General features: G+C 70.3%; 51 protein-coding genes and 2 tRNA genes (1 of these 53 running past the window's edge). 17 read left to right on the top strand and 36 right to left on the bottom strand.

All coding sequences use genetic code 11. The annotated features are described in order from the left end of the window. Nucleotides 1–92: the beginning of a MarR family winged helix-turn-helix transcriptional regulator gene (locus AB0H12_RS33495; protein ID WP_499628410.1), read on the bottom strand. 355 nt of this gene lie to the left of the window's left edge; 92 of the gene's 447 nt are visible here — the first part of the coding sequence; its start codon is at nt 90–92; the stop codon falls past the left edge of the window. An 88-nt stretch (nt 93–180) separates the two neighbouring features. Between AB0H12_RS33495 and AB0H12_RS33490 the strand changes: the two genes are divergently transcribed. Continuing rightward, nucleotides 181–567 carry a hypothetical protein gene (locus tag AB0H12_RS33490; RefSeq protein ID WP_499628409.1) on the top strand — a complete coding sequence of 129 codons (387 nt, stop codon included), beginning with the start codon at nt 181–183 and terminating at the stop codon, nt 565–567. Here the strand turns inward: AB0H12_RS33490 and proB are convergent. The 6 genes from proB to AB0H12_RS33460 all read right to left on the bottom strand — a co-directional run bounded on the left by proB (nt 564) and on the right by AB0H12_RS33460 (nt 7,931). Then, nucleotides 564–1,694, bottom strand: a complete 1,131-nt coding sequence (gene proB / locus AB0H12_RS33485) for a glutamate 5-kinase (protein WP_499628408.1) — start codon at nt 1,692–1,694, stop codon at nt 564–566. The two genes, AB0H12_RS33490 and proB, sit on opposite strands and share 4 nt — an antisense overlap. Continuing rightward, nucleotides 1,691–3,148 carry a GTPase ObgE gene (obgE, locus tag AB0H12_RS33480; protein WP_499628407.1) on the bottom strand — a complete coding sequence of 486 codons (1,458 nt, stop codon included), beginning with the start codon at nt 3,146–3,148 and terminating at the stop codon, nt 1,691–1,693. Before obgE ends, proB begins: the two co-directional genes overlap by 4 nt. 96 nt (nt 3,149–3,244) lie before the next feature. Continuing rightward, nucleotides 3,245–3,508 (bottom strand): 50S ribosomal protein L27, encoded by a 264-nt coding sequence (gene rpmA / locus AB0H12_RS33475; protein ID WP_360100911.1) that lies wholly within the window; start codon nt 3,506–3,508, stop codon nt 3,245–3,247. A 14-nt stretch (nt 3,509–3,522) separates the two neighbouring features. Further along, on the bottom strand, nt 3,523–3,837 hold the full coding sequence (gene rplU / locus AB0H12_RS33470; protein ID WP_053722830.1) for a 50S ribosomal protein L21: 315 nt from the start codon (nt 3,835–3,837) through the stop codon (nt 3,523–3,525). Nucleotides 3,838–4,062: 225 nt separating this feature from the next. Continuing rightward, nucleotides 4,063–6,996 carry a translation initiation factor IF-2 N-terminal domain-containing protein gene (locus AB0H12_RS33465; protein WP_499628406.1) on the bottom strand — a complete coding sequence of 978 codons (2,934 nt, stop codon included), beginning with the start codon at nt 6,994–6,996 and terminating at the stop codon, nt 4,063–4,065. Between the two features lie 191 nt (nt 6,997–7,187). Beyond that, nucleotides 7,188–7,931 carry a TIGR03936 family radical SAM-associated protein gene (locus AB0H12_RS33460; protein ID WP_499628405.1) on the bottom strand — a complete coding sequence of 248 codons (744 nt, stop codon included), beginning with the start codon at nt 7,929–7,931 and terminating at the stop codon, nt 7,188–7,190. Nucleotides 7,932–8,191: 260 nt separating this feature from the next. Here AB0H12_RS33460 and AB0H12_RS33455 point away from each other — a divergent pair, with 260 nt between their 5' ends. After that, nucleotides 8,192–9,673 (top strand): S8 family peptidase, encoded by a 1,482-nt coding sequence (locus tag AB0H12_RS33455; protein WP_499628404.1) that lies wholly within the window; start codon nt 8,192–8,194, stop codon nt 9,671–9,673. A gap of 1 nt (nt 9,674) precedes the next feature. Here the strand turns inward: AB0H12_RS33455 and AB0H12_RS33450 are convergent, their stop codons facing one another. Together AB0H12_RS33450 and AB0H12_RS33445 are read right to left on the bottom strand one after the other, a co-directional pair. Then, entirely contained in the window at nt 9,675–12,371 is a 2,697-nt protein-coding gene (locus AB0H12_RS33450) for a LuxR C-terminal-related transcriptional regulator (RefSeq protein ID WP_499628403.1), read from the bottom strand. Between the two features lie 258 nt (nt 12,372–12,629). Continuing rightward, nucleotides 12,630–13,139: a sigma-70 family RNA polymerase sigma factor gene (locus AB0H12_RS33445; RefSeq protein ID WP_499628402.1), complete on the bottom strand. Its 510-nt coding sequence runs from the start codon at nt 13,137–13,139 to the stop codon at nt 12,630–12,632. A 234-nt stretch (nt 13,140–13,373) separates the two neighbouring features. Between AB0H12_RS33445 and AB0H12_RS33440 the strand changes: the two genes are divergently transcribed. Beyond that, nucleotides 13,374–14,180 carry a ferredoxin gene (locus AB0H12_RS33440; protein ID WP_499628401.1) on the top strand — a complete coding sequence of 269 codons (807 nt, stop codon included), beginning with the start codon at nt 13,374–13,376 and terminating at the stop codon, nt 14,178–14,180. A gap of 4 nt (nt 14,181–14,184) precedes the next feature. On the opposite strand, the gene AB0H12_RS33435 is transcribed toward AB0H12_RS33440, so the two are convergent. The 5 genes from AB0H12_RS33435 to AB0H12_RS33415 are packed head-to-tail and all read right to left on the bottom strand — an operon-like array spanning nt 14,185 to nt 19,238. After that, nucleotides 14,185–16,152 (bottom strand): TIGR03960 family B12-binding radical SAM protein, encoded by a 1,968-nt coding sequence (locus AB0H12_RS33435; protein ID WP_499628400.1) that lies wholly within the window; start codon nt 16,150–16,152, stop codon nt 14,185–14,187. Nucleotides 16,153–16,184: 32 nt separating this feature from the next. After that, the gene (locus tag AB0H12_RS33430) at nt 16,185–16,595 is read right to left on the bottom strand and encodes a DoxX family protein (RefSeq protein WP_499628399.1); all 411 of its coding nucleotides are present in this window, start codon (nt 16,593–16,595) and stop codon (nt 16,185–16,187) included. A 42-nt stretch (nt 16,596–16,637) separates the two neighbouring features. Beyond that, nucleotides 16,638–17,501: an ABC transporter permease gene (locus tag AB0H12_RS33425; protein WP_499628398.1), complete on the bottom strand. Its 864-nt coding sequence runs from the start codon at nt 17,499–17,501 to the stop codon at nt 16,638–16,640. Continuing rightward, the gene (locus tag AB0H12_RS33420) at nt 17,498–18,286 is read right to left on the bottom strand and encodes an ABC transporter permease (RefSeq protein WP_499628397.1); all 789 of its coding nucleotides are present in this window, start codon (nt 18,284–18,286) and stop codon (nt 17,498–17,500) included. The genes AB0H12_RS33425 and AB0H12_RS33420 overlap by 4 nt, the downstream gene beginning before the upstream one ends. Nucleotide 18,287: 1 nt before the next feature. After that, complete coding sequence (locus AB0H12_RS33415; RefSeq protein ID WP_499628396.1) at nt 18,288–19,238, bottom strand: ATP-binding cassette domain-containing protein; 951 nt, start codon at nt 19,236–19,238, stop codon at nt 18,288–18,290. Nucleotides 19,239–19,264: 26 nt separating this feature from the next. Between AB0H12_RS33415 and AB0H12_RS33410 the strand changes: the two genes are divergently transcribed. Beyond that, entirely contained in the window at nt 19,265–19,855 is a 591-nt protein-coding gene (locus AB0H12_RS33410) for a GNAT family N-acetyltransferase (RefSeq protein ID WP_499628395.1), read from the top strand. A gap of 95 nt (nt 19,856–19,950) precedes the next feature. Here the strand turns inward: AB0H12_RS33410 and ndk are convergent, their stop codons facing one another. Further along, complete coding sequence (gene ndk, locus AB0H12_RS33405; RefSeq protein WP_366198952.1) at nt 19,951–20,361, bottom strand: nucleoside-diphosphate kinase; 411 nt, start codon at nt 20,359–20,361, stop codon at nt 19,951–19,953. Nucleotides 20,362–20,433: 72 nt separating this feature from the next. Here ndk and AB0H12_RS33400 point away from each other — a divergent pair, with 72 nt between their 5' ends. Together AB0H12_RS33400 and AB0H12_RS33395 are read left to right on the top strand one after the other, a co-directional pair. Then, nucleotides 20,434–20,649 carry a hypothetical protein gene (locus tag AB0H12_RS33400; RefSeq protein WP_499628394.1) on the top strand — a complete coding sequence of 72 codons (216 nt, stop codon included), beginning with the start codon at nt 20,434–20,436 and terminating at the stop codon, nt 20,647–20,649. Next, nucleotides 20,646–21,065: a hypothetical protein gene (locus AB0H12_RS33395; RefSeq protein ID WP_499628393.1), complete on the top strand. Its 420-nt coding sequence runs from the start codon at nt 20,646–20,648 to the stop codon at nt 21,063–21,065. Before AB0H12_RS33400 ends, AB0H12_RS33395 begins: the two co-directional genes overlap by 4 nt. 118 nt (nt 21,066–21,183) lie before the next feature. Here AB0H12_RS33395 and AB0H12_RS33390 read toward each other — a convergent pair whose 3' ends face one another. Next, nucleotides 21,184–21,888 (bottom strand): DUF6218 family protein, encoded by a 705-nt coding sequence (locus AB0H12_RS33390; protein WP_499628392.1) that lies wholly within the window; start codon nt 21,886–21,888, stop codon nt 21,184–21,186. Between the two features lie 319 nt (nt 21,889–22,207). Here AB0H12_RS33390 and AB0H12_RS33385 point away from each other — a divergent pair, with 319 nt between their 5' ends. Continuing rightward, nucleotides 22,208–23,128 (top strand): exonuclease domain-containing protein, encoded by a 921-nt coding sequence (locus AB0H12_RS33385; protein WP_499628391.1) that lies wholly within the window; start codon nt 22,208–22,210, stop codon nt 23,126–23,128. A gap of 46 nt (nt 23,129–23,174) precedes the next feature. On the opposite strand, the gene pulA is transcribed toward AB0H12_RS33385, so the two are convergent. Beyond that, entirely contained in the window at nt 23,175–28,697 is a 5,523-nt protein-coding gene (pulA, locus tag AB0H12_RS33380; RefSeq protein WP_499628390.1) for a pullulanase-type alpha-1,6-glucosidase, read from the bottom strand. Between the two features lie 111 nt (nt 28,698–28,808). On the opposite strand from pulA, the gene AB0H12_RS33375 reads away from it, so the two are divergent. After that, nucleotides 28,809–29,024 (top strand): hypothetical protein, encoded by a 216-nt coding sequence (locus AB0H12_RS33375; protein ID WP_499628389.1) that lies wholly within the window; start codon nt 28,809–28,811, stop codon nt 29,022–29,024. A 7-nt stretch (nt 29,025–29,031) separates the two neighbouring features. Here AB0H12_RS33375 and AB0H12_RS33370 read toward each other — a convergent pair whose 3' ends face one another. From AB0H12_RS33370 to AB0H12_RS33345, 6 genes are all read right to left on the bottom strand, one after another. Further along, nucleotides 29,032–29,757, bottom strand: coding sequence for a MerR family transcriptional regulator (locus tag AB0H12_RS33370; protein WP_499628388.1), 726 nt, complete (start codon nt 29,755–29,757; stop codon nt 29,032–29,034). A gap of 33 nt (nt 29,758–29,790) precedes the next feature. Then, nucleotides 29,791–31,317 (bottom strand): alkaline phosphatase D family protein, encoded by a 1,527-nt coding sequence (locus tag AB0H12_RS33365; protein ID WP_499628387.1) that lies wholly within the window; start codon nt 31,315–31,317, stop codon nt 29,791–29,793. Between the two features lie 60 nt (nt 31,318–31,377). Further along, nucleotides 31,378–31,626, bottom strand: coding sequence for a hypothetical protein (locus tag AB0H12_RS33360; protein ID WP_499628386.1), 249 nt, complete (start codon nt 31,624–31,626; stop codon nt 31,378–31,380). Between the two features lie 327 nt (nt 31,627–31,953). After that, nucleotides 31,954–32,361, bottom strand: coding sequence for a DUF4233 domain-containing protein (locus AB0H12_RS33355; protein ID WP_499628385.1), 408 nt, complete (start codon nt 32,359–32,361; stop codon nt 31,954–31,956). Continuing rightward, nucleotides 32,358–33,722: a bifunctional tetrahydrofolate synthase/dihydrofolate synthase gene (gene folC / locus AB0H12_RS33350; protein ID WP_499628384.1), complete on the bottom strand. Its 1,365-nt coding sequence runs from the start codon at nt 33,720–33,722 to the stop codon at nt 32,358–32,360. Before folC ends, AB0H12_RS33355 begins: the two co-directional genes overlap by 4 nt. Next, complete coding sequence (locus AB0H12_RS33345) at nt 33,719–36,355, bottom strand: valine--tRNA ligase (protein ID WP_499628383.1); 2,637 nt, start codon at nt 36,353–36,355, stop codon at nt 33,719–33,721. The genes folC and AB0H12_RS33345 overlap by 4 nt, the downstream gene beginning before the upstream one ends. A 143-nt stretch (nt 36,356–36,498) precedes the next feature. Between AB0H12_RS33345 and AB0H12_RS33340 the strand changes: the two genes are divergently transcribed. Beyond that, the gene (locus AB0H12_RS33340) at nt 36,499–37,404 is read left to right on the top strand and encodes a hypothetical protein (protein WP_499628382.1); all 906 of its coding nucleotides are present in this window, start codon (nt 36,499–36,501) and stop codon (nt 37,402–37,404) included. 248 nt (nt 37,405–37,652) lie between these two features. Continuing rightward, a complete protein-coding gene (locus AB0H12_RS33335) occupies nt 37,653–39,947 on the top strand; it encodes an FdhF/YdeP family oxidoreductase (protein ID WP_499628381.1) in 2,295 nt (764 codons plus the stop codon). A gap of 4 nt (nt 39,948–39,951) precedes the next feature. Here the strand turns inward: AB0H12_RS33335 and AB0H12_RS33330 are convergent, their stop codons facing one another. Together AB0H12_RS33330 and AB0H12_RS33325 are read right to left on the bottom strand one after the other, a co-directional pair. Next, nucleotides 39,952–40,152, bottom strand: coding sequence for a hypothetical protein (locus AB0H12_RS33330; protein ID WP_499628380.1), 201 nt, complete (start codon nt 40,150–40,152; stop codon nt 39,952–39,954). A 9-nt stretch (nt 40,153–40,161) separates the two neighbouring features. Beyond that, nucleotides 40,162–40,734, bottom strand: coding sequence for an ArsR/SmtB family transcription factor (locus tag AB0H12_RS33325; RefSeq protein WP_499628379.1), 573 nt, complete (start codon nt 40,732–40,734; stop codon nt 40,162–40,164). A 104-nt stretch (nt 40,735–40,838) separates the two neighbouring features. On the opposite strand from AB0H12_RS33325, the gene AB0H12_RS33320 reads away from it, so the two are divergent. Continuing rightward, entirely contained in the window at nt 40,839–41,315 is a 477-nt protein-coding gene (locus tag AB0H12_RS33320) for a hypothetical protein (RefSeq protein ID WP_499628378.1), read from the top strand. A gap of 235 nt (nt 41,316–41,550) precedes the next feature. On the opposite strand, the gene AB0H12_RS33315 is transcribed toward AB0H12_RS33320, so the two are convergent. Genes AB0H12_RS33315 through AB0H12_RS33305 form a run of 3 tightly spaced genes read right to left on the bottom strand, consistent with a single transcriptional unit; the run spans nt 41,551 to nt 44,493 of the window. Continuing rightward, the gene (locus AB0H12_RS33315) at nt 41,551–43,071 is read right to left on the bottom strand and encodes a phytoene desaturase family protein (RefSeq protein WP_499628377.1); all 1,521 of its coding nucleotides are present in this window, start codon (nt 43,069–43,071) and stop codon (nt 41,551–41,553) included. A 10-nt stretch (nt 43,072–43,081) separates the two neighbouring features. Continuing rightward, nucleotides 43,082–43,189, bottom strand: coding sequence for an MFS transporter small subunit (locus AB0H12_RS33310; protein ID WP_499628376.1), 108 nt, complete (start codon nt 43,187–43,189; stop codon nt 43,082–43,084). Further along, nucleotides 43,186–44,493, bottom strand: coding sequence for an OFA family MFS transporter (locus AB0H12_RS33305; protein ID WP_499628375.1), 1,308 nt, complete (start codon nt 44,491–44,493; stop codon nt 43,186–43,188). Before AB0H12_RS33305 ends, AB0H12_RS33310 begins: the two co-directional genes overlap by 4 nt. A 66-nt stretch (nt 44,494–44,559) precedes the next feature. Here AB0H12_RS33305 and fdhD point away from each other — a divergent pair, with 66 nt between their 5' ends. The 3 genes from fdhD to AB0H12_RS33290 are packed head-to-tail and all read left to right on the top strand — an operon-like array spanning nt 44,560 to nt 47,470. After that, on the top strand, nt 44,560–45,384 hold the full coding sequence (fdhD, locus tag AB0H12_RS33300; RefSeq protein ID WP_499628374.1) for a formate dehydrogenase accessory sulfurtransferase FdhD: 825 nt from the start codon (nt 44,560–44,562) through the stop codon (nt 45,382–45,384). Beyond that, the gene (locus tag AB0H12_RS33295) at nt 45,381–46,547 is read left to right on the top strand and encodes a CaiB/BaiF CoA transferase family protein (protein WP_499628373.1); all 1,167 of its coding nucleotides are present in this window, start codon (nt 45,381–45,383) and stop codon (nt 46,545–46,547) included. Before fdhD ends, AB0H12_RS33295 begins: the two co-directional genes overlap by 4 nt. 56 nt (nt 46,548–46,603) lie before the next feature. Beyond that, nucleotides 46,604–47,470: an alpha/beta hydrolase gene (locus AB0H12_RS33290; protein ID WP_499628372.1), complete on the top strand. Its 867-nt coding sequence runs from the start codon at nt 46,604–46,606 to the stop codon at nt 47,468–47,470. Between the two features lie 49 nt (nt 47,471–47,519). Here AB0H12_RS33290 and AB0H12_RS33285 read toward each other — a convergent pair whose 3' ends face one another. From AB0H12_RS33285 to tig, 5 genes are all read right to left on the bottom strand, one after another. After that, nucleotides 47,520–48,119, bottom strand: coding sequence for an RBBP9/YdeN family alpha/beta hydrolase (locus AB0H12_RS33285; RefSeq protein WP_499628371.1), 600 nt, complete (start codon nt 48,117–48,119; stop codon nt 47,520–47,522). A 1-nt stretch (nt 48,120) separates the two neighbouring features. Continuing rightward, entirely contained in the window at nt 48,121–49,401 is a 1,281-nt protein-coding gene (gene clpX, locus AB0H12_RS33280; protein ID WP_106615123.1) for an ATP-dependent Clp protease ATP-binding subunit ClpX, read from the bottom strand. A gap of 207 nt (nt 49,402–49,608) precedes the next feature. Continuing rightward, nucleotides 49,609–50,235 (bottom strand): ATP-dependent Clp protease proteolytic subunit, encoded by a 627-nt coding sequence (locus AB0H12_RS33275; protein WP_499628370.1) that lies wholly within the window; start codon nt 50,233–50,235, stop codon nt 49,609–49,611. Between the two features lie 28 nt (nt 50,236–50,263). After that, nucleotides 50,264–50,872 (bottom strand): ATP-dependent Clp protease proteolytic subunit, encoded by a 609-nt coding sequence (locus AB0H12_RS33270; protein WP_499628369.1) that lies wholly within the window; start codon nt 50,870–50,872, stop codon nt 50,264–50,266. A 115-nt stretch (nt 50,873–50,987) separates the two neighbouring features. Continuing rightward, nucleotides 50,988–52,346 carry a trigger factor gene (gene tig / locus AB0H12_RS33265; protein WP_499628368.1) on the bottom strand — a complete coding sequence of 453 codons (1,359 nt, stop codon included), beginning with the start codon at nt 52,344–52,346 and terminating at the stop codon, nt 50,988–50,990. A gap of 1,163 nt (nt 52,347–53,509) precedes the next feature. Here tig and AB0H12_RS33260 point away from each other — a divergent pair. Next, the gene (locus tag AB0H12_RS33260; protein WP_230565883.1) at nt 53,510–54,415 is read left to right on the top strand and encodes a LysR family transcriptional regulator; all 906 of its coding nucleotides are present in this window, start codon (nt 53,510–53,512) and stop codon (nt 54,413–54,415) included. Between the two features lie 89 nt (nt 54,416–54,504). After that, nucleotides 54,505–54,756 carry a hypothetical protein gene (locus AB0H12_RS33255; RefSeq protein ID WP_499628367.1) on the top strand — a complete coding sequence of 84 codons (252 nt, stop codon included), beginning with the start codon at nt 54,505–54,507 and terminating at the stop codon, nt 54,754–54,756. A 54-nt stretch (nt 54,757–54,810) separates the two neighbouring features. On the opposite strand, the gene AB0H12_RS33250 is transcribed toward AB0H12_RS33255, so the two are convergent. Next, nucleotides 54,811–54,884: transfer RNA gene (locus tag AB0H12_RS33250), tRNA-Pro, on the bottom strand. 61 nt (nt 54,885–54,945) lie between these two features. Here AB0H12_RS33250 and AB0H12_RS33245 point away from each other — a divergent pair. Next, a tRNA-Gly gene (locus AB0H12_RS33245) sits at nt 54,946–55,016 on the top strand. On the opposite strand, the gene AB0H12_RS33240 is transcribed toward AB0H12_RS33245, so the two are convergent. Next, on the bottom strand, nt 54,988–56,751 hold the full coding sequence (locus tag AB0H12_RS33240; RefSeq protein ID WP_499628366.1) for a recombinase family protein: 1,764 nt from the start codon (nt 56,749–56,751) through the stop codon (nt 54,988–54,990). The two genes, AB0H12_RS33245 and AB0H12_RS33240, sit on opposite strands and share 29 nt — an antisense overlap. A gap of 140 nt (nt 56,752–56,891) precedes the next feature. Continuing rightward, entirely contained in the window at nt 56,892–57,374 is a 483-nt protein-coding gene (locus AB0H12_RS33235; RefSeq protein WP_499628365.1) for a helix-turn-helix domain-containing protein, read from the bottom strand. Nucleotides 57,375–57,671 lie beyond the last annotated feature (297 nt).

The following is a 57,671-nucleotide window of genomic DNA, read 5'->3' as shown; positions in this document are numbered from 1 at the left end:
TGCCGCTCCAGCAGCGGCAGTTCCGCGGCGACGAGCGCCTTGGTCAGCCGGTGCAGCAGCGCGGTGAGGTCCTGCCGTTCCTCCTCGACCATGCCGGTGATGGTAGTCACCACAAATCGTCTCATTTTCCAACTATCTTGGGTCGGGACGAATTGTCGGGCGGAACACCGTGGAGTCGACGTGCTCAGGAGCAAGTGGATCACCGGCCCGGAGGCGGACTTCGCGGGACCGGCGCTCGTCAGCGTCACCGAGTTCACGCTCGCCGACCTCCGCCGCACGCCGGGCGCCTACCGGGCGGGCTTCACGCTCAGCCGCGAGTGGCCGCGCTTGAGGGGCGCGGTGGGCTTGTGGCTGTGGGCCGAACCGCTGCGCAAGCGCCTCGGCTCGGTGTCGGTGTGGCGCGACCACGCGGGCATGCGCGGCTTCGCCGGCCTGCCCGTCCACGTCGCGATCATGCGCAAGTACCGGGATCTCGGCGTCACCCGCGCCACCACCTGGCACACCGACGACGTCGACCCGCCCGTGATCTGGACGGCGGCCGGCCGGTGGCTGGGCGACCGCGACTAAGCCCGCAACGGCACCAGGTCGTCGGCGTGCACGACCTCTCGGCGCTGCTCGGCCGGCAGGTCGCCGGACTTGCGGCCGATCAGGGCGGGCAGCTCGGCGGCGTCGAAACCGACCACCCCGCGTGCCACCACGTGCCCGGACAGGTCGACCAGCTCGACCACGTCACCGGCCTCGAACGCGCCCTCCACGCCGGTGATGCCCGCCGCCAGCAGCGAACGCCTCCGGCCGACGACCGCGGACACCGCGCCGTCGTCCAGCACCAGCCTGCCGGTCGCGTCGGCCGCGTGCCCGAGCCAGAAGCGGCGGGCGGACAGCCTCGGACCGGTCACCGCGAACGCCGTGCCGACGTCCGCCGTGCTCAACGCCCGGTAGGCGTCCGCCGCACCCGCCAGCAGCACGGGGATGCCCGCCGACGCCGCCAGCCTGGCCGCGGCCAGCTTCGACGCCATGCCGCCGGTGCCCAGCCCCGACGCGCCGACCGAACCCGCCCGCACACCGTCCACATCGGACGCGCCGGCCACTTCGGTGACGCGTCGCGCGCCCGGCTGCCGGGGATCGCCGTCGTAGAGCGCGTCGACGTCGGAGAGCAGGAACAACGCGTCCGCGCCGACCAGGTGCGCCACCAGAGCGGCCAACCGGTCGTTGTCGCCGAACCGGATCTCTTCGGTGGCCACCGTGTCGTTCTCGTTCACGACCGGCACCGCGCCCAAGGCCAGCAGCCGGGAGAACGTGCGCTGCGCGTTGCGGTAGTGCGACCGCCGCACGACGTCGTCCGCGGTCAGCAGCACCTGCCCGACGGTCAACGAGAACCGCCCGAACGAGTTCGCGTACGCGTGCGCCAACGCCAACTGGCCGACGCTCGCCGCCGCCTGCTGCGTGGCCAGGTCACGGGGCCGCCGCGTCACGCCCAACGGCGCGAGGCCGGCCGCGATCGCGCCCGACGACACCAGCACCACCTGGCTGCCCGCCGCGCACCGCGCCGCGACCGCGTCCACCAGGCCGTCCAACCTCGCCCGGTCGAGCCCGCCCGCGGCGGTGGTCAACGACGAGGACCCGACCTTCACCACGACCCGGGACGCCGCGGACACCGCCTGCCGGGCCTGCGACGCCGCCACCGATCCGATCACTCGTCGGCGTCCTCTTCGAACTCGTCGTACTCACCGGGGATGCGCCGGGCCTTCTTCGCCGCCAACCGGTCGGACGCGCCGACGCGGTTGCTGACCTCCAGCCGCGCGTCCGTGCCGCGACCGCTCATGGTCATGGCGATGCCCGACGGCGTCGTCGGCTCCCAGTCGAACACCAGGTCGCCGATGGTGACCTGGCAGCCCGGCTCGGCGCCCATCTTGACCAGCGCGTCCTCGACGCCGAGGCGCGCGAGCCGGTCGGCCAGGTAGCCGACGGCCTCGTCGTTGTTGAAGTCGGTCTGCCGGATCCACCGCTCGGGCCGCTCGCCGCGCACGATGAAGCCGCCCTCGGTCAGCGGGTCCTCCACCACGGTGAAGCCCTGGTCGTCCACGGCCCTCGGCCGCAGCACGATCCGGGTCGACTCCTGCTTCGGCTTCGCCGACCGGTACTCCTCGACCACGCGCGCCAACGCGAACGTCAGCTCGCGCAGGCCCTCGCGGCTGGCCGTGGACACCTCGAACACCGGCAGGCCGCGTGCCTCGATGTCCGGGCGCACGAGCTCGGCCAGCTCACGGGCCTCGGGGACGTCGATCTTGTTCAGCACCACGACACGCGGCCGTTCGGCCAGGTCGTCGGCCAGGGAGGGGGTGTACTTCGCCAGCTCCTCCTCCAGCGCGTCGATGTCCGACAGCGGGTCGCGGTCCGCCTCGTACGTCGCGCAGTCCACGACGTGCACCAGCACCGCGCAGCGCTCGATGTGCCGCAGGAAGTCCAGGCCGAGTCCCTTGCCCTCGGACGCGCCCGGGATCAGGCCGGGGACGTCCGCCATCGTGAAGATGGTCTCGCCACCGGTGATCACGCCCAGGTTCGGCACCAGCGTGGTGAACGGGTAGTCGGCGATCTTCGGCTTGGCCGCGGACAGCACCGAGATCAGCGAGGACTTGCCCGCCGACGGAAAGCCGAGCAGGCCGACGTCCGCGACGGACTTCAGCTCGAGCACGAGGTCGTGCTGCTCCCCCGGCTCGCCCAGCAGGGCGAATCCCGGGGCCTTGCGGGCCTTGGACGCCAGCGAGGCGTTGCCGAGGCCGCCCCGGCCGCCCTGGGCCGCGATCAGGCGGGTGCCTTCGCCGACGAGGTCGGCGACCACCTCGCCGTCGGGCGTCATGACGACCGTGCCGTCGGGCACGCGCAGTTCGAGGTCCGCGCCGTGCGCGCCGTCGCGGTTGCCGCCCTGGCCGCCCTTGCCGCTGCCGGCGGAGGCGTTGGGGCGGAAGTGGAAGTCGAGGAGCGTGTGGACCTGCGAGTCCACGACCAGCACGACGTCGCCGCCCTTGCCGCCGTTGCCACCGTCGGGGCCACCGAGCGGCTTGAACTTCTCGCGGTGCACGGACGCCACCCCGTTGCCCCCGTCACCTGCGGCGACGTGGATGACGACCCGGTCGACGAAGCGGGACACGGGGAGTTCCTTTCCTAAAGAAGCAACGAGGGGCGGGAGCCGGAATGCACCGGTCCCGCCCCTCGTCGGAGGTCGTTCCGTCGTCGCCCGAGGCGCTTAAGCAGCAACCTCGACCGGGACGATGTTCACGGTCTTGCGACCGCGCTTGCTGCCGAACTCGACCGCACCGGCGGCCAACGCGAACAGCGTGTCGTCCTTGCCGCGGCCGACGTTGACACCGGGGTGGAACTTGGTGCCGCGCTGGCGGATCAGGATCTCACCGGCCTTGACGACCTGACCGCCGAACCGCTTGACGCCGAGGTACTGGGCGTTGGAGTCACGGCCGTTGCGGGAGCTGGAGGCGCCCTTCTTGTGTGCCATGGCTAGTCAGATCCTCACTTACCGGTGATGCCGGTGACCTCGACGCGGGTCAGCTTCTGGCGGTGACCCTGGCGCTTGTGGTAGCCGGTCTTGTTCTTGAACTTGTGGATGCGGATCTTGGGGCCCTTGGTCTGCTCGACGACCTTGCCGGTCACCGAGAACTTCGCCAGGGCGTCCGCCGCGGAGGTGACGTCATCGCCGTCCACAACGAGGAGCGGCGCCGCGAAGGTGATCTCGGTGTCCGGCTCGCCTTCGAGCTTCTCGACCTCGATGACGTCGCCGACAGCCACCTTGTACTGCTTGCCGCCGGTCTTGACGATCGCGTACATCGGGACGGAAGTCTCCTGCTACTCGACGGGACGGGATCGCGCGTGCCTCGGCCGCACTGATAACGAGCGAGCTGGGCTTCACGCGACAGGGCCCACCGGACGGCGGGCCGCGTATCAGGTTACGTGGCGGTGGACGGCGTGGTCAAACCGGGGTGGGCGTACTGCCCCCGACACGCCGGAACCGCTGCTCAGAGAGGCTGGGCAGCGGTTCCGGCGATGCGTGGATCAGCTCTCCTTGACCCCGTCCAGCGGCGGGCCCGCGGGCCGCGAAGCAGCACGGCGGGCCGTGCGGCGACGCGTGGTCACCGCAGGCGCGCTCGGCTCGACGTGGCCGTTGATCGGCTGCTCGGCGACCTGGGCCGGGGGCGAGGCGCTCGTCCGGGTGACGGGCGGGACCTCCACCGGCGCCACCGCGACAGGCGCGGTGACCGGCTCGGGCACCATGGCGGGCTTGGTCACCCGCCGGCGGGTCCGCCCGGTCTTGACGGGCTCGTCGACGGACGCCGGCGGGGTCTCGACGGCCTGCTCCACCGTGTCCGCGACCGGACCGGCCGGCGCGTGGGCGGCCTGCTCGGCGGCTGCCTGGGCGGGCTCGGCGGGAACCTCGGCCGCGGCCTCGACCGGAGGCTCCACCGGGGCGGGCTCGGAGACCGTCTCCGCGACCGCCGTGTCCGCGCCCGCGGCTGGGGCAGGGCTCGTCGGCGTGGCGGCCTCGTCGCCGTGCTTGACGACCGCACCGGCCTCGCGGCGGGCCCGGCGGCGCTGGCGGCGGTCGCGCTTCGGGGTTTCCGGCGCGGCCTCCTCCTCCACCAGGGCGGACACCGGCTCGACCGACGTCGGCTGCTCCGCGATCGCCTCGGGCTCCTCGGTCGGCTCCACGGTCTGCTCGGCCACGGGCTCCGGCGTCTCCGCGTGCTTGGCGCGGCGCGACTTGCGGCCACCGCCCTGCTGCTGCGAGGGCTGCTGCTGTTGCTGCTGCTGGCCACCGCCGCCGTTGCCGTGCGCGTGCATCGGCTCGGTCGTCACGACCAGGCCACGCCCGCGGCAGTGCTCGCAGGTCGTCGAGAACGCCTCCAGCAGGCCGGTGCCGACCCGCTTGCGCGTCATCTGCACGAGACCCAGCGACGTCACCTCCGCCACCTGGTGGCGGGTGCGGTCACGGCCGAGGCACTCGGTCAGCCGGCGCAGCACCAGGTCGCGGTTCGACTCCAGCACCATGTCGATGAAGTCGATCACGATGATGCCGCCGATGTCGCGCAACCTGAGCTGGCGGACGATCTCCTCGGCCGCCTCCAGGTTGTTCCGGGTCACCGTCTCCTCGAGGTTTCCACCCGATCCGGTGAACTTGCCGGTGTTGACGTCGATGACCGTCATCGCCTCGGTGCGGTCGATGACCAGGTAGCCGCCCGACGGCAGCCAGACCTTGCGGTCCAGCGCCTTGAGCAGCTGCTCGTCGATGCGGTACTCGGTGAACGCGTCGCTGGTGCCCACGTGCTTGCGCAGCCGTTCCTGGAGGTCGGGCGCGACGTGCCGGACGTAGCCGTCGATGGTCTCCCACGCGTCCGAGCCCTGGACGACGAGCGCGGCGAAGTCCTCGGTGAACAGGTCGCGCACGACCTTCACCAGCAGGTCCGGCTCTTCGTACAGCAGCTGCGGGGCCTGGGCCTTGGGCGTGTCCGCCTTGTCCTTGATGACCTGCCACTGCGCCTGCAGGCGGGTGACGTCGCGGGCCAGCTCCTCCTCGGCGATGCCCTCCGAGGCGGTGCGGATGATGACGCCCGCGTCCTCGGGGACGACGCGCTTGAGGATGTCCTTGAGGCGCTTGCGCTCGTTGTCGGGCAGCTTGCGGCTGATGCCGGTCGCGCCACCGCCGGGCACGTACACCAGGAAGCGGCCGGGCAGGCTGATCTGGGTGGTCAGCCGGGCGCCCTTGTGGCCGACCGGGTCCTTGGTGACCTGCACCAGCACGCTGTCGCCGGTCGACAGGGCCTGCTCGATCTTGCGGGCCTTGCCCTCCAGGCCGGCCGCGTCCCAGTCGACCTCGCCCGCGTACAGCACCGCGTTGCGGCCCCGGCCGATGTCGATGAACGCCGCCTCCATCGAGGGCAGCACGTTCTGCACCCGGCCGAGGTAGACGTTGCCGACCAGCGAACCGCTGCCCGACGAGGTCACGAAGTGCTCGACCAGGACGCCGTCCTCCAGCACGCCGATCTGCGTGCGGTCGCCGCGCTCGCGCACCACCATCGTGCGCTCCACGGCCTCGCGGCGGGCCAGGAACTCGGCCTCGGACAGCACGGGGGCACGGCGGCGACCGGCCTCGCGACCGTCACGGCGGCGCTGGCGCTTGGCCTCGAGCCGGGTCGACCCGCGGACGCTGCGCACCTCGTTCTGCGCGGCCTCGGAGTCGGCCTTGTCGTCACGGGCGTCGCGGCTGGGCTCGCGGACGTGGACGACCGTGTTCGGCGGGTCGTCCTCGCTCGGCGCGGCCTCTTCCTCGGCGCCGGTCTTGCGGCGACGGCGACGCCGACGGCGGCGGCTGCCGGGGCCCTCGTCGTCGGCCGACGCCTCGTCGGCGGTCTCGGCCTCGGCTTCGACGGCCTCGGCCTGCTCCTCGCCGTTCTCGTCGTCGCCGTTCTCGTCACCGACGCCCTTGCCGCGACCGCGGCCACGCCGGCCACGACGGCGGCGGCGGCGGCCTTCGCCCTCGTCACCGGCGTCGTCCGCGGACGCGTGCTCGTCGGTGTCGTCCTCGGTGTCCTCGAGGTCGTCCTCCCGGCTGGCCGGGGCCTGGTCGACCACCGGGGTCGGCGGCAGGAACACCGCGGACGGCGGCGCGAACAGCGGCACCAGCGGCGCGACCTCACGGGTCACCCGCACCGGTTCCTCAGTCTGCTCGTCCACCTCGCCGGTGACGATGTCGTCCCAGTTCAGGAGGCTCTCGGCGACCTTGAGCGCGAGATCGCGGCTCACGCTCGACTGCACGCCCTTCACCGTCTCACCGAGGTCGGCGAGGGCGGCCACCACGTCCTTGCTGCTCGCGCCGAGCAGCTTGGCCAGCGCGTGCACCCGCAGCTTGGCGGGCAGGTCCGCCAGATCCGGGTGTGCGGGTGTGGCGTTACCCCCGCCGGCGGCGCCGGCAGGCTTTTCCGTGTTCGACAATGCAGCTCCTCCGCCCCCGGGCGCGTCCCAACCGACGCGGCCGCGCAGGGGCCTCTCTTGTCCACTCACCGCCGCGGCTGGCGGCGGGAATCCTTGCCTCGCGCTGTGGCGCGCACCCGTGGGGCACGCGGCACAGCAGGTCCTATAACACTTTCGACGACGCCGTCAGCGCCGCTCCAATCACCGCCCGGTCAGACCTCCGCCGCCCTGTCCAGGGCAAGCGGGTCGACCAGGCCGCCTTCATCGTCCAGCCGCCCCTGCGCCATCCGGGTCGCCTTCGCGGGGACCGGCGGAACCAGGTCGGCGACGACTCGGAGCGCACTCAGCACGTCGTCGGGCCTCACGGTAGGGGTTGTCTGCCGTACGACCGTCATGAGTATCCCACACGGCTGTGACAAATCTCGTGCATCGTGTCCCGCATCGCTCGAATGCGCCCCTGCCTGCGCCTCGACCTCGGCCGACACGATCGCCGGCCGCACGTCCACGATCTTCTTCCCGTCCTTGGTCAGCCGCTCGACCTCGACGGATGCCGAGCCCATCAGCGCGGTCACGGCTTCGGTCAGCTCTTCGGGCGACACGCCGGGCAGCTCGACCCGCCACGCGCTGGCCTCGATCCGCTCGGGCAGCGTGCCGCCGGAGGACTGGACGACCTCGAGCACGTCCAACCCGGGAGGCAGCACGGCGTCCAGCGCGGTCCGCAGCGCCTCCGGGTCGACTTGGTCGACGACGGACACCTCGACGTACTCGGCCTCGCTCGCCACGCCTGTGGGCGCCGCACCGACCCATGACACCTTCGGGTGAGGGCTGAAGCCCTGGGAGTACGCCATGGGGACGCCTGCCCGACGCAGCGCGCGCTCGAACGTGCGCGCGATGTCACGGTGTGACGTGAACCGCAACCGACCGCGTTTGGCGTAGCGCAGTCGGAGCTTCTGCACAGGTGCGGCCGACGGGTTGGGCTGCTGCTGGCGGCTCAGAGCTACTCCCCTTGGGTGCCGGGTGGCCCGTGACGGGGTGAGCACCCCAACGGTCCACGCTCCTACTCCACGAGGACGGTACCTTGGACCTGTTCGGCACCGTTGCGCTTGTCTGCTCCGCCCGGTCTGGCTACGGTCCGGCAGCAGCACCCCGATCGACGGTCCGCCCCGACGTCGGCCCGACGGCTCCCCCGTCACCCGGTCCAGCCTGGAGGTCCCCCGTGCCTCTGCACCGCCGCGCCCGAGCGGTCGCGGTCAGCGCGGCGCTGCTCGCGTCCGGCTGCTTCTCGGTGACCGCGGCCGCGGCCGAGCCCGAGACGCGGGCCGCCGCGGTCGACTGCGTCCAGCCCGGTCCGACGCTGCGCTACCTGGTCGTGTTCTCCCCCGGCACCAGCGCGCCGCTGGCCGACGCCCAGATCACCGCCGCGTGCGGCACGACCGCCCACTACTACCCGCAGATCGCGGTGGCCGTGGCCGTCTCGCCGGACCCCCGGTTCGGGCGGCACATCGGCCCCGACCGGGCGTACAGCGCGCAGGCCGACGGCCTGTCGAAGCGCGACGGCGCGCCCGCCAGGCAGAAGAAGAAGGACGACGAGACGGCCGGAGCACGCGCGGCGGGCGGCACGGCGGACCGCACGGCCGAGCAGTGGGACATGGACCTGATCCGGGCGGCCGAGGCGCACGCGGTGAGCAAGGGCAACCGGGACGTGGTGGTGGGCGTGCTCGACTCGGGCATCGACCCGACGCACCCCGACCTGGTCGGCGCGCTGGACCCGGCGCTGTCCGCCGGCTGCACGTCCGGCGTGGCGGACCCGTCCCCCGCCGCGTGGGCGCCGACGACGTCAGGGCACGGCACGCACGTGGCGGGCACGATCGCGGCGGCCGACGACGGCCTCGGCACGACGGGTGTGGCCCCGGGCGTGCGGATCGCGTCGGTGAAGGTCGTGGACGACGCCGGGTTCATCTACCCCGAGTACGCGGTGTGCGGGTTCATGTGGGCCGCCGAGCGGGGCATGACCATCACCAACAACAGCTACTTCATCGACCCGTGGGTGTTCACCTGCCAGGACGAGCAGGGCCAGTCCGTGGTCTACGAGGCGGTGCGCCGGGCGGTCGAGCACGCGTCCGGTCGCGGCGTGCTGACGGTGGCGGCGGCGGGCAACGCGGCGGCCGACCTGACCAAGCCGGGCCGGGACGCGCTGAGCCCGACCAACGCGGCGCCGGAGGACGTCCAGCCGCGGCCGGTGGACAACACGTGCCTGGTGCTGCCGGCGCAGCTGCGCAACGTGGTCGCCGTGTCGTCGGTGGGCGCGGACAAGGTGAAGGCCGGGTACAGCTCCTACGGGCTCGGCGCGGTGGACGTGACCGCGCCCGGCGGCGACCGCAGGCAGGCGCCGGACGACGGGCAGGGCGGGTGCGTGCTGTCGACCGTGCCCGCCGCCGGGTACGACTACTCGTGCGGCACGTCGATGGCCGCGCCGCACGTGTCCGGGGTGGCGGCGCTGCTGGCGTCCGCGCACCCGGGCGCCACCGCGCTCGACCTGTCGAAGATGCTCAACGCGCAGGCGGAGACGGTGCCGTGCCCGGCGGACTACGACCTCAACGGCACGGGCGTGCAGGACGCGTTCTGCACGGGCCACTCGGAGTACAACGGCTTCTACGGCCACGGCCTGGTCGACGCGCTCGCCGCCGTGCGCGAGTAGGTCAGGCGGAGTACTGGTCCTGGTGGCGCCGCAACGCGCCGGCCAGGTCCGCGCGACCGGCGATGCCGAGCTTGCGGTAGGCGCCGGACAGGTGCAGCTCGACCGTGCGGCGGGTGAGGAACAGGGCTTCGGCGATCTGCCGGTTGGTCAGGCCCTGCGCGGCCATGCCGGCGACGCGGGTCTCCTGCTTCGTCAGCCCGTGCGCGGTGCCGTGCGCGGTGGCCGGCTCGCACGCGCGCAGCTCCGCCGCGGCCCGGCGGATCAGCGGCTTGGACTCGCACCGGGCGCTGAGCTCGACGGCCAGCCGCAGGTTTGGGATGGCGCGTTCGGCCTGGCCTCGGCGGCGCAGTCGGGCGCCCAGTTCGAGCAACGCCTCGGCGTGCAGGAGGCGGGCGACGGACCCGGTCAGGTAGTCCACCGCCTTGAGCAACGCGCGGGTCGCGGCTTCGTCGTCGGTGGTGAGGCCGACCGACACCAGCGCGGCGCCCATGGCCCGGGGCGTGCCCCAGCGCTTGGCGCGGGCGAGGTCCTCGGCGGCCAGCCGGGCGGCGGCCTCGCGTCGTCCCAGCGCCAGGTGCGCCCGGACGGCCGACGACCGCCACGGCAGCACCGCCGGACTGTCTATTTTGGACGCGGTGAGCCTTCGGCCGCACTCGAGCAGGTCCGCGAGCGCGCCGGCCGGGTCGTCGGTGGCGAGCTTGAGCCTGCCCCGCGCGAACAGCGTCACGTTGTGCTGGAACAGCTCCGGCAGCTCGTCGGCGAAGCCGTGGCGCGTCAGCAGGTCACGCGCCTCGTCGAACCGGCCGAGGTCGACCAGCACCTCCGCCAGCCTGGCCGCGCACAGGATCGCCATGGGGCACACCGCGACCGCGCCCAGCTCGTCGAACAGCCGCAGCTGCCACTTGAGGAACGTCTTGGCGCGCACCAGGTCGCCGCGGGCGAGGAAGTCCATGCCGTGCGCCATCGACACGACGGTGCCCTTGCGCAGGTGGTAGTCGTGCGGCTCCGCCTCGCTGCCGATCATGCGGCGGAACCGCTCGGACAGGTCGGGCGCGTCCGCCATGAAGCACGTGCTGACGGTGAACACGAACGGCTGGACGAACACGTCGACCCGGTCGCCCTCCAACGCCTCGGCCGCGTGCCGGACGGCGTCCTCGGCCGACTCGCCGCGCAACGCGTGCCCGAGGGACAGCAGCGCGGAGTGGACCTGCCGCAGCCTCGGCGAGCGCGGCACCTCCGATTCCAGCTCGTCGGTGAACATGCTGGCGCGCAGGGCGAGGCCGACGTTGTTGCCCGCGCTGGCCAGGTACGCCAGGACCCGCAGCTCCCACGACTCGTCGTGCTCCTGCGACGTGAGGCGGGACACCAGTTGCAGGCCGATGGACACCGCCAGGCGGGCTTCCGGTCCGCTGCACAGCCGCAGCAGCATGGTGACGGCCTGCCCGGCGGCGGAGCGGGCGTCGTCGGCGTGCGCCAGGGCGTCCCGGAGCCGGTCCATGCCCGCGGCCGGGTCGACCAGGAACGTGATGTGCACCAGTTCCAGCTGCACGGCGAGCCGTTCGTCGGAGCACAGGCGTTCCTCCAGCGCGCGCTCCAGGTAGTCCTGTGCGGCGTCCAGACGGTCGTCGTAGGTCGCTTCACGTGCCGCGCGGCGCAGGATCTCCACACCCCACGGGAGCGGCACAGCGCGCGCTCCGCGCAGGTGTTCGGCTATCCGCTCGTCGGGCGCGCCCGCGTCCCGCAGCAGCACGGCGGCGCGCGCGTGGTCGGCGGTCCTGGTGGCTACGGGCAGATCGGCCAGCACGGCGTTGCGCAGGTACGTGTGGGCGAAGCCGAGGACGTGGTCGTCGCGGAACACGCACAGCCGCACCAAGCCGTCGATGAGCCTCAGCGCGCGCCGGGGTTCCACGTCCGCCATCGCGGCCAGCCGGTCCGCGGTCGCGTCCTCCCCCAGCACGGCCGCCGCGCGCACCACCTCCGACGCGCCCTCGTAACGGCCCAGCCGCACGCGTAGCGCCGCGCCGATCTCCGCCGAGCCGAGCGCGTGCACGTCGGCGGAGGTGGAGCCCGGCCGCAACTGGCCGGCCAACGCCCGCAGGAGCTTGGGGTTGCCCCTGGTCACCTCGCGGCACGCCGCCGCGGGCGCGTCACCGACCAGGGCGGCGACCGCCGGCACGTCCAGGCCGGTCAGCTCGACGTGCTCGTGGTGCGCGGCCACCAGGTCGGGCAACGTCACCTCGCCGACCGGCGACTGGCCCGTGGTGGCGGCCAGCACGACCGCCAGCGGCCGGTCGGAGACCCGGCGCAGCACGAAGGCCAGGCAGCGCAGGGACCAGCTGTCGGACAGGTCGACGTCGTCCACGGCCAGGAGCAGCGGCCCTCGACCCAGCGCGGTCAGGACCACGCGGTGGAACCAGTCCAGCGGCTCGGCCGGGCCGTCGTGCAGGCCCTGCGCCAGCCTGGTGATCACGCCGCCGCGCAGGTCGCTCTCCAGCCGCGCACCGGTCGCGGTCGCCACCGTGAAGCCGAGGTCGCGCGCGTCGTCGGCGATGGCGCGCAGCAGGACCGACTTGCCGATGCCGATCTCGCCGGTGACCAGCAGGGTGGTGGTCCGGCCGGCGAGCGCGCCGCGCAGCGCCGAGCGGGCGGCGCGCAGTTCGCGGTCCCGGCCGGGCACGGTCGGGTTCGATGCCGTCACCGGAGAGCTCCGATCTGCCGCGGCGCAGCCGGGGCGGTGGATCGCCGACCACCACGGTAGGACACCTGTCCACTCCCTTCGGTACCGAAGGATCGCGATGGCGGTCGCGGAATTTCCTTCGGTGCCCTCCGTAGAGACGCGACGCCAAGCTTCGACCAGAATCGAGGCCCGACTTCCGCGAGCCGATTCACCGACGTCGCGAACAATGCGCACGCCCCGAGCCCGGAATTCCTCCCGGTCGATCGGCGGCGGCCTTTTTCAGTGCCACTCCCGCAACGCCCGGCGCAGGATCTTCATCGCGGTGTAGACCCGCGACTTCACGGTGCCCTCCGGTATGCCGAGCACCACCGCCGCCTCACGCACCGTGCGACCGCGCACGTAGGTCTCGTAGATCGCGGCGCGGTGTTCCTCGCCGAGCCTGCCGATCACGTCGTTGAGCACCATGACGGACAGCCGCTGCTCGGTCTGGTCGGGCACCTCGACGGTGTCCGGGCTGGTCAGCTCCACTTCGCGAGGTCTGGCCCGCCTCGTGCGCCACCCGTCGATGACGATCCTCCCGGCCACGGTGAGCAGCCAGCCGCGCAGCATCCGCGGGTCGCGGACCAGCGTCTCGGCGTTCTGCCACGCACGGATCAACGTCTCCTGGACCACGTCCTCGGCCCACTGCCGATCACGGTTGACCAGGCCGAGCACGTGGGCGTACAACCCGCCCTTGAACTGCTCGTACAGCGTGGTGACGAGTTCTTCACCGGACCGCTCGCCACTCATCCCGACACTGCCCGCTGAATTCATGAGGCAATCGACCTCCCGGAGTTCGCGCGCGGCGGGGCGAATGAGACTTCCGCGAAGGTACTACAACTCGGGATCAGCGCCGCCACTACTTGCGCTCGATCGTGTGATGTAGATCACACGTCTTAATTGAACGTTCTGTCGAACCGTCGCACCCGACGTTCGTAGTTCCTCTTCAGAGGGTGTACCGCGCCATTAACAGGGGGTGCGCACGTGGTGCTCGCGGTTTCGGAACACGACGTCGGGGTGTGGCAGGTCGCCACGCTGTCCGGCCGGGTGGCGTACGTGGCGATGTGCCTGGCCGCGTGCTGGGGCGTGCTCACCGCCACCGGCTGGGTCCGCCGGATCACCGGCCGGGCCGCGTTGCGCGCCACCCACCAGGTGCTGGCGACGTTCGCGGTGGTCGTGGCCGGGGCGCACGGGGTGTCGTTCCTGTTGCTGGACAACGGTTCCCTGGCGGCCTACCAGCTCCTGGTGCCGCTCGTCGGCGGCGGCGAGGTGCGGCACGCGCTCGGCGTGGTCGGGCTGGAGCTCATGCTGGCCGCGTCGGTGACGGCCGCGTTGCAGCGCACGGTGTTCTACCGCGACTGGCTGCGCCTGCACCGGCTCGCGTACGTGGGCGTGTGGCTCGGCGCGATGCACGCGTGGCTGGGGGCTTCCGCGAGCGGGCACGTCGCCGTGGTGTGGCTGGGCGGCATAACCGTGCTGATGCCCGCGGTCACGCTGACCGTGCTGCGGTTCCTGCCGCCGCGGCTGCTGGTGCGGATCGGTGTGATCGAGGCCGACCCGCCGCCGGTCCAGGAGGAGCCGACCGGTGTCCGGGTCGCGGTCGACCACGGGCGGTGCCGGCACTACGCGTTGTGCCAGGCGCAGGCGCCCGGCGTGTTCCGGGTGCTGGACGACGGGCGGCTGCGCTACGCGCGCAACCCCGACGCCGACCAGGCGCCGCAGGTGCGTGCGGCGGCACGCGTGTGCCCGATGCGCGCGATCCGGGTCGACGCGGCCGAGGCCCGCCCGTGAGCCGTCAGCCTCGGGCTGTCAGCTCTGGGTTGCGCACCGGCGAGCCCTTGCCCACCGGCGAGATCGGCAGCAGCGTCCGCCCCGTCGGCCCGACCTCGATGTCGGTGCCCATCGCCGGGCACACACCGCAGTCGAAGCACGGCGTCCAGCGGCAGTCGTCCTGCTCGCGCTCGTCCAGCGCGTCCTGCCAGTCCGCCCAGAGCCATTCCTTGTCCAGGCCCGAGTCCAGGTGGTCCCAGGGCAGGACTTCCAGCTCCTCGCGCTCACGCGTGGTGAACCACGCCAGGTCCACGCCCAGCGGCGGCAGCTCGGCTTCGGCCGCCTCCACCCAGCGGTCGTAGGAGAAGTGCTCGGACCAGCCGTCGAACCGGCCGCCCTCGCGCCACACCCGTTCGATCACCAGGCCGATGCGCCGGTCGCCGCGCGAGAGCAGCCCTTCGATCAGCGACGGCTTGCCGTCGTGGTAGCGCATGCCGATGTTGCGGCCGAGCGAGCGGTCGGAGTTCACCGCCTCGCGCAGCAGGCGCAGCCTGTTGTCCACGGTCTCCGGGTCGCACTGCGCGGCCCACTGGAACGGCGTGTGCGGCTTGGGCACGAACCCGCCGATGGAGATCGTGCAGCGGACGTCCTTGCGGCCGGACGCCTCGCGGCCCGCGCGGATGACGTTCTTGGCCATCTCGGCGATCTGGACCACGTCGTCGTCGGTCTCGGTGGGCAGACCGCACATGAAGTACAGCTTCACCTGCCGCCAGCCCGCGCCGAACGCCGCGCTGACCGTGCGGATCAGGTCTTCCTCCGACACCATCTTGTTGATCACGCGGCGGAGGCGTTCGCTGCCGCCCTCGGGCGCGAACGTCAGCCCCGAGCGGCGGCCGTTGCGGGACAGCTCGTTGGCCAGGTCGATGTTGAACGCGTCGACCCGGGTCGACGGCAGCGACAGGCTGGTGTTCGTGCCCTCGTAGCGGTCGGCGAGGCCCTTGGTGATCTCGGCGATCTCCGAGTGGTCCGCGCTGGACAGCGACAGCAGGCCGACCTCCTCGAACCCGGTCGCCTCCAGGCCGCGCTGCACCATCGCGCCGATGCCCTCGATGGACCGCTCGCGCACCGGGCGGGTGATCATGCCCGCCTGGCAGAACCGGCAGCCGCGCGTACAGCCGCGGAAGATCTCCACGCTCATCCGCTCGTGGACGCTCTCGGCGAGCGGCACCAGCGGCTGCTTCGGGTACGGCCACGCGTCGAGGTCCATCGTGGTCCGCTTGAACACCCGGTACGGCACGCGTTCGCGGTTGGGCACCACGCGCTGGATGCGGCCGTCGGGCAGGTACTCGACGTCGTAGAACCGGGGCACGTACACGCCGCCGGTCTCGGCGAGCCTGGTCAGGATCTCGTCCCGACCGCCGGGACGGCCCTCGGCCTTCCACGCGCGGACGATGTCGGTGATCTCCAGGACGGCTTCCTCGCCGTCACCGAGCACGGCCGCGTCGACGAACGGCGAGATCGGCTCCGGGTTGAACGCCGCGTGCCCGCCCGCCACCACGATGGGGTGGTCCTCGGTGCGGTCGGCGGCGTGGATCGGGATACCGGCCAGGTCGAGCGCGTTGAGCAGGTTCGTGTAGCCCAGCTCGGTCGCGAAGCTGACGCCGAGCAGGTCGAACGCGCCGACCGGCCGGTGCCCGTCGACGGTGAACTGCGGCACGCCGTGCTCGCGCATCAGCTTCTCGAGGTCGGGCCACACCGCGTAGGTCCGCTCGGCCAGCACGTCCGGCTGCTCGTTGAGGACCTCGTACAGGATCATGACGCCCTGGTTGGGCAGCCCGACCTCGTAGGCGTCCGGGTACATCAACGCCCACCGCACCGCGGCGGCGTCCCAGTCCTTCAGGGTGGCGTTGAGCTCCCCGCCGACGTACTGCACCGGCTTGGACACCCTCGGCAGCAGGGGTTCCAGGGCGGGGAAGACCGACTCGACACTCACGCCGACCAGGGTAACGGCAGTGCCGGCACGCGTCAGAACAGCGGTCCGGTGATGGTGAGGCCCAGTTCGGAGCCCGGCCCCGCGTACAGGCCGAAGAACATCAACGCGCCGCCCGCGAGGGCCACGTCCTTGTTGAACTGGATCATCTCCACCTGCTTGGTCTGCGGGTCGGTCTCCTTCCAGAAGTTGTGCATGAGGAACGCCGTCGGCAGCAGGAACAGCACCAGCAGCAGCGCGCCGAGATCCGCCCACACGCCCAGGAGCAGCATCAACCCGCCGACGACCATGAGCACGCCGCTGCCGAACGTGGCGGCTTTCGCCGACGGGACGCCCTTGGACGCGGCGTAGCCGGCCATGGCCGCGGTCTGCGTGAGGTGGCCCATCGCCGAGCCGAAGAACAGGAAGACGAACAGGATCCGGCCGATGAGTGCGATGACGTCCATGACGACCTCCGGTGCTCGGGGTTCGTCCAGTGTTCAACCAGGTCAGGTCAGCAGCAACTTGCCGAGCCTGCGTGCGGCGACAACCACCCCGATGACCACCATCACGGCGAAGTACGCCACGTGCGTCAACGCGCCCCAGCCGACGTAACCCGTGGTCAGCGCCCTCATCAGCTCGATCGCGTGGTAGAGCGGCGTCCACTGGACCACGGTCTGCAACCAGCCCGGGTAGACCGACAGCGGGTAGAACGTGGTCGAGAACAGGAACAGCGGCATCACGGCCAGCTGCACGAGGTCGAAGTCCTGCCACGAGCGCAGGTAGGTCGCCGCCGCCATGCCGACCGCCGCGAACGCCAGCGCGACCAGCAGGCACGCGGGCAGCGCCAGCAGCGCCCACGGCGAGCTGATCAGCCCGAACCCGAGCATGACCACGATGAAGCCGGCCGAGTACAGGCCGCCGCGGATGAGGCACCAGACCGCCTCGCCGAGGGCGATGTCGACCGGGCCGAGCGGGGTGGCCAGCACCGCGTCGTAGGTCTTGGCGTACTTGAACTTGAAGAACAGGTTGAACGTCGCCTCGAACACCGCGCCGTTCATCGCCGAGGCGGCGAGCAGGGCGGGCGCGACGAACACGGCGTACGGCATCGGGCCGCCGGGGCCGTCGACGGTGGTGACCAGCTGACCCAGGCCGTAGCCGAGGGAGAACAGGAAGAACAGCGGCTCGAAGAAGCCGGAGATCACCGACATCCAGCCACGCCTGCTGACCAGGTACGACCGTTCGACCAGGACGTGCGCGCGGCCCGCGTACAGGCCCGGCGGCACGACCCGCAGCAGCAGGCCGGCGCCGGTGCGCGGGGTGGCCGGCCGACTCGGCTCGACCACGTCGGTCGTGGAGGACTCGTCGGTCATACGGCCAGCCTCCGGTGGAAGTAGCGGCGACCCAGGACGACGCCGAGCGCGACCAGGGCGGACAGGTAGGCGACGTGGCCCAGCGCGGGCAGCAGGCGCAGGGTGCCGAACGTCGCGCCGCGGGCCAGCTCGATGCCGTGCCAGACCGGGGTGAGCCAGGCCAGCGGGTGTATCCAGCCGGGCAGTTGGCTCAGCGGGAAGAACGCGCCGGTGAACAGGGTCATCGGCATCAGCAGGAAGCGGAAGATCGCGTTGAACGAGTCCGGCTTCTCCCTGGTGGCGGAGTAGGCGACCACGGGCGCGCTGAACGCCATGCCCGCCAGCGTGGCGAACGGCACGGCCAGCACCGCCGACAGGCTGGTGATCGCGCCCAGGGCCATGGCGACGAGGAGGAACACGGCGGTGCCCGCCACCAGGCGCAGCGCGATCCACAGCAGCTGGCCGTCGAGCACCTGCGCGGGCGTGACCGGGGTGGACACCGTCGCCAGGTACGTGCGCTGCCACTTGAACGACGAGAAGATCACCCAGGTGGACTCGAACACGGCGTTCTGCACGGCGGTGATGACCAGCAGCGCGGGCGCGAGGAACACCAGGTACGGGTAGCCGCCGGTGGCCTCGCCCTCCCGCACCTGCGAGCCGAACCCGATGCCCATGGCCAGCAGGAACAGCACGGGTTGCAGGAAGTTCGAGATCACCGTGGCCCGCCAGTTGCGGCGGTACCAGGTCCAGTGGTGCTCCACCGCGATCAGCGCGGCGCGCCACGAGCCGACGACGTGCGTGCTCATCTCAGTCCACCAACGTCCGGCCGGTCAGGCGCAGGAACACGTCCTCCAACGTGCCGCGGCGCACCAGGCTGGACACCGGCCGCACGCCCCGCGCGTGGACCGCGGCCAGCGCCGCGTCGCCGTCGGCGGTGTAGAGCAGCACCCGGTCGGGCAGCACCTCGACCCGTTCGGCCAGGTCACGCACCCCGTCGCCGCTCTGCTCACCCGGCGGGAAGCGCAGTTCGAGCACCTCCCTGGTCGAGTAGCGGCGGATCAGCTCGGACGGCGAGCCCTCGGCCGCGATCCGACCGCCGTCCATGACCACCAGCCGGTCGCACAGCTGCTCGGCCTCGTCCATGTAGTGCGTGGTGATGATCAGCGTGACGCCGGACTGCTTGAGCCGGAACAGCCGGTCCCACAGCAGGTGGCGCGCCTGCGGGTCCAGGCCCGTGGTCGGCTCGTCGAGCAGCAGCAGGTCCGGGTCGTTGACCAGGGAGCGGGCGATGGTGAGCCGCCGCTTCATGCCGCCCGACAGCGGCTCCACCTCGGCGTCGGCGCGGTCGGTGAGCTGGGCGAAGTCCATCAGCTCCACGGCGCGCTCGCGCACCGCGGCCCGGGACAGGCCGAAGTAGCGGCCGTAGACCTGCAGGTTCTGCCGGACGGTCAGCTCCGTGTCGAGGTTGTCCTGCTGCGGCACCACGCCGATGCGCGAGCGGATCCTCGGGCCGTCGGTGTCCGGGTCCAGGCCCAGCACCCGCAGCTCGCCACCGGTGCGTGGTGACACGCACGACACCATCCGCATGGTCGAGGACTTCCCCGCGCCGTTGGGGCCCAGGAAGCCGAACGCCTCGCCCTTGCTCACCTCGACGTCGATGCCCCGGACGGCTTCGAACGAGCCGAAGTGCTTGGTCAGGCCGTTGGCGTGGACGAGGGTGGGGGTCACGTTCGTCACGTTAGCGGCGAGGTCCGACATTCTCGGAGCCGTTTTAGGGTGGCGCCGTGGAGATCGACCTGAGTTGGCCGCTCGTGGCCGACGAACGACTTCGGTCCGAAGTGCACGAGGTGCTGCACGCCGTGGTGGCCGCCGGCGGCGCCATCGGCTGGCGGAAACCGCCGGGGCGTGCGGAGACCGACGCGTGGCTGGACGGCGTGCTCGCGTCGCCTTCCGACGGCGCGCTGGTCGTGGCGCGGGTGGACGGCGTGCTGCGCGGAACGGCGACGTGGCGGCGGTCCGAGAGCGAGGTGTTCGAGCACATGGCCGAGGTGCGCCGGGTCACCGCGCACCCGGCGGCGCGTGGGCTCGGGCTGGGCGCGCGGCTCCTGGGCGCGGTGATCGAGCACGCGCGTGCGGCCGGGTTGGAGATGCTGACGCTCGGCGTGCGCGGGAACAACCACGGCGCGATCCAGCTGTACGAGAGCCTGGGCTTCCGCGAGTGGGGCCGCCTGCCGAACGTGATCTCGGTGGGCGACTTCCGGTTCGACGACGTGCGCATGTACCTGCCGCTGGGCCACCGCGAGGGCGTCGTGCTGCACGGCTCGGCCGCGGGCGGTCTCGGCTCGTCTCCGGCGCGTTCTTCTGCCCGCAGTTAGTGCGGACCCGCACGACGGCGGGCGCACGCGTGGTCGACCCGACACACCGACGGCCCGGACACCATTGGGCGTCCGGGCCGTCGGCGCGGGTCAGCTCAGAGGTTCGGGAACCAGAGCTTGATCTCGCGCTCGGCCGACTCCGGCGAGTCCGAGCCGTGGACCAGGTTGAACTGGACCTCCAGGCCGAAGTCGCCGCGGATCGTGCCGGGCGTGGCCTTCTCGACCGGGTCGGTGCCGCCGGCCAGCTGGCGGAACGCCGCGATCGCCCGCGTGCCCTCCACCACCATGGCGACCAGCGGGCCGCCGGTGATGAACTCGACCAGGTCGGCGAAGAACGGCTTGCCGTCGTGCTCGGCGTAGTGCTGCTCGGCGGTCGCGCGGTCCACGGTGCGCAGTTCCAGCGCGGCCAGGTGCAGGCCCTTGCGCTCGATGCGGGAGATGACCTCGCCGACCAGGCCGCGGCTGACGCCGTCGGGCTTGACCAGGACCAGGGTGCGCTCGCTCACGGCGGTCGGTACTCCTTCGTACGGGATTGTGCAACTCGGTCAAGGGTAGCCGGAGCTGCGATAGTGCCGGCCGTGACCACCGACAAGCCCCACCCGGGCACCGTCCTCACCGGGGCCGCTGTGATGTTCGTGCTGCTGCGGCTGCTCGCGGTGTCGCACTACGACTGGCACACGGCGTTCGCGCTGCTGCACACGTTGGACCTGGAGGACGCGCCAGGCTTGTTCCTGGGGACGTTCATGGCGGACAAGTGGATCAGCAGTGCGCTGTTGGTGGTGATGTGCCGTTGACGGTGTTCTACGCGGTCGGGAGGCGGTCGCGGGTGGCGCCGTTGGTGGTGGCCGTGTTGAGCGCGTTCCTGGTGGCGCACGTGCTCTCGTACCACCGGTGGTGGGTGCCGGTGGGTGCGGTGGTGTTGACCGCGCTGTTGGTGTTCGTGGAGCGGATGCGGCGGTTGCACGCGCAGATGGACTTCGTGCTGCGCCGGTTCGGTTACGTGGTGGGCGGGGTGGCGTTGGTGGTGGCGGCGGTGGTCGCCACGCCTTGGGTGCCGTTGGAGCGGATCGAGACTTCCGGCGACACGATCGAGGCCTACGTGATGGAGACCAGTCCCGGGTTCCTCAAAGTGCTCGGCGCGCAGGAGCGGGGTTTCCGCATCCTGCGCGCCGAGGACGTCCGATCACGTGTCGAACTGGCCGACCACTAGAGACGGGTCGATGGCCAGGTGTCAGGGATTCGGCTCCGCAGAAGGTGGTCCTATCGTCACCGACGCGTGTACGGCCAGGAAGGTCACGGCAGCCGCGCGATTCAAGCATTCCCGGGAATCACCACCGGTGGGCGTGGGCATCGGCCAGGCGTGCCTCCCATTTGGGCGCCAGCACGGTGGGTGGTCCGAAACTGGCGCGGAGGTAGGTGCGCCCCAGGGCGAGGGCGGTTTCCCGCCAGCGCTGCACGACCCACCCTCCCAACCGGCTGATGCGAAGTGCTTCGGTCGCGGCCTCCGTGGGAGCGATGAGTTCTCCGAACCCCGCGAGTCGCTCGAGGTGGTCGACCGAGGAAGGCAGTGGGTCGGGTAGGTCGATCGCCCACTCCAGGTCGACGATGTTCTTCTTGGTCGCCTTCTCCTCGGCAACGCGCTTGGCGTACGAGGCCCGGATGTCCGCGACTTCCGCGAGCAGTTCGGGGATGGTGACGGCGCAGGCAGCCCAGTCGGTGCGGGTGTCACCGGCCGCCTCTTCCAGCGCTCCCAGGGTCTTGACCGCTTCGGCCGGGTCCCAGTCCAGGAGCGCCTTCTGCCGGCACAGGTTGAGCAGGCTCCGAGCGGTTCCGGACTCGGTCAAGGCCATCGCGGTGGGTTTCACCCACGCCCCGGTCCTCGACCCTTCGGTGTCGAGGTGCCAGACGGCGATGGCGTCGTCGTGACCGGATCCGGCTCGGCGGACGATCACGTGACCGATCATGGTCCGGCCGTCACCGGCTCGGGTGGGTGGCAAGCCGAGCGAGCCGTGCTCCCGCGGTGCGGCGATCATCGTGGCTCCTCACGCGTAGACGTGCTCAAGGCACCGCTCATCTGGGTGATCTTCACCCGTGACGTGTCCATCGCCGCGACGCGCCATTTGTTTCACCGCGGCACCGGTGCGGGGAACTGAGAGCGCGTCCGTCGCCGTGAATCGCGTGATGACGGAAGACGATGCGCCGGAACAGGCAAAAAGCGAGACATCAACGGTTTTGCGCGTGTAACCATCGGCCGACGCGTCCCGATGGGCTGTTGACCGCCCATCGGACCGGAAGCACCCAACTATGCGCTCCGGCTCGAATCGCGGGCGTTGCGGCGCAGATGAGGAGAGCATGAGCAGAGAATGGGTTGCGGTCGACTTCGAAACCGCCAACTGGTCGAGGGGCAGCGCCTGTGCGGTCGGCATGACCCTGGTGGAGGACGGAGTGGTCACCGACCGGTTTTCCACCTACGTCCAGCCGCCCGGCGAAGGTGGTTTCCACCCGTACCACACGTCCTTGCACGGCATCACCGCCGAGATGGTTCGCCACGCTCCCGAGTGGCCGCAGGCGCTCAGGCAGATTCTGGACTTCGCCGACGGCCGCACGCTGGTGGCCCACAACGCCGCCTTCGACATGGGTGTGATCCGCGACGCCTGCACGGCGAGCTCCGTGCCGTGGCCGGAGTTGAGCTACGCCTGCACCCTGGTCGTGTCCCGCCTGACGTGGCAGTTGCTGACGTATCGCCTGCCCTTCGTCGCCGACGCGGCGGGGGTTGCGATGGGCGCGCACCACGACGCGCAGGTCGACGCGGACACCGCGGCTCACATCATGCTCGCGGCGATGCGGCGCCACCGGGCTGACACCGTCGACGACCTGCTGGATGGCCTGAAGGTCCGCTACGGACGGCAGACCGGCGACTCCTGGACCGGTTCGCAACGACTCTGGTCGGCCACGCGACAGGAGATCCCTCTCGCCAACCCGCACGCCGATCCTGATTCGGTGCTCTACGGGCTGAACGTCTGCTTCACCGGAACGCTGACGACGATGACGCGTGCGGAGGCTCATCAGCGACTCGCCCGGGCCGGAGGGCAGGCGGTACCGGGCGTCACCAAGAAGACCGACGTGCTCGTGGTGGGGATGGCGGACCCGGCTCGGTTCGCCGTGGGGATGAACGTCAGCGGCAAACACCGCAAAGCCCGCGAGCTGCTGGACCGCGGCCACAAGATCGAGATGATCGGGGAGATCGACTTCCTCGAGTGGCTCAGCAGTTGAACGGTGCTCGGCGCCCGGGTCCCCGGGCGCCGAGCACCTCACCGAACTAGCGGGTCAGGACGGTCACCGAGCGGGCGGGAAGGGTGATCGAGCCGTTGGCGACGGTGGCTTTGTCGGTGGTCAGGGGGTGGTTCTGCCAGTCGCCCGGCACGGAGGTGGACTTGGTGGTCGGGTAAGGGTTGACGATCACCAGGAGGCCGTTCAGGGACGGGTCGGTGTCAGGTCCCGCCGTGTCGTCCAGGAGCGCCGCGACGATGCCCGGCTCGGCGGTCGGGAACGACAGCTTCTGCTGCACGAGCGCCGCGTCGTTCAGGGTGAACAGCGGCGACGACTTGCGGATGCGGAGGAGTTCCAGGGTGTTGTCCACGGCGGCACGCATGTCGGCCGACGAGGGCTTCAAAGAACTGTCGGCCAGCAACGGTGCGGCGAAGGGCCACTTGTCCTCGTTGTCCGCCGCCGGTGGCAGGCCGCGACCGAAGCCGTTGTCCTTCAGGGACGGGTCGTAGCGGTTGAACCAGTCGCCGCTGTCGTAGCTGTTGCGGTCCAACGACTTGGAGCGCAGGAACTCCGCGCCGGCGTGCATGAACGGTTGGCCCTGGCCCAAGAGGACCGGCGCGATGGCCACCTTCTGCATCCGCACGCGGTCGGCCATGGACGTGCCCGCGGGCAGCTTGAACGTCTGCGAGTCGAACAACGTCTCGTTGTCGTGCGCGTCCACGTACGTGATCACGTCGGCCGGTGCGCCGGTGTACCCGGCGGGTGAACCGTTGTACGTCACGTCACGCCCCGAGATCACCCCGCCACCGGTGGACTGGAACCGGTAGGACGCCATGTTGCCCGCCATGCCCAGCTTCACCAGGTCGGTGTAGTTGGCCAGCCGCGCGGTCACGTCGCCGTTGGTCGGGGAGCCGTTCGGGTCGCCCGCGAGCCCGGACGCCAACCCCTGCACGCGCGGGTCGGCGTCGAACGGCCCGCCGCCGCGCACCGCGTCCCGCAGCCGGTCGCTGAACGTGCCGATGCCCGTGCCCGCCATGTTCGCCTGCGTGGCCTGCTCGAACCGGGCGTTGCCGGCGACCTCGCCGAAGTCCCAGCCCTCGCCGTAGATCCGGATCTTGCGCCCGTCCACGCCGTCGCGCTCGACGGTCAACGCGTCCAGCGCCGCGCGCACGGCCAGGATGTTCGCCTTCGGGTGGTGCCCCATCAGGTCGAACCGGAAGCCGTCCACCTTGTACAGCCGGGCCCAGCGCACGACCGAGTCCACGACGAGCTTGCCCATCATGGCGTTCTCGGTCGCGGTGTTGGCGCAGCACGTCGAGTTGGCGACGGCGCCGTCGAGGTCGAGCCGCTGGTAGTACCCCGGCACCACCTTGTCCAGCACGGACGTCGGCGCGTCACCGGCAGCGGCCGTGTGGTTGTAGACCACGTCCACCACCACGCGGTTCCCGTTGTCGTGCAACGACTTCACCATCTCGCGGTACTGCTTGGAGCGCGCCCACCCGGTCTGCGCGTCGTCCGTGGCGTAAGAGCCCTCGGGCACGTCGTAGTGGTACGGGTCGTAGCCCCAGTTGAAGCCGTCCTGGCCGGCGGTGGCCGAGACGCATTCCTGCTGCGCCGACGAGCCCGCGGGCAGCGACGCCAGGTCGCACGCCGGTTGCCGCTGGTCCGAGCGCTTCTCCGGGATCGTGGCGATGTCGAACGTCGGCAGCAGGTGCACGGTGTCCAGCCCCGCCGCCGCCAGTTCACGCAGGTGCGTCATGCCGACCGAGGACGAGTGCGTGAACGCGCGGTACGTGCCGCGGTCGGACTCCGGAACGGTGGTGTCGCCGATCGAGAAGTCCCGGACGTGCAGCTCGGTGATGCCGTGCTCGGTCGGGTCGCCGTCCAGGCCGCGGGCCACGTGCCCGGCCCAGTCGGCGGGCATGGTGCGCGCGTCACCGAGGTCGGCGAACTGCGAGTGCGTCGAGTTCACCGCCAAGGCCACCGAGTACGGGTCGGTCACGGTCACCGTGCGCCCGGCGACGGTCACCTCGAACAGGTAGAACTTGTCCCGCCACGAGCCGGACGCCGACCACGAGCCGGACGCGTCGTCCCGCGCCAGGTCCACCGTCGTCGTCGGGCCGCCGGGTCGGTCGGACACCTGGAGCTTCACCGAGGACGCCGTGGGCGCCCACAACCGCGCGGTCACGCGGTCGCCGTCGAAGGTCGGCCCGTAGGTCAGCGCGGACGCGGCGGCGGCGAACCGGTCGTCCAGCACGCCGGCGATCTGCGCGCCAGTGCGGTGCCGCAGGCCGCCGTTCGAGTCGACGTGCACGGCGGACAGCTTGCCGCGCAACGCCTCGTCCAGCCGTGCGCCGTCACGCACCCGGAACACCGGCTTGCCCCGCAGGTGGGGGAAGCGATCGGGCACGGCGTCCGACGACGGCTCCAGCCGCAGCACCCTGCCGTCGTGCTCCAGCCGGTAGCCGTCGGACGGCACCACCGGCACGTCCCACACGACCAGGTCCTTCGACACCCAGATCGCCTTGGCCTTGGTCAGGTCGTCGTCCACGCCCTCGCCGCCCGACGGCGGCAGCACGTAGGAGATGGACCCGTCCGCCTTGGTGGAGCCGGAGACGTACCAGACCTCGTGGCCGGTGCCCGTGACGTCGAGGAACTGATCCGGTCCCGGGTCCTTCGCGTCACCGCGGTGGATGATGTTGCTCAGCCCGGCCGCACCCGGCTCCAGCGGCACGGACCAGTACACGCCGAACCCGTCGGCCCCGTCCGGCACGCGGGACTGGTTCCAGCCGGGACTCGGCTCCAGCGACCCCGTCCAGTGGTAGAGCGTCCAGTCGGTGTAGTCGCCGTCCGGCCGGTTGTAGTGGATCACCGCGCGGTTCTGGGCGGCCGCCAGGCCGGCGTGCACCTTGTCGCCGTCGACCCACGCACGTCCGGCCGTGCGACCGGTTGCCTCGACCGTGCCGCCGCGGACCACGGAGAACTCCACGGGCGCGGTCGCCGGGACGGTCGCCACTCCCCCGCTGAACGGGTGGTCGGCGCCTCCCGCGCGCACCACGAGCCCTGTGGCGTCACCGGTGTGCGTGATGACGGCTTGGCCGGTCGCGGCGACCTCGCTGGCGTGCACGGCGGTCTGGCCCTGTTCGAGCCACACCTGCGGTGTCGCGCTGGGGTCGATGAACCGGTCGCCGTCGGTGTCCTTCTCGTCACCTCGGTGGGCGATGACGCCGACCGAGCGTGCTCCGGGCTTGAGCTTGACCCAGGCGAACCGGCCGTAGGGCGTCTCACCCGCGAACGGCAGCGGCGCGTCCCACGTCGGCGCGTTCTCGACGTCGCCCCACGCGTGCAGGCCCCACCCGTCGTAGTCGCCGGCCGGGCGGTTGTAGTGCACCACCAGCCAGTCGGACGTCACGGCGGACGGCGGCTCGACGGGCGGCGCGGCGACCAGGCCGATCTTCGCGCCGTCCGCGCCCAATGTGCCCCTGGCGTCCTTGGCGACCACGCGCAGCTCGACGTTCTTGCCCACGGCCGCGCCCGGCAAGCCCGACAGGTCGGCGAACACCCGGTACGGCGCGGCGTCGTCGGTGCCGAGCACCTGCCAGTCGCGCTCGCCCTCGACCCGTGCGGCGAACGTGGCCTGCGCGTACGGCGAGGTGACGCCGTCGGCGCGCAGTTCGACCCGGTCGTCCAGCAGGGTGCCGGTCGCCGGCACGGCCAACGTCGGCGTGGGCGCGGCGGAGGGGATCTTGCCGGTCGAGCGGAGCACCAGGGCGGACAGCGCGGGCACGGTCACGGTGACCTTGCCGTTCGCGGCGTTGACCTGCGAGCCCGCAGCGGGCCAGATCGGGCGGTGGCCCTTGCCGGACGCGGGCACCTCGACGGTCGCGGGCGCGGTGCCGGCGTTGGCCACCACCAGGTGCTCGACCTGCTGGGTGCGGCCCGTGCGGCTGAACGCGATCACGTCGCCCTGGACGAGCCTGAGCTCCTGGTTGCCCTCACGCCACACCGGGTCCCGGTCCACGAAGTTCGCCAGGTCGCGCAGCTGCCGGTACAGCGGGTGGTCGGTGCGGAAGTTGTCCACCGCGCCGGTGCGGTCGCTGCCGACCAGGTCCTCGGTGGCGTACTCGGGCGTCTTCGAGGCGAACATGTCCTGACGGGCCAGCTTGTCGCCGCCGGTGCCCGCGAAACCCTGCTCGTCGCCGTAGTAGACGACCGGGTTGCCGCGCCACAGGTACATCAGGGCGTTGCCGAGTTCGAGCCGGTCCAGCAGCTCGGCCTCGGAGATGCCCGGCCGGCCTTCCCGGACCATCCACGCGATGCGGCCCATGTCGTGGTTGCCGAGGAACGTCGGCAGCGAGGAGGCGTTGGAGTCCGGGTCGGTGTACCGGTCGTCCTCGACGAGCACCTCGCCGAGCCGGGCCGCGCCCTGGCCGGACAGGAACCCGGCGGCGCCGCTCTGGAACGGGAAGTCCAGCGTGGCCTGCATCCGGCCGGTGGTGGTGTAGCGGGAGGTGAGCGCCGGGTTCGCGTCGAACACCTCGCCGAAGACGAAGAAGTCCTTCTTGCCGCGCATCGCCGCGTACTGCTTCACGTGCGGCGCGAGGGCCTGCCAGAACTCCATGTTGACGTGCTTGACCGTGTCGACCCGGTAGCCGTCGATGCCCAGCGTGTCGATCCAGCTGGTGAAGATCCGCTTCATGCCCTTCACGACCGTCGGGTGCTCGGTCATCAGGTCGTCGAGGCCGAAGAAGTCGCCGTACTCGTTCGACTCGCCGCTGAACGTCGAGTCGCCGCGGTTGTGGTAGAGCTGCGGGTCGTTGAGCCAGGCGGGGGTCTTCTCGCCCTTGACCACCGGCGTGTACGGCGCGGTGAGCTTCGGGAACGGCTCCTGGCCCGCGATCTCCGAGATGTCGACCGGGTTGCCCTGCTCGTCCAGGTAGGGCTGCGCGCCGGTGCTGACGTAGTCGTGCTCGCCCTCGGCGTAGTCGATCAGGTCGGCCGTGTGGTTGGCGACGATGTCGAAGAACACCTTGATGCCGCGGCGGTGCGCGTCCTGGATGAGCCGCCGCATGTCGTTGGTCGTGCCGAAGTGCGGGTCGAGCCGGGTGAAGTCGGTGGTCCAGTAGCCGTGGTAACCGGCCGAGATGTCGTTGCCGGAGCCCTGCACCCACCGGTTGGCGAACATCGGCGTCATCCAGATCGCGGTGACGCCCATGTCGTCCAGGTAGTCGATCTTGTCGCGCAGGCCCTTGAGGTCGCCGCCGTGGTAGAAGCCCTTGTCAGCGGGGTCGTAACCGCTCTTGAGGCGGTCGGTCTCGGCCGTGCCGCCGCGGTCGTTGCGCGGGTCGCCGTTGGCGAACCGGTCGGGCATCACGAAGTAGAACCGCTCGCCGGTCAGGTCGGCCCGGAGCGCGTCCTTGGCCAGCGCCCGGTCACCGTCCCGGGCGCCGGGCGCGAGGTCGGTGACGGCGCCGACCGCGAGCCGCTGCCCCACTTCGGGCGCGGCGCCGGTGGGTGGTGGCACGAATGGCACAACGGCCAGGGCGATGAGCGCGGCGACGGCCCGACGCATCGCGACCTCCTTGTCGCAAATTCTTGCAACCCCGCCCCGGCGGAGCGCCGGGACGGGGTGCACGAAACCACGACGATCACGGTCGGACAAGGCCCATACGGCTGCAAGTCCTTGCAGATCCTTGCGCTAGTCCAGCAGCCCGGCCACCTTCCCGCCGAAGCCCTTGGCAGCCCACCCGGCGTCGAGGACGTCGCCGCCCTGGTCGTCACCGACGACGAGGTCTACTGCCTCGCACCGGACCGCTCGGTGGTGTCCGGCTGGAGCGCCCGCACCGAGGAGTGGACCGAACCGGCGGGCCCGGTCGCGGAGATCGCCGCGACCGGGTGAACCCGCGTCACCCCTGGTACAGCCAGATCCAGTTGCCCGACGGGTCCTTCACCGCCGAGTTGCGCGGCATGCCGACCGAGTCGCGCGGGGCGACGACCTCCACGCCGCCCGCCGCGACGGCACGCGCGTGGTAGGCGTCCAGGTCGGGCACGAGCAGGCCGAACGTGCTCGGTCCGAGCCGGTCGGTGTCCGTGCGGTCCTCCAGCAGGTGGACCAGGAAGAACCCGTCCCCGCCGTACTCGCCGAACACGAACGACGAGTAGTCGTCGTCCTCGGCCCGCCTGGTCACCTCGTACCGCAGGCCGAAGGCGGTTTGGTAGAACTCGACGGCCTTGGCCGCGTCGTCCACGGTGATCTTGATTTGAACCGGGCGCACGCCCGTGCCGGGTGTGGACACGGTGATCCCTTCCTCCACGTAGCGGTCTACGTCGCCGAGCCGGGCGGTGAGCACGTCGCGCTGCCGTTCCAGCCGCTTGCGGTGGCCGGTCAGCACCTCGTCCACGTCACCGCCGTCGACCACCCGCCGGATCTCCTCGATCGGCAGGTCCAGGCAGCGCAGCGCCAGGATCAGCCGGGCGCGGCGCACCTGTTCGCGCCGGTAGCGCCGGTAACCCGACACCGGGTCGACGACGTCGGGCGTGAGCAGCCCGACGTCGTCGTAGTGCCGCAGCGCGTGCACGGTCAGCCCGCTGAGGTGGGCGAACCGCCCGATGGTCATCAGCTCGTCCGTCACACCACCACTGTGAGGTCTCGGGTCACCCGAGAGTCAACGGCTGGGGTGAAGAGTCTTGCTCCACAGCGACGCGCCCTTGAGGTCGCGCAGCCACACGGTCAGCTCGCCGTCCCGCGACACCTCGACCTCGCCGAAGTGCTGGAAACCGTCCAACGGGGTGGTGTTCGCGGCCGGTGGGGCGTTCACGAACACCGCTTCCGGGCCGAACGTCGGGTCCAGGGCGTTCGGGCCGAACGCACCGGCGTTCAGCGGACCCGACACGAACTCCCAGAACGGGTCGAAGTCCTGGAACGACGCGCGCTCCGGCGAGTAGTGGTGCGCGGCCGTGTAGTGCACGTCCGCCGTCAGCCACACGGTGTTGCGCACCCGCCGCCGCTTCAGCTCGCCCAGCACCCGCGCCAGCTCGTGCTCACGACCGCCCGGCGCGCCCGGCAGGCCGTTGGCGACGCCCTCGACGTCCGTGCCGTCGGGCACGGTGAGGCCGATCGGCAGGTCGGCCGCGATGATCTTCCAGGTGGCCCGGCTGCGGTCGAGCGAGTCCACCAGCCAGCGGGCCTGCCGCTCGCCCAGGACGACCCCGGCGCCGTCTCGCGGCGAGGTGTTCGCGTCCTTGTACGACCGCATGTCCAGCACGAACACCTCGACGTGCGCGCCGTGGCGGAACTTCCGGTACACCCGGCCGTCCACCGCCTGCCGCGGGTCGATCGGCTGCCACTCGTGGAACGCCCGGAACGCCCGCGCGGCCAGCACGTCCACCCGCTTCTCGGTGTAGGCCGGCGAGGTCAGGATCTCGCCCGGGTACCAGTTGTTGGTCACCTCGTGGTCGTCCCACTGCACGATCATCGGCACCTGCGAGGCGAACGCCCGGTACTGCGGGTCGATCAGGTTGTAGGCGAACTGGCCGCGGTACTCGTCCAGCGTCTCGGCGACCTTCAGCTTCTCCGGGGTGACGAGGTTGCGCCACACCCGCCCGTCGGGCAGCGCCACCTTCTCCTGGAGCGGACCGTCCGCGTACACCGTGTCGCCGCTGTTGATGAAGAAGTCGGGACGGCGGGCGGCCATCGCGCCGAAGATCGGCATGCCGCCCAGGTCCGGGTTGCTGCCCCAGCCCTGGCCGGCCACGTCACCCGACCACACGAACCGCACGTCGTCACGGCCGACCGGCGCGGTGCGGAAGCTGCCCGTGACGGCTTCGCTGCGCGTGCGGCCGTCCAGGTCCTCGGCGACGACGCGGTAGTGCACCTCGCGCCCACCCGGCAGGCCGCGCAACCGCACCCGGCCCGTGCCGCCGGTCTCCGGCGTCAGCAACGGCCCGCGCACGGTCCTCGCGTGCCGGAACGACGGGTCCGACGACACCTGCACCAGCATCCGCGACGGCCGGTCGGCCCGCGTCCACACCAGGCCGCCGTCGAACGTCACGTCACCGGACTGCACGCCGTGCGTGAGGACGGGTCGGTCACCACCCCGCGCCAACGCCACACCGCCGGGCACGAGCGCCGCGGCCGTACCTATCGCACCGGCGCGCAGCAGCGTCCGCCGGTTCACCACACCATCGCTCATGGGCCGGTTTGTAATCGGTGAAGCCTAATTCCGGGTGAACGGGAACCGTCGCTGACGGGTTCAGCGCACGGCGGAGCACCACGACCGGCTCGGATCACACAGACAGGTGAAGCGTGCGACCCAGGACAACCCGAATCGCACCGCCTCGTGCAGCACGGTCGTGCCGTCCGACGGCCAGGTCAGCTCGTGCTCCACGCCCTCGTGCTCGTCGACCGCCCGCAGAACGGCGCGGAGGCACTCGACGATCTCCTGCGGGTTCCCCGGAACGTACGGCGCGCCGCCACCACGTTGCACCCAGGGCTCGACCACGGGGAGCGGGTCCGGCGCGGGGGGCTGTCCGCGCGATTCCCTTCCGGGGCTGCGAGGTCGATCAGCGTCCCCTGGTCGGCGGACTGCTGAAGAGTCGTCATGTGGCACCGTCCTATCGGCGTCGTATTCGCAGAAGTGGTCCAGCGCTGTGCGCCGGAACCCACGCGGCGCAACCTGAGGAGCGACACCGACAAATTCGGCCCTTTATCACTCGACCGGGTTTACGTTCACCTGATCCAGTTTTCAAAGGCTCAAATGACTACTGACCGCAACCAATCTGCCGCACGCACGGTGTCGCCTCGATCGAGCGGGCCACGAGTCGGGCAGCTAACCCTGCTGCTGGCTGGGCAGCCGACCCTCGGCCATGCGCTTGGCCACGTCACGCCGAAGCCACAGGAGGTACACCCAGACCAGGCTGAACACCACGCCGATGCCACCGAGCGCGGTCAGGGCGAACCACGACGCCACCATCACCACGTGGATCGCCGCGATCACGTACACGGCCCACGGGCGCTTGAGCAGCGCGCACGTCCCGATCAGCGCGACGATCAGCCCGAGCACCAGGTACCCGACCCCCGTGCCGACCCCGCCGCTCAGCTTCGCCACCACCGGCAGGGCCAGGGCGACGACGATCACCTCGAGGATCAGCGTGCCCGCCATGATGCCGCGGAAGGACTTCATCGGGTCCTTCTTCGGCGCGGGAACACCCTTGGGCGCCGGTGCGGGAGAGGTCACGAGGGCTCCTTGCCGAACAGCGCACGCGCGTCACCCGCCGTGACGACCGAGCCGGTCACCACGACGCCGCCGCCGGACACGATGTCGCCGTCGTCGCTCTCCTCGGCGAGCCGCACGGCGTCCTCGATCGCGTCGTCGAGGTGCGGCCGGACGACCAACCGGTCGTCGCCGAAGATCGGGATCGCGATACCGGCGAGCAGGTCGGGGTCCATGGCCCGCGGCGAGGAGTTCGCGGTCACGACGAGCTCCTGGACGACCGGTTCGAGCGCGCTGAGGATGCCGACGGCGTCCTTCTCCTGCATCACGCCGACCACGGCGACCAGCTTGCGGAAGCCGAACTCCTCGTCCAGGGCCTTGGCCAGCGCCTCCGCGCCCTGCGGGTTGTGCGCCGCGTCCACCAGCACGGTGGGCGCGGTGCGGACGCGTTCCAGCCGGCCCGGCGAGGTGGCGGTGGCGAACGCCTCGCGCACGGCCTCGACGTCGAGCTGCCGGTCGGGCCCGGCGCCGAAGAACGCCTCCACGGCGGCCAGGGCGAGCGCCGCGTTGGCGGCCTGGTGAGCGCCGTGCAGCGGCAGGAACACCTCGTCGTACACGCCGGCGAGGCCTTGCAACCGCAGCATCTGGCCACCCACCGCGACGTCGCGCTGGATCACGCCGAACTCGTGCCCCAGCCGCGCGATCGTGGCGTCCACCTCGGCGCACCGCCGCAGCAGCACCTGCTCGACGGCGGGGTCCTGCTTGGCCATCACGGCGACCGCGCCCGGCTTGATGATCCCGGCCTTCTCCTCCGCGATCCCGGCCAGGTCACCGCCCAGGTACTCGACGTGGTCGAGCCCGATCGGCGTGATCACCGCGACCCGGCCGTCGGCGATGTTCGTCGCGTCCCACGACCCGCCCATGCCGACCTCGATCACGGCGGCGTCCACGGGCGCGTCGGCGAACGCCGCGAACGCCATGCCGGTGAGCACCTCGAACTTGCTCATCGGCACGTCGCCGCGCGCGTCCACGAGCGACAGGTAGGGCTCGACGTCGCGGTAGATCTCGACGTACCGCTCGGGGCTGATGGGCGCGCCGTCGACGCTGATCCGCTCGGTCGCCAGCTGCAGGTGCGGGCTGGTGTAGCGGCCGGTGCGCAGACCGATCCGGGTGAGCAGGGCGTCGATCATCCGCGACGTGGACGTCTTGCCGTTCGTCCCGCCGACGTGCACCACGGGGTACGTGCCCTGCGGGTCACCGAGGATGTCGGCCAGCGCCCGGATCCGGTCGAGGCTCGGCTCGATCTTGGTCTCGGGCCAGCGGGTGTTCAGCTCCGACTCGACCTGCCGCAGCTCCTCCAGCGCGCCCGTCTCGAACCCGGTCACGAGTTGTCCTGCGGCAGGGTCTCGAGCCGGGCGTGGATGCGGTCGATCTCGGCGTTGGCCGCCGCGAGCCTGGCCTGGATCTTGGCCACGACCTCGGCGGGCGCCTTGTCGAGGAACGCGGCGTTGTTGAGCTTGCCCTCGCACTGGGCGCGTTCCTTCTCGGCGACGCCGAGGTCCTTGGCCAGCCGCTTGCGCTCGGCCACGACGTCGACCGCGCCGGAGAGGTCCAGCTCCACCTTCACCGTGCCGCCGGGCAGGCCGACGTCGAGCGAGGCGCTGACCGAGAAGTCGTCGCCGGGCTCGGTCATCCGGGTCAGCGCCTGGACGGCGGGCACCTGGTCGAGCAGGTCGACGCAGCACGCGCCGCGCACCTTGCCCGCGACCTTCTGGGCGGGCTTGAGGCCCTGGTCGGAGCGGAACCGGCGGATCTCCGTGACCAGCTTCTTCAGGCCTTCGATCCGGGTGGCCGCGACCTCGTCGCGCGCGACGCCGGTCGGCTTGGGCCAGTCCGCGATCACCAGGGACTCGCCGCCGGTCAGCGTGGTCCACAGGGTCTCGGTGATGAACGGCGTCAGCGGGTGCAGCAGCCGCAGCACCACGTCGAGCACGTGCCCGAGCACCGACTGGGTGGCCTCGGCCCGCGCGCCGCCCTCGGCGAGCTGGACCTTGGCCAGCTCCAGGTACCAGTCGCAGAACTCGTCCCAGGTGAAGTGGTAGAGCGCTTCGCTGAGCTTGGCGAACTGGAAGCCCTCGAACTGGCGGTCGACCTCGGTCACGAGCCCGTCGAGCAGGTCGAGGATCCAGCGGTCGGCGTCGGTGAGCTCCTCGCGCGGCGGGAGCGGGCGGTCGACGGTGGCGCCGTTGTTGAGCGCGAACCGGGTGGCGTTCCACAGCTTGGTGGTGAAGTTGCGCGAGCCCGCGGCCCACTCGTCGGCCAGCGCCATGTCCGAGCCGGGGTTGGCGCTGCGCAGCAGCGTGAACCGGGTGGCGTCGGCGCCGTAGGCGTCCATCCAGTCGATGGGGTCGATGCCGTTGCCGCGCGACTTCGACATCTTCTTGCCGTGCTGGTCGCGGATGAGGCCGTGCAGGAACACGTGGTCGAACGGCTGCTTGCCGTCCATCGCGTACAGGCCGAACATCATCATCCGGACGACCCAGAAGAACAGGATGTCGTAGCCGGTCGACAGCACGCTGGTCGGGTAGAACTTGGCCAGGTCGCTGGTGGGCGTGGGCCAGCCGAGCGTGGAGAACGGCCACAGGCCGGACGAGAACCACGTGTCGAGCACGTCCTCGTCCTGCACCCAGCCCTCGCCGGGCGGCTCCTCGTCCGGTCCGACGCACATGACCTTGTCGTTCGGGCCGTACCAGACGGGGATGCGGTGGCCCCACCAGAGCTGGCGCGAGATGCACCAGTCGTTGAGGTTGTCGACCCAGTCGAAGTAGCGCTTGGCCAGCTCCGGCGGGTGGATGGTGGTGCGGCCGTCGCGCACGGCGGCGGAGGCCGCCTCGGCGAGCGGGGCGACCTTGACCCACCACTGCATGGACAGGCGCGGCTCGATCACGGTGTCGCAGCGCGAGCAGTGGCCGACGGAGTGCTTGTAGGGGCGCTTCTCGGCCACGATCCGGCCCTGTTCGCGCAGGGCGGCGACGACGGCGGGGCGTGCCTCGAAGCGGTCCATGTCCTGGAACGGGCCGTGCGCGGTGATCACGCCGCGGCCGTCCATGACGGTGAGCGCGGGCAGGTCGTGGCGCCGGCCGATCTCGAAGTCGTTCGGGTCGTGCGCGGGGGTGACCTTGACCGCGCCGGTGCCGAACGCGGGGTCGACGTGCTCGTCGGCGACGACGGGCACGTAACGGCCGGTCAGCGGCACTTCGACCTCGGTGCCGATGAGGTGCCGGTACCGCTCGTCCTCGGGGTGGACGGCCACGGCGGTGTCGCCGAGCATGGTCTCGGCGCGCGTGGTGGCGACCACGATCGAGTTGTCGCCGGAGCCGTAGCGGATGGAGACGAGCTCGCCGTCGTCCTCGGAGTGGTCGACCTCGATGTCGGAGAGCGCCGTCTGGCAGCGCGGGCACCAGTTGATGATGCGTTCGGCGCGGTAGATCAGACCGTCGTCGTAGAGCTTCTTGAAGATGGTCTGGACGGCGCGCGACAGGCCCTCGTCCATGGTGAAGCGGACGCGGGTCCAGTCGACGCCGTCGCCGAGGCGGCGCATCTGGCCGAGGATCCTGCCGCCGACCTCCTCGCGCCACTCCCAGACGCGTTCGACGAACTTCTCGCGGCCCACGTCGTGGCGGGACTTGCCCTCGCCGGCGAGGGCGCGCTCGACGGCGGTCTGGGTGGCGATGCCCGCGTGGTCGGTGCCGGGCAGCCAGAGCACCTCGTAGCCCTGCATGCGGCGGCGGCGGGTGAGCGCGTCCATGATGCTGTGGTTCAGCGCGTGGCCCATGTGCAGGCTGCCGTTGACGTTCGGCGGCGGCAGCACGATGGTGAACGGCGGCTTGTCGCTGGTCGCGTCGGCCGTGAAGTAGCCGCGCTCGACCCACCGCTCGTACAGCCCGGCCTCTACCTCGGCCGGGTTCCAGGCCGGCGGGAGTTCGGAGCGCTGCGGTGCGGTGGGGGTCTCAGTCACGGTCGAAGTCTACGGAGGCGCGGGTATCGACTTCTAATCAGATACCTGCTAGCGCGCGCCGTGCCCGTCGCGGCGGTCCCGTATCGACTTCTCGGCCGATTGCTGGTAACGCCTTGGGCAGGAGTTGGCGAGCGGGGGGCGACGTGGACGAGTACCGGATCGAGGACCACCCCGACCTGCGGGACGCCGGGTGGGCGCGGGAGGCCGTGAAGCGGGCCGAGCGCGAGGCCAGGGTGCGGCGGCTGAGGTCGTTGCCGCGCCGGCCGCGGCGGCGGTTCTGGGTCGGGTCGGCGATCGCGGTGGCGGCGGTGCTGCTGGCGTGGGCGGTGATCGCGTCGGGGTCGGACCCGGCAGCGGTGCCGGGTGTGCGCCCGGTCGACCTGGACGAACCGTTCGCGGGCACGTCGGCGGCGGCGTGGGAGGACGGCGCGGCCGGGGTGGTGGCGCCGGCGGCGGCGCAGGTCGGCCCGTACTCGGCGGAGCAGGTCGCGGCGGCCTACGAGCGGGTGCGGGAGGCGGTGGTCGCGGCCCGGCTGGATCGCCGGGTGGTGGTCGACCACGACCTGGAGCCGTTCTTCGGGTTGTTCGCGCCCGACCTGCGCGAGTCGTTGCGGGTGTTGTTCGACGGCCGCAACGACGGTGAGGCGGCGTTGATGGTGACGCGGGTGGACAAGGGCGCGCGGTTGGCGGAGGTCGAGCCGAAGGCGCGTGGCGGGATGTCGGCCGAGGTGGGGCCGGAGGGCGAGTTGGTGGTGCGGACGGACTACACGTTCGCCTACGCGTTCGCGCCGGACCGGCCGGAGGCGGTGCGCGGTCCGTCGGACGTGGTGGCGTTGACGCGGTTCCAGGCGCGGTACTCGGTGCGCACGGGCGGTCCCGGTGTGGAGGGGCTGTGGGCGGACGCGTCGCTGGGCTCGATGCACTCGATCGGGTGTTCGAGCGCGAAGCGCGGCTACCTGGCGCCCGCGTTCACGGAGCCGTCGTTGCCGCCCGGCCTGGACTTCGACCTGAGCGCGCCGTCGTCACCGGCCGACGGCTGCCCGGAATGAGGTCACCCGATCGGACGATTCGCGGCACAGTGGCGCCGATCACAATTGATGGTGATCACCGGTATTCGCGCAGGTGAGGACGCCGGATTCACGGGCCGTTCACAACCCCTTGGGGCCCGTGACAGCGGTCCCGCGTCGTCCTGGCGCGACCGGCGGTCGGACGGACCGCCGGCGTGCTCGCGCGGGGTGCGCCGGCGGTACACCACGAGCCCGCTCGCGTGGCGGCACGGCAGCCGCACAATAGGGGCATGGACCGCAACCCGCCCCGGCAGGACATCGACGAGTCGCAGCTCGACGTCAGCGAACCCAAGCGGTGGGCGGCGGGCATCCCCGGCGTCGCGGTGTCGCTCCAGCGCGGTGTCGAGCAGATGGGCGTGGCCCGCACGGCGTCCACGCTGCGGCTGCTCAACCAGCGCGAGGGCTTCGACTGCCCCGGCTGCGCCTGGCCGGAGCCGCAGGGTCACCGCAAGCTGGCCGAGTTCTGCGAGAACGGGGCGAAGGCGGTGGCCGAGGAGGCGACCAGGCGGCGCGTCGGGCCGGAGTTCTTCGCCGCGCACCCGATCGCGGAGCTCGCCGGCCGGACCGACTACTGGCTGGGGCAGCAGGGCCGGATCACCGAGCCGGTGGTGCTGCGCGAGGGCGCGACGCACTACGAGCCGATCGAGTGGCACGACGCGTTCGCGCTGGTGGCGACCCACCTCAACGGCCTGGCGAGCCCGGACGAGGCCGTGTTCTACACGTCGGGCCGCACGAGCAACGAGGCCGCGTTCCTGTACCAGCTGCTGGTGCGCTCGTTCGGCACGAACAACCTGCCGGACTGCTCGAACATGTGCCACGAGTCGTCCGGCGCGGCGTTGTCGGAGACGACCGGCATCGGCAAGGGCTCGGTGAGCATCGACGACTTCACCCGCGCCGACCTGATCGTGGTGGTGGGCCAGAACCCGGGCACGAACCACCCGCGGATGCTGTCGGCGTTGGAGGAGGCCAAGCGCGGCGGCGCGAAGGTCGTGGCGGTGAACCCGTTGCCGGAGGCCGGGTTGCTGCGGTTCAAGAACCCGCAGAACGTGCGCGGCCTGGTCGGCTCGGGCACGAAGCTGGCCGACGAGTTCCTGCAGATCCGGTTGGGCGGCGACCAGGCGTTGTTCCAGGCGGCGGGCAACCTGCTGCTGTCGTGGGACGCGGTGGACACCGGGTTCGTGGAGGGCTTCACCGAGGGTTTCGCCGAGTATGCCGAGCACGTGCGGCGGCTGGACTGGGACTCGGTCGACGAGGCCACCGGGCTGCCGCGCGCCCAGGTCGAGCGGTTCGCCCGGATGCTCGCCGACTCCCAGCGCACGATCTTCTGCTGGGCCATGGGCCTGACGCAGCACAAGCACTCGGTGCCGACGATCCGCGAGATCGCGAACGTGGCGCTGCTGCGCGGCATGATCGGCAAGCCGGGCGCGGGCCTGTGCCCGGTGCGTGGTCACTCGAACGTGCAAGGCGACCGGACCATGGGCATCTGGGAGAAGATGCCGGAGAAGTTCTTGTCCGCGCTGGAGGCCGAGTTCGGCATCGACGTGCCGCGCGAGCACGGTTTCGACACCGTGGCGTCGATCCGGGCCATGCGCGACGGCGCGGCGAAGGTGTTCTTCGCCGTCGGCGGCAACTTCGTCGCGGCCACCCCGGACACGGCGGTGACCGAGGCGGCCATGCGGAAGCTGGACCTGACGGTGCACGTGTCGACCAAGCTGAACCGGTCGCACGTGGTGCACGGCCGCACGGCGTTGATCCTGCCCACGCTGGGGCGCACGGAGAGCGACCTCCAGCACACCGGCGAGCAGTTCGTCACGGTCGAGGACTCGATGTCGGTGGTGCACCGCTCCCGCGGCCGGCTGGCGCCCGCGAGCGACCGGCTGCTGTCGGAGGTGTCGATCGTGTGCCGGCTGGCGCGGGCCGTGCTGGGTCCGGCGCACCCGGTGCCGTGGGAGGAGTTCGAGAAGGACTACGACCTGATCCGGGACCGGATCGCGCGGGTCGTGCCCGGCTGCGACGACTACAACGCGCGGGTGCGCCGGCCGGACGGTTTCGTGCTGCCGCACGCGCCGCGCGACGCCCGCGAGTTCACCGGCACCCGGTCGGGCAAGGCGCACTTCTCGGCCGAGGACCTCACCGTGCTGCGGGTGCCGCAGGGGCGGTTGCTGTTGCAGACCATGCGCAGCCACGACCAGTACAACACCACGATCTACGGCCTGGACGACCGCTACCGGGGCGTGAAGGACGGGCGGCGGGTGGTGTTCGTCAGCCCGGAGGACCTCGACGCGCTCGACCTGCTCGACGGGCAGCACGTCGACCTGGTCAGCGAGTGGCCGGACGACCCGACGGGCGTGACCGAGCGGCGTGCCGAGCGGTTCCGGGTGGTGGCCTACCCGACGGCGAAGGGCTGCGCGGCGGCGTACTTCCCGGAGGCGAACTCGTTGGTGCCGCTGGACTCCACGGCCACCGTGTCGGGCACGCCGACGTCCAAGTCGATCGTGGTGCGGCTGGAGAAGGTCGACGCCTGAGGCGTCACCCCGCGGCCCGGCGCCGGGAGAACCCGACGCCGGCCACCAGCACGCGCTGGTCCCGCACCACCCGCCAGTCGAGCCGGAACCGACCGGACCGGGAGCGCAAACGCTTGCTCCCGACGAGTCGGCGGCGTTCGGCGGCGTGCTGGTCGTCGTGCGTGCGCTGCATCGCCACGGCGAGCAGCAGGGCGTCGTGCGGCATGGTCTCCCGCTAGTCGCGGCGCGGCGCCACGGTGGTGGCCAGGAAGAAGCGCACCGGGCGCGCGTCCTCCGGCCGGTTCTCCTCGTTCTCGACGCGGTCGGCGTACGGCTTGAAGAGCTCGGCGATCTTGGCGTGCACCTCGGCGGCCTCCGCCGCGGTCAGGAACTCCGTGGTGGCGAACGTCCCCGTCGCCTCGCGCCAGTGCAGGGGTTCCCGGTCCTTGCCGCGGAAGCGCTCGCGGATCGAGGAGAACTCCTTCTCCAGGAACGCGTCACCCGCTGCCTCCGCCGCCAACGCCGTCTCGTCGTCCATCCCGATGGACGACCAGCTCTGGTCGCGCCGCACCAACCGCCACGGCTTCTGCCTGCCCTTGCCCGGCACCTCGGCCACGAACCCGTACTGCGCCAGCATGTTCAGGTGGTAGGAGCAACTGGCCACGCTCTCGCCCAGCAGCTCGGCGCACCGGGTGGCGGTCGTCGCGCCGTAGGTCGCCAGCACGTCGATGAGCCTCCACCGCAACGGGTGCGCGAGGGCGCGCAACGCCTTGGGGTCCCGGATCAGCTCAACCTCGTCGTCGGCCATGCCACCACGGCACCTATATCAAGGTTCCTTTAGCAACAGACCTTTAGCCAGGTTCCTTGACACTCGGTAACGTCGGCGGCCGTTCGGACGAACCAACCCACGTGATGAGGACCGCGGTCGCCGCCGTGGCGCTGCTCGCGCTCGCCGCCTGCACGAGCACGCCGCCGAGCACGCCGACCACCGAACCGCCACCGGCACCGACCGCGACCGACTCGGCGGGCGTGAACTGCGAGGACGCGCCGGCGGACGTGGTCGGCGCGGCGTTGCGGCTGCGGCTCAACCACCCGCGCCAGACGATCGCCGACAACGTCGTGCGCTGCACGTACGACGGGGGCACCACCGAGGTCCGCTTCGAGACCGGCGCGGACGCCGCGTCGTTCGCCGAGGGCCGCGCGGAGCACGGTCAGGTGACCGACCTGCCCGGCTTCCACGACGAGGCCTACCGCGCCACCGCCGTCACCGGCGAGGTCGTCCGGACCGTCGTCGTCGCCCGCGCGGGCACGGTCGAGATCGCCGTGACGTCCGGCGCGACCGCGGAGCAGGCCCAGCGGCTGGTCAACGACCTCTTCGCCGCCCTCTGAACCACTTCCGCCCGCGGTCCGCTCGACCTCGACGAGGATCCGCAACGGCAGCGGCAGGAACCCGCACGACTCGGCCGGCTCCGCGGCACGGCCAACGAAACCCTCGTCCACCGGCAGGCTCGCCGGCATCACCGGCGCGGCCGGCTGCACCTCCGTGGGCGAGTCGACCCACCCGACCTGGAGCACCGGGCCGAACACCGTGCCGCTGACCTCGTCGTGGACGTCGCCCACCACGTCACCGCCCCAACACCGCCATCGCCGCGTTGTGACCGCCGATCCCGCTCACCCCGCCGCCACGCCGGGCTCCCGCGCCGCAGACGAACAGGTTCGCCACGTCGGTCTCCACGCCCCAGCGGCCGACCTCGTCCTCGCTCTCCGCGAACGGCCAGGCCAGCTCGTCGTGGAAGATGTTGCCGCGCGGCAACCCCAGCTCCGCCTCCAGGTCGAGCGGCGTGCGGGCCTCCAGGCACGGCTCGCCGTTCGCGTCCGCGGCCAGGCAGGACTCGATCGGCTCGTCGAGGTAGGCGTTCAACCCGGCCAGGTACCGGCCGACCAGCTCGTCCCGCAGCTTGTCGTTGTCCGCCTCGAACAACGCCGCCGGCGTGTGCAGCCCGAACAACGTCAACGTGTGCCGGCCCCGCGCGACCAGCTCCGGCGCGAGGATCGACGGGTCGGTCAACGTGTGGCAGTACATCTCCGCCGGCAGCACCGACGGCACCCGCCCGGCCGCGCTCTCCCGGTACGCCGCCTCCAGCTGCCCGTACGACTCGTCCACGTGCAACGTCCCGGCGAACGCCACCCGCGGGTCCACCCCGCTGCGGAACCGCGGCAGCCGTTCCAGCAGCATGTTCACCTTCACCTGGCAGCCCTCGGCGACGGTCGCCGCCGGCCTGCCCCGCAGCCGGTCCAAAGTGGACGGAGCAGCGCCGGACAGCACGAACTTCGCACCCACCGCGCGGCCGTCGTACTCGACCTCACCCGTGACACCGTCGACGTCCACGCGCGTCACCTCGGCGCGGGTCACGATCTCCGCACCCGCCTCGCGCGCCACCCGCAGGAGCTCGCCGGTCACCGCGCCCATGCCGCCGACCGGCACCTTCCACTCGCCCGTGCCGTTGCCGATCACGTGGTACAGGAAGCACCGGTTCGCCTTCAGGTCGTGCAACGACGTGTGCGTGCCGATCAACCCGTCCGTCGCCACGACGCCGCGCACCACGTCGTCCGCGAACAACTCCTCCAACGTCTCGCCGATCGGCCGCTCCACCACCTGGTCCCACAGCCGCATCCGCGCCACCGAGTCCACGCGCAGCCGCGCGTGCTCCCGCGACAACAACGGCTCCAGCATCGTCGGCGACAACGCCTCGGCGAGCACCTCCAGGTCGTCGTACCACCGGCGCCACCGCTCCCACTCGGCGTCCGACCCGGTCAACGCCCGGAACGACGCCGCCGTCGCCTCACCGGGGTCGCGCTCCACCAGCAGGTCGCCCGCCGGGGTGTAGGACGACGCCGAACGCGAGCGCAACGCCACCCGCAGCCCCAGGTCCGCGACGATCTTGTCCGGCAACAGGCTGACCAGGTACGAGTACCGCGACAACCGCGCCGGGACGCCCGGGAACGCCTGCTCGCTCACCGCCGCGCCACCGACGTGGTCGAGCTTCTCCAGCACCAGCACCGTGCGGCCCGCCCGTGCCAGGTAGGCAGCCGCCACCAGCGCGTTGTGCCCGCCGCCGACCACCACCACGTCGTAGTTATCCACGCGGCCGACTCTAACCAGTGAACAACGCCGTCACCTTGCGGATGAGCTCGACCAAACCGTAGGTCAGCGGCAGGCCGACCCACAGCCACGCGAACACGACCAACGCCCGCCCGTTCATCGGACCGCCTCCACTTCCGGTTCGTGGTACTTCGCCGCCACCGGGCGCACGAGTTCGTTCGCCACGAACCCGACCACCAGCAACGCGATCATGATGAACAGCGACGCCGTGTACAGGTCGGGCCCGGACTTCCCGGCCGCCTTCTGACCGTCCGCGATCGCGTTCACGATCAACGGCCCCAGCACGCCCGCCAGCGACCACGCGGTCAACAGCCGACCGTGGATCGCGCCGACCTGGTAGGTGCCGAACAAGTCCTTCAGGTACGCCGGGATCGTGGCGAACCCACCGCCGTAGAACGACAGGATCACCATCGCGCACACCACGAACAACGGCTTCGACGCGTTGCCCGCCAACGCCAGCACCAGGTACGTCAGCGCGCCCACACCCAGGTAGAGCCGGTAGACGTTCTTGCGCCCCACCAGGTCCGACGTCGACGACCACACGATCCGGCCGACCATGTTCGCCAGCGACAGCAACGCCACGAACCCCGCCGCCGCGCCCGCCGCCACGGGCGTGGACGTCTCGGCGAAGAAGTCCCGGATCATCGGCGACGCCTTCTCCAGGATCCCGATGCCCGCCGTGACGTTGAAGCACAACACCACCCACAGGCACCAGAACTGCGGCGTCCGCAACGCGTTGCGGGCCGACACGTTGACCGCCGAACGCACCACCTTCCGCTCTTCCACCTCCGCGGGCACCCTGACCAACAACACGCCCACCGACATGAAGACCGCGTACACGAGCCCGTGCACCAGGAACGTCTGCGCGATGCCGTCGCTATCGCGCCCGAACGACTCCAGCATCTGCGCCGACCACGGCGACGCGATCAACGCGCCACCGCCGAAACCCATGATCGCGATACCCGTCGCCATCCCCGGGCGGTCCGGGAACCACTTGATCAGCGTCGACACCGGCGAGATGTAACCGATGCCCAACCCGATGCCGCCGACGAACCCGTACCCCACCACCACGAGCCAGTACTGCTGCGTCCACGCGCCCACCGCCGAGATCAGGAACCCCGACGAGAAGCAGGTGGCGGACACGAACATGGCCCACCGCGGCCCGTTGCGCTCGACCAACGTGCCGCCGAACGCCGCCGACAGCCCCAACATCACGATGCCCAACTGGAACGGCAGCGCGCTCTGCGTCCCCGTCAGGTCCAGCGAGCTCTCCAACGGCGGCTTGAACACGCTCCACGCGTACGCCTGACCGATGGCCAGGTGCACCGACAACGCGGCGGGCGGGATCAACCAGCGGTTCCAGCCCGGTGGGGCGATCGTGCGAGAGCGGTCCAGGAAACCCACTGCCCGACACCTCCGTAACCTGGTGAGTGGCTTGCGAAAAAACTTAGCCAAGAGAAGGAGTTCGCGATGGGGCGAGTCACCGTGCGTCGCCCAGTGGTCACGTATGCGCGACGAACGTCCCGGAAGCGGGTCGACGCGCTGGCCGCCGAGGAGCCGTTGGAACTGAGGGTAGGTGGCAAAGCACTGACCGTGACGATGCGCACGCCCGGGCACGACGTGGAGCTGGCGCACGGATTCCTGCTCAGCGAAGGCGTCATCGGCGGCTTGGAGGACATCTCGGTCGCCCGCTTCTGCGAAGGCACCGGGCCCGACGGCCTCAACACCTACAACGTGCTCGACCTGACCCTCGCCGACGGCGTGGCGCCACCCGACCCGGGCGTGGAGCGCAACTTCTACACCACGTCGTCGTGCGGCGTCTGCGGCAAGGCGGCGCTGGACGCGGTCAAGCTGAAGACCAAGCACTCCCCCGCCGCCGACGACTGCACCGTCGACGTGGACGTCCTCTCCGCCCTGCCGGACGAGCTGCGCAAGCGCCAGAAGGTCTTCGCCGCGACCGGCGGCCTGCACGCGGCAGGCCTCTTCACCACCACCGGCGAGGCGCTGGTCGTCCGCGAGGACGTCGGCAGGCACAACGCGGTCGACAAGGTCCTCGGCTGGGCCGTGCTCAACGACAAAGTCCCGCTGGCGGGAACCGTGCTCATGGTGTCCGGTCGGGCCTCCTTCGAGCTCGTCCAGAAGGCCGCCATGGCCGGCATCCCGATCCTCTCGGCGGTCTCCGCGCCGTCCTCCCTGGCCGCCGACCTGGCCGAGGAGCAGGGCCTGACCCTGGTCGGCTTCCTGCGCGACGACTCGATGAACGTCTACACGGGCCACGACCGGATCACCGCGTGAGACCGCTGGACGGCGTCACCGTCGTCAGCCTCGAACAAGCCGTGGCCGTGCCCTACGCCACCCGCCTGCTCGCCGACCTGGGCGCGCGGGTGATCAAGGTCGAACGCCCGGACGGGGGCGACTTCGCCCGCCACTACGACACCACGTGCGGCTCGGTGTCGTCCTACTTCGCCTGGACGAACGTCGGCAAGGAATCCGTCACCCTCGACCTCAAGCACCCGGCCGCCCGCGAGGTCCTGCACGACCTCGTCACCAGCTCCGACGTCGTCCTGTGCAACCTGTCCCCGGCCGCCGCGCGTCGACTCGGCGTGGACGCCTCCTCACTCCGCCAAGTGAAACCCGACCTGGTGATCGGCGAACTCTCCGGCTACGGCGAGTCCGGCCCGTACGCGTCCCGCAAGGCCTTCGACGCCCTGGTCCAGTCCGAGACCGGCCTCATCGACCTCACCGGCCAGGACGACGTCACCGCCCGCGCGGGCATCTCGGTGGCCGACATCGCCGCGGGCGTGCAACTGCAGTCCGCCGTCCTGGCCGCCCTCCTCCACCGCTCGCGAACCGGTGAAGGCGCCACCCTCCAGCTCTCGCTCTTCGAAGCCATGGCCGAGTGGATGCACCAGCCCATGCTCTACGCCGCCGGCACCGGCCAGGCCGCCCCGCGCACCGGCGCGCACCACCCGAGCATCGCGCCCTACGGCCCGTTCCCGTGCGCGGACGGCACCGTCCACCTGGCCGTCCAGAACGACCCCCAGTGGCGCCGCCTCTGCGCCCTCCTCGACCGCCCTGACCTGGCCGACGACCCCCGCTTCACCACCGTCACGTCCCGCGTGGCCAACCGGCCGGCCCTGCACGCCGAACTCGACTTCGCCCCGTGGACCACCGCGGACCTGCTCAAGGCGCTCGACGAGGCCGACGTGCCCGCCGCCCTGACCCGCGGCGTCACCGAACTGCCCCACCACCCCCAACTCACGGCACGCGACCGCCAGACCAGGATCCCGGTGCCCGGCGGCGAGATCACCGCCCTGCGCCCACCCGTCGACTCCACCGCCTGGCACTGGACCCCGGCCCCCGTGCCCGCGCTCGGCGAGCACACCGACCACGTGCTGCGCGGACTCGGCTACTCGGCGGAGCGGATCGCGGAACTTCGGGCCCGCGCGGCGATCTGAGGAAACGCGAACGCGGCTCACGGCGATGTGGTGAGGGGATCGGGCATGGGGGAGACATGGTCAGCAGGCGAACAGTGCTCGCCGCACTGGGCGGCACCGCCCTGGCGACCGTCGGCGTCACGGCCGCGTGGCACGGCGACGCACCGCTGGGCGAGGCACTGCGCCACGCACTGGGAGTAGCGGGCCCCGTGCCGGCCGTCAAACGCGCCGTGGTCACGGTCGACCGCGTCCACTCCCACTACCGGGGCCGCGACGTCGACCTGCTCACGATGACGCCGGCGGGCGTGCCCACGAAGAACCTGCCCATGTCGATCCTCCTGCACGGCCGCCACGGCGCCGCCCGCACCGCGTCCCCGGGCGGCATGTCGGAAGTCCTGGTGGCCGCCGTCAGCCGAGGCCAGGTCCCCCCGTTCGGCTTCGTGGCCGTGGACGGCGGCGACCACTACTGGCACGAGAACGTCCCCGGCGACGACCCGATGGCCATGCTGCTCGAAGAAGTCCCCCGCTGGCTGGCCGAACGGGGCTACGGCGCACCGTTCGCGTGCACCGGCGTGTCGATGGGCGGCTTCGGCGCACTCCTCTACGGCCGCAGACGTCACGAACGCCGTGAGCCGACCAAGGCCATCGCGGTCATCGCCCCGGCCCTGCTCACCGACTGGGCCGAGATGTCCAAGCGCAACGCCTTCACCGGCCCCGACCAGTGGTCCTCACTCGACCCGCTCAAGAACATCGACAAACTCGGCACCGCCCCCATCGGCGTCTGGGCGGGCGACCACGACACCTTCATCACCGGCACCCGCCAGTTCATCGCCAACGCCAAGCCGTCCGTCGCCTCCATCACCCCCGGCGGCCACAACGACACCCTCTACCGCAAAGTCGTCCCCGACGTGATCCGCTTCCTGGGCAAACGCGTCCCCTCCTGACCCGCACAACGGACCCGAGCCGCCCCCACCACCACACCCAGCCCGACGCTCAACGCGGCGTGAGCGGCACCCGTCCACTGCGCGCCCACTTCAACACCGCACCCCACTCGCCGTACCCCGCGTCGACGTTGAGGTGCCCGCCACCCACGATGACGTCCACCTCGACCCGCAGCGCCTCCGCCATCTCCTTGGCCTGCGTGACCGTGCAGTAGGCGTCACCCTCACCCACCACCAACCTGGTCGACACCGCCGCCCGCCGCACCACCGTCGGATCCAGCACGGGGTGCAGGAACCCGGAGATCAACGGCTCACCGGCGAAGTCCGGCGCGGGCGGCGCCACCAGCAGCACGCGATCCACCCTCAGCCCCGGGTCGAACTCACCGGACGCGTGGTGCAGCCACAGCAACACCGCCAACGAGTGCGCCACGACCACCCGTTCGACGGAACCGGAACCGGCCGGGGGCATCGCGGCGAGGTGCGACCGGAGCTCGTCCAGCCACGTCGACAGCTCGGGCTCGTCGGGTGAGCTGAACCGGGGCAGGTCCACGGACCCACCGTGGTGGGCCAGTTCACCTGCCAGCCAGTTCTGCCAGTGCGCCGGCCCGGAACCACCCAGGCCGTGCAGGATCAGCGTGTGCGGGAGGGACAACTCAAGCCGACTTCTCGCGACGCTCCCGGCGCGAAGGCTGCCGGGCCACGATCGTCGGGTTGACGTTCTCCTTCACGGTCTGCTCGGTGATGACGACCTTGGCGACGTCCGTGCGGCTCGGGATGTCGTACATCACCGGCAGCAGGACTTCCTCCATGATCGCCCGCAACCCGCGCGCGCCCGTGCCGCGCAGGATCGCCTGGTCCGCGACCGCCTCCATCGCCGTCCGGGTGAACTCCAGCTCGACCCCGTCCATCTCGAACAGCTTCTGGTACTGCTTGACCAGCGCGTTCTTCGGCTCGGTGAGGATGCGGACCAGCGATTCCTTGTCCAGGTTCGTGACGCTCGCGACCATCGGCAACCGGCCGATGAACTCGGGGATCAGGCCGAACTTGATCAGGTCCTCGGGCATCGAGTCGGCGTAGTAGTCCGCCGCGTCGACCTCGGCCTTGGTCCGCACCTCGGCGCCGAAGCCGAGACCGCGCTTGCCGACCCGGTCCTGGATGATCTTGTCGAGGCCCGCGAACGCGCCCGCCACGATGAACAGCACGTTCGTCGTGTCGATCTGGATGAACTCCTGGTGGGGGTGCTTGCGACCACCCTGCGGCGGCACCGAGGCCGTCGTCCCCTCCAGTATTTTCAGCAGCGCCTGCTGCACACCTTCACCCGACACGTCGCGCGTGATCGACGGATTTTCACTCTTTCGAGCGATCTTGTCGACCTCGTCGATGTAGATGATGCCGGTCTCGGCGCGCTTGACGTCGTAGTCCGCCGCCTGGATGAGCTTGAGGAGGATGTTCTCCACGTCCTCGCCCACGTAGCCCGCCTCGGTCAACGCCGTGGCGTCCGCGATGGCGAACGGCACGTTCAGCATCTTCGCGAGCGTCTGGGCCAGGTAGGTCTTGCCGCACCCCGTGGGACCGAGCATGAGGATGTTCGACTTGGCGAGCTCCACGCCGTCGTCGCGGCCCTCACGCCCGCGGTCACCCGCCTGGATGCGCTTGTAGTGGTTGTAGACCGCCACCGAGAGCGTGCGCTTGGCCTCGTTCTGGCCGATCACGTACTGGTCGAGGAACTCGTGGATCTCGGCGGGCTTGGGCAGCTCGTCGAGCTTGACGTCACCGGCCTCCGCGAGTTCTTCCTCGATGATCTCGTTGCAGAGGTCGATGCACTCATCGCAGATGTAGACACCCGGTCCGGCGATGAGTTTTTTCACCTGCTTCTGGCTCTTGCCGCAGAAAGAGCACTTCAGCAGGTCGCCGCCGTCACCGATACGTGCCATGACCGCTGACCTCTGTCCCCTCCGGCGCACGACCTGGTGAGGTGCGCCTGACTGCTGATGTGGCGAGTGCCCGCTGGGTGCGGGGTCCGCCCGTTCCCCTCGACGGTACCTGTCCTACCCGCCTGTGCGGGAGGACCAGCGTGCCCCCGACACGCCTCGCCGAGCAGGACCCCTGGTCGGCTCGGCGTGTCGGACGCCACGCCGGGACTACTTCGCCGAGAGCTTCCGGTAGGGCAGGACGCTGTCGATGAGGCCGTACTCCTTGGCCTCGTCGGCGGTGAGGATCTTGTCCCGCTCGATGTCCGTGCGCACCTGCTCCGGGGTCCGGGTGGTGTGCCGGGCGAGCGTGGTCTCCAGCAGCCTGCGGACCCGCTGGATCTCGTTGGACTGGATCTCCAGGTCGGAGACCTGCCCGTAGACGCCCTCGGTGGCCGGCTGGTGGATCAGGATCCGGGCGTTCGGCAGCGCGTGCCGCTTGCCCGGGGTGCCCGCCGCGAGCAGCACGGCCGCCGCCGAGGCCGCCTGGCCAAGGCAGTAGGTCTGGATGTCCGGGCGGACGAACTGCATGGTGTCGTAGATCGCCATCAGCGAGGTGAACGAGCCACCCGGCGAGTTGATGTACATCAGGATGTCGCGGTCGGGGTCCTCCGACTCCAGCACGAGCAGCTGGGCCATCACGTCGTTGGCCGACGCGTCGTCCACCTGCACGCCGAGGAAGATGATGCGCTCCTCGAACAGCTTGTTGTACGGGTTGGACTCCTTGATGCCGTAGCTGGTGCGCTCGACGAACGACGGGAGCACGTACCGGGACTGCGGCGCGTGGAACTGGCTCACTTCAGGTCTCCTGGTGCTCTGCTCGCGGTCAGTTGGTCGACGCCTGGCTGGCGCGGGTGATCACCTTGTCCACGAAGCCGTACTCCAGGGCTTCCTGGGCGTTGAACCACCGGTCGCGGTCCGAGTCGGCGATGATGCGCTCGACCGACTGGCCGGTGTGCTGGGCGATCAGCTCGGCCATCTCGTGCTTCGTCCGGGTCAGCATGTCCGCCTGGATCGCGATGTCGGCCGCCGTGCCGCCGACGCCCGCCGAGGGCTGGTGCATGAGGATGCGGGCGTGCGGGAGCGCGTGCCGCTTGCCCGGCGTGCCCGCGGAGAGCAGGAACTGCCCCATCGACGCGGCCAGGCCCATCGCGTAGGTCGCCACGTCCGGCTCGATCAGCTGCATCGTGTCGAAGATCGCCATGCCCGCGGTCACCGAGCCACCGGGCGAGTTGATGTAGAAGGTGATGTCCTTCTCCGGGTCCTCGGCGGCGAGCAGGAGGAGCTGCGCCACGATCTGGTTGGCGATGTTCTCCTCGACCTGCGTCCCCAGGACGATGATCCGCTCGCGGAGCAGACGCTCGTAGACCGAGTCGTTGAGGTTCATCCCCGAGGCCGCTCGCATGATGGGCTCCGAGAAAGAGTGCTGCGTCACGTCTGCCTGCCTATCTTTGCGACTGACTAACTGTGCCGAAAGAGTCTCGTAGCAACGACCTTAACGAAGGCGGGCGGCGTCGACGTCCCGACACCGCCCGCGTTCGCTCAGGGCTTCACTCCGCGTTGGCGGGTTCCGGCTCCTCAGTGGACCTGGTCTCGCCGAACAGCTCGTCCAGGTCGAGGGCGTTGCCCGCGGAATCCGTCACGGTGGCCTGGCGCACGACCGAGGCCAGCGCCTTGCCGCGGCGCACGTCGGCGAAGATCGCGCCGAGCTGGCCGGACTGCTGGGCCCGCTTGACGTACTCGTCCGGGCTGATGCCGAAGCGCTGCGCCTGGTAGATGATCCGCTCGGTCAGCTCGGCGTCGGTGACGTTGAGCTGCTCTGCGTCGGCGATGGCGTCCAGCACGAGCTGCGTCTTGACCGCCTGCTCGGAGGCCTCGCGCACCTCGGTGTCGAACTGCTCCTTGGTCTGGCCCTGCTCGGCCAGCCACTCGGCGAAGCGCGCCTCGTCGTGGTCGAGGGCGTGGATGGCGTCGTGCGCCCGCGCCTCGACCTCGCCCTGGACGACGGCCTCGGGCAGCGGCACCTCGACGCTGGCCAGCAGCGCCTCCAGAACCTTGTCCCGGGCCTGGACGCCCTGCTGCATCTTCTTCACGCGGCCGAGGCGGGTGCGCAGGTCGGCCTTCAGCTCGTCGAGCGTGTCGAACTCGCTGGCCAGCTGGGCGAACTCGTCGTCCAGCTCGGGGAGCTGGCGCTCCTTGACCGAGTTCAGCACCACGGTGACCTCGGCGTCGCGGCCGGCGTGGTCACCGGCGACCAGCGTCGTGGTGAAGTTCTTGGACTCGCCCTCGGAGGCGCCGACCAGGGCCTCGTCGATGCCCTCGACGAGCTGGCCGGAGCCGATCTCGTAGGACAGGCCGGTGGTCTTGGCCTCCTCGACCTCCTCGCCGTCCACGGTCGCCGACAGGTCGACCACGACGAAGTCGCCGGTCTCGGCCGGGCGCTTGACGCCGGTGAGGGTGGCGAAGCGGGCGCGCAGCTCGTCGAGCTGGGTGTCCACGTCCTCGTCGGTGACCTCCTGGTCGTCGACGCTCACGGACAGCTCGCCGAAGGCGGGGACGGTGATCTCGGGGCGGACGTCGACCTCGGCGCTGAACGCCAGCGTCTCGCCGTCCTCGATCTTGGTCACCTCGAAGTCGGGGCGGCCGAGGGTGCGCAGCTCACCGGAGGTGACGGCCTCCAGGTACTTGGCCGGGATCGCCTCCTGGACGACCTCGTCCAGCACGGGCGCGCGGCCGATGCGGCTCTCCAGCACGCGGGCGGGGGCCTTGCCGGGGCGGAAGCCGGGGATGCGGACCTGCTTGGCCAGCTTGCGGTACGCGCGGTCGAAGTCCGACTTGAGCTCGTCGAACGGCACCTCGACGTTGATCCGGACCCGCGTCGGGCTCAGGTGCTCGACGGTGCTCTTCAACGTGGTCTCCTCGTAACGGGCATGACGTGCGGAACACCCCGTGAACGCGTCTGGGCGCGCCGGGATTCCGCCTGAGTCTAGGCGGTCGGCCGGCGTGGTGGCGCTAGCACCCCGGGTCGAGGGGCCGCAACCGGCCGCGCGGGGGCCTCCCGGCCATTGTCGCGCCAATACCCGCTCGCCGGGAATCCCTTTGCGGCACATTGCCCGAATTCGTGGCATCGGTGGAATTTCGCCCGTTCGGGCGACCCGACCGCGCCGTCTCGCGGGCACTCCGACGCCCGTCCGGACCGCCGTCGCGGGGCGCCTCGCGGCGCGGCCAAAATCACAACAGTGGTTCTTAACCCCGGCCCGGCGCGCCCGACCGGCAGCCGCGCCGCCCGACCCGCGTCGGGCGCGCCGACATCCCCGACCAGACCGTGAAACCGCATTTTCGCGGTCTCGCCAGAGGCGGATCGGGTGCACCTATGCGGCTCAACGGCTGATCGACAGGGTCATCCGTTAGGCCATTCGAGTGGCACTGGGAGCCGCGACCACGGCGGAGCGCGTCATCACCGAGCGGGGCCGGCACGGAGTCGTGTAACACGTATGTCGTAGAGCCGACTAACAGTCGGCAACCGCCAGCGAGGGGAGGTTCGCCAGAAAGAGTGAATTGAGGCCGTTTGGAGTAGCGCTCGGCAGAAAACTTTCACTTGTCGAGATGACTCCAACCGCCGTAGTCCATTAGTGTGGGTTTCAGGTAGCGTGACGCCCGGATCCGCATGTTGGACCAGCAATAATTCACGTTGCCGGACGTTCTGGGGGGTCAGCAGCGGACGCAACCGGCAACCGGGACCGACAGGAACGAGCGAGACAATGTCATCGAGCTCTTTAACCACCTACCAGACAAGGTGCCGATGACCCGATGAGATCCATTCCGCCGCTGCCGAACACTATCCCAGGTCCACTACTGGGCGCCGGCTGTGACTTCGGGGTCCGACGGGCCCCGGGCGCACCTGCCGGCCACCGCGTCCCACCCCTCGCGGTAGCGCGGCGATGTTGATCGACCTCAGGCCACGCGCACGCAGAAGCGCAGCCAGGTCAACTACCGCCGCGCACAAGAGATCACGATGCCGTCCCGCACAGGCCTCATCGTGGACCACTTACACGCACCGTTGGGGAGCTCCATGGAGACGCGTCAGCTTTTGGCGTTCACAACTGTGGTTCAAACGGGCAGTTTCACCAAGGCAGCCGCCACGCTGAATTGCTCGCAACCCACTATAACCACTCGGATCAAGGCACTCGAAGAGACCCTCGGCGTGCCGTTGTTCCGACGACTTCCGCGCGGCATCCAGATGACCTCTGCCGGTGTCGAGCTCTTACCATTCGCCCGGAACATCATCACCCTGACCGACAAGGCCAGGAAAGCGATCACGATGAACGGCGAGCCACACGGCAAGCTGGTCATCGGCAGCGCACAGAGTCTGACCGACTACCGTCTGCTACCACTGATCGAGTACATGTGCTGGCGCTACCCGAGCGTCCAGATCTCACTCCACTCGCGCAACACCCAGGCCAACCTGACCGCGGTGCGTGAGGGGCGGCTGGACTGCACCTTCTTCATCGGCTCCGTCGAGCCCCGCGAGGGGCTGGAGACGACGGTGCTGTGCCCGGAGCCGTTGGTCATGGTCGCCGGTCCGACCCACGCCCTGACCAGGCGTTCGGTGATCACCGAGGACGAGCTGCGTGGGAGCACGCTCATCCGGGCCGAGAACGGCGCCAGTTATTACGAGCAGTTCGAGCAGGCCCTGGGCCTGCAGGAAGCCGAGTCGAAGTCGCCGGTGCTGGCGCTCGACTCGATCGACGCCGCCAAGCGGGCGGTCGCCTCGGGTCTGGGGATCTCGCTTGTCCCCGAGGTGACGGTCGCCGCCGAGCTGGGCGACGGCAGGCTCCGCCGCCTGCCCTGGGTCCCGCCGTTCCGGGTGTACACCCAGTTCGCGTGGCGCCAGGACAACTCCACCAACCCGTCGGTGACGGCGCTGGTGTCGGCGGCGGCGCAGGTGGTCAGCGAGCAGGTGGCGACTCCGGCATGACACTGGGGAGCCGTTCTTGAGCACCCGGGCGCGGGTGTGCTCAAGAACGGCCCGCGTTTCGCGGGGCGGGTGCCGGGTAGGACGAACACATGACCGTCAAGGCGAGCGACCTGCGCGAGCTGCTGATGTCCGACCTGCCGGACCCGAACCTCGTCCTGGTCGAGGGCAGGCTCCAGGTGATCCCGGTGGACGACCTGGACGCGGACCGCTTCCGAGGAGCCATGCTCCTGCTCTCGAGAACCGAACTCCTGGCGCGAGGCGTCGACGAGACCTCGTCGGACGACGACCTGGAACGCCAAGCCGCCACGATCTCCACCGCGGTCAACGAACTGGGCGACTGAGCCCTCGGGGCGTGGAAAAGCCCTGACCAACCAGGAGGCCGGCCAGGGCAACCGTCGGGGCGACAGGATTTGAACCTGCGACCCCCCGCTCCCAAAGCGGGTGCGCTACCAAGCTGCGCCACGCCCCGGTCCACCCAAGCCTATCGCGACCGGCTAAGCTGACCACGCGCCCACCCCGGTAGGCGCGATGCGGGTGTAGCTCAATGGTAGAGCCCCAGCCTTCCAAGCTGGTCATGCGGGTTCGATTCCCGTCACCCGCTCTAACTGTCGAAAGTTCGAACCCGACAGCCCTGGTCTGACCAGGGGGTTTGCCCCAGCGACGCCCGCAGCCACCCCGGTGGCCTGCGGGCGTTCGTCGTCTGGGTCCGGCACGGCGACCAGGTGCGCCCGTGACGTCGATCGCACCGCACGAGCGGCCGACCGTGCCTGTTGATCTTGGGGGTTGTGCCAAGCGTCAAGGACGCTGGCCTCTACCGTCTCGCCTAGCTCGCTTAGCTTGAGCTGGGCCGGTTCGTCGGTGTCGAACAGCAGCGCCTTCGTCAGGAGCAACTGGTTAACCGCTCGGCGTCCCCGCTCCGTGTAGCGCATGTACGTGTCACGGCTAATGCCAGTGAGTACCGGCATGACCTCATCGAAGGCTACGAGTGCCGTACTATGGTCTACCCGTAGCGCGGCCAGCCTCACCTCAGCTTCGGCCATCTCACTAGAGATACGCTCCTGCTCCTCCTTGAGCAGTTCAAGCGGCATGGCGTCGGCCAGGTGAGCGCGCAAGATTTTGCGGCTCTCCTCCTTGAGACGGGTGACCCGCTTCTCGTGCCGGTCCATCTCAACGGCCCGCGCGTTGGCCTGCTCCTCTAGGTAGAGGGCGAGGTCTTCGCGGACAGCTTCAACGGCCACCGTTGGCAGTACGAAGTCGTTATAGCCTTGCGCTACTAGCTCCTCGGCCGCGGACACTTCGATGAACGGCATGTCACAGCCGTTGCCGCGCGCCCGTCCCAGGCAGAAGAAGTACAGATATGTCTCCTTGGCCAGGGTCAGACTCAGGCGCGACTCACACCGGCCGCAGAAGACCGTCCCCTTGAGGTAGTGGGTATGGCGCTGACTGCGGTCACCGGCGAGGTCATGTTCGGCCAAGACTTCTTGCACCCGGTCGAACCGTTCCCGGCTGACGAGCGGCTTATGACGGCCCGGATAGACCAGGCCATGCCACGACACATCGCCCATGTAGTAGGCGTTATGCAGAATGCGGCTCATCTGGGTCGTTGAGACGACGTTACCCAAGGGGTTACGCACATACGGCCGGGTTCGTAGGCCCCGTACGGTCAGGGCATCTACCAGCGTGTGAAGACTGTAATTGCCCGTCTCGTATAGCTCGAAAGCTAGCGCGATCAGGTCGAAGCGCTCAGGGTCCGGCAAGACCGTCCGAATAACGCGTCCGTCCGGCAAGCGCTCTTCACCGTTGAAGTAGCCAATGGGAGCACGGGTCGGGGTGCCGCCCTCCATGACTTTTTGCTGCATACCTTTGAGCACTTCTTGCGACAGGTTGGCCGAATAGAAGGCGTTGAGGCTAGCCAAGATGCCGTGCAGCAGTTCACCTTGCGGTGACTCATCAATGTTCTCTTTGACGGACACGAGCTGCGCGCCCGACGCCTTGACCTGCAAGTGCATCAGTACGTCGTCAACCCGGTCACGCGCCCAGCGGTCGAGCTTGTGCACGATCAGGTAGCGCGGGCGTCTTTCCTTGATGAACTCCATCATCTTTAGGAACTCGGGCCGGTCGGTAGTGCGGGCCGACTCGCCCTTATCGACGAACACCGCTACCACGTTGACCTTTAGCTCACCCGCCTTGGCGCGACAGTCCATCTCCTGAGCGGGAATCGAGTACCCGTCAGGGTTGTATCCTTTTTTAGCCTGCCGCTTAGTGGATACACGCAGGTAGATCACGGCTTCGACTTCGACAGCCGGATCATCGGTCCAGGCGGCTACAGCAGCCATTCGTTTCCCTCCGAATGTTTACGAGTGACACGCGGCTGGTCTGGTGTAGTTTCACACGGGTGATGAAAGGATCAGACGATAGCGACTGTCCTATTCATCATGACAGCTTTTCAGAGAGAAAGCCGGCCCAAAATTTTGACTTAGCGAAGCCCTAATTCATCAAGCAGGCGGAACCACTCGTAGAGAATCGTTTCGCTATGCGTCATGGGCCAGGCCGATTGAACACGGTCGAACACTTTGGCCTCACGCTCGATACCTTCCTGCGTGTAGTCGCCCAGCGTGTCAAGCCACTTCCGGTAACTCGCGCATACGCGCTTGCCAATCTCTTCGAGGTTTTCACGGGTCGGCTCGATGCCGAACTCGGCCTTCATGAACTCACTGGGCTTGTCATAGAAACCGGCATAGGGCAGCGGGAATTTGGCCGCAGCGTAGAACAGCTCAACACTAGTGCCGATTGCACTTGCAATCCGGCCTAGCTCTTGGGGCGTAGGCGTGTACGTACCTGTGCCGCTCTCGATACGAGAAAGGCGGCTTTTCGAGTCCAGCCCTGCCAGTTCGACTAGTTCAGTCTGTGACATTCGCCGGGCAGCACGTTGTTCGCGGATTAACTCGCCTACGGTCATGATCCCATGTGGATTAACCATCGCATCTTGCCTCTTACGATTGTATGCCACTATACAACTAATTAAGAGGCTTGTCACTACTTTTTATAGGTGCGGCTTACTTAAGGCGGTTCTCGTCCTGAAAGCCGCCGAATCGCATCATCCTTCATTGACACTTGAAACAGCGGCCAGGTCTCTACCGGCAGCCGCCCGAAAGCTTCGACTAGTGTCCTGAGTCGTTGATTCGTTGTAGGTTGTGCTGATGGCTCGTCGTGGACCTGCGTTACCCGAGTTGGTGCTGACCGATCTGGAGCGTCA

It is taken from the genome of Actinosynnema sp. NPDC023794 (genome assembly GCF_040639675.1).
Taxonomy (GTDB): domain Bacteria; phylum Actinomycetota; class Actinomycetes; order Mycobacteriales; family Pseudonocardiaceae; genus Actinosynnema; species Actinosynnema luteola.
This window is presented reverse-complemented; position numbering and strand designations above follow the sequence as displayed.

Coding starts and splice junctions, on each gene's coding strand:
- AB0H12_RS33430 (WP_499628399.1), bottom strand. CDS start 16,595: ATGGACGTCATCGCACTCATCGGCCGGATCCTGTTCGTCTTCCTGTTC.
- fdhD (WP_499628374.1), top strand. CDS start 44,560: ATGGGGCGAGTCACCGTGCGTCGCCCAGTGGTCACGTATGCGCGACGA.
- AB0H12_RS33235 (WP_499628365.1), bottom strand. CDS start 57,374: ATGACCGTAGGCGAGTTAATCCGCGAACAACGTGCTGCCCGGCGAATG.
- AB0H12_RS33255 (WP_499628367.1), top strand. CDS start 54,505: ATGACCGTCAAGGCGAGCGACCTGCGCGAGCTGCTGATGTCCGACCTG.
- AB0H12_RS33240 (WP_499628366.1), bottom strand. CDS start 56,751: ATGGCTGCTGTAGCCGCCTGGACCGATGATCCGGCTGTCGAAGTCGAA.
- AB0H12_RS33290 (WP_499628372.1), top strand. CDS start 46,604: ATGGTCAGCAGGCGAACAGTGCTCGCCGCACTGGGCGGCACCGCCCTG.
- AB0H12_RS33330 (WP_499628380.1), bottom strand. CDS start 40,152: ATGCCGCACGACGCCCTGCTGCTCGCCGTGGCGATGCAGCGCACGCAC.
- AB0H12_RS33415 (WP_499628396.1), bottom strand. CDS start 19,238: ATGTCGGACCTCGCCGCTAACGTGACGAACGTGACCCCCACCCTCGTC.
- AB0H12_RS33325 (WP_499628379.1), bottom strand. CDS start 40,734: ATGGCCGACGACGAGGTTGAGCTGATCCGGGACCCCAAGGCGTTGCGC.
- AB0H12_RS33365 (WP_499628387.1), bottom strand. CDS start 31,317: ATGAGCGATGGTGTGGTGAACCGGCGGACGCTGCTGCGCGCCGGTGCG.
- rplU (WP_053722830.1), bottom strand. CDS start 3,837: ATGTACGCGATCGTCAAGACCGGCGGCAAGCAGTACAAGGTGGCTGTC.
- AB0H12_RS33310 (WP_499628376.1), bottom strand. CDS start 43,189: ATGAACGGGCGGGCGTTGGTCGTGTTCGCGTGGCTGTGGGTCGGCCTG.
- AB0H12_RS33320 (WP_499628378.1), top strand. CDS start 40,839: ATGAGGACCGCGGTCGCCGCCGTGGCGCTGCTCGCGCTCGCCGCCTGC.
- rpmA (WP_360100911.1), bottom strand. CDS start 3,508: ATGGCACACAAGAAGGGCGCCTCCAGCTCCCGCAACGGCCGTGACTCC.
- AB0H12_RS33390 (WP_499628392.1), bottom strand. CDS start 21,888: ATGATCGCCGCACCGCGGGAGCACGGCTCGCTCGGCTTGCCACCCACC.
- AB0H12_RS33335 (WP_499628381.1), top strand. CDS start 37,653: ATGGACCGCAACCCGCCCCGGCAGGACATCGACGAGTCGCAGCTCGAC.
- AB0H12_RS33425 (WP_499628398.1), bottom strand. CDS start 17,501: ATGACCGACGAGTCCTCCACGACCGACGTGGTCGAGCCGAGTCGGCCG.
- AB0H12_RS33385 (WP_499628391.1), top strand. CDS start 22,208: ATGAGCAGAGAATGGGTTGCGGTCGACTTCGAAACCGCCAACTGGTCG.
- pulA (WP_499628390.1), bottom strand. CDS start 28,697: ATGCGTCGGGCCGTCGCCGCGCTCATCGCCCTGGCCGTTGTGCCATTC.
- clpX (WP_106615123.1), bottom strand. CDS start 49,401: ATGGCACGTATCGGTGACGGCGGCGACCTGCTGAAGTGCTCTTTCTGC.
- AB0H12_RS33445 (WP_499628402.1), bottom strand. CDS start 13,139: ATGAGTGGCGAGCGGTCCGGTGAAGAACTCGTCACCACGCTGTACGAG.
- AB0H12_RS33420 (WP_499628397.1), bottom strand. CDS start 18,286: ATGAGCACGCACGTCGTCGGCTCGTGGCGCGCCGCGCTGATCGCGGTG.
- AB0H12_RS33260 (WP_230565883.1), top strand. CDS start 53,510: ATGGAGACGCGTCAGCTTTTGGCGTTCACAACTGTGGTTCAAACGGGC.